The sequence below is a fragment of the Shewanella mangrovi genome, assembly GCF_000753795.1.
Classification (GTDB): domain Bacteria; phylum Pseudomonadota; class Gammaproteobacteria; order Enterobacterales; family Shewanellaceae; genus Shewanella; species Shewanella mangrovi.
Genome location: NZ_JPEO01000002.1, coordinates 115,343 through 173,013 on the forward strand (window position 1 = coordinate 115,343; position 57,671 = coordinate 173,013).

At 47.5% G+C, this 57,671-nt stretch carries 46 protein-coding genes and 1 tRNA gene (1 of these 47 cut by a window edge); 23 read left to right on the forward strand and 24 right to left on the reverse strand.

Annotated features, from left to right (window positions below):
* Positions 1-37: 37 nt before the first annotated feature.
* Positions 38-628 carry an NAD(P)H-binding protein gene (locus tag HR45_RS03045; protein WP_037440300.1) on the reverse strand — a complete coding sequence of 197 codons (591 nt, stop codon included), beginning with the start codon at positions 626-628 and terminating at the stop codon, positions 38-40.
* 132 nt (positions 629-760) lie between these two features.
* Here HR45_RS03045 and HR45_RS03050 point away from each other — a divergent pair, with 132 nt between their 5' ends.
* Positions 761-1,654, forward strand: coding sequence for a LysR family transcriptional regulator (locus HR45_RS03050; RefSeq protein ID WP_037439639.1), 894 nt, complete (start codon positions 761-763; stop codon positions 1,652-1,654).
* A 233-nt stretch (positions 1,655-1,887) separates the two neighbouring features.
* On the opposite strand, the gene HR45_RS03055 is transcribed toward HR45_RS03050, so the two are convergent.
* Positions 1,888-2,250 carry a hypothetical protein gene (locus tag HR45_RS03055; protein ID WP_037439640.1) on the reverse strand — a complete coding sequence of 121 codons (363 nt, stop codon included), beginning with the start codon at positions 2,248-2,250 and terminating at the stop codon, positions 1,888-1,890.
* Between the two features lie 631 nt (positions 2,251-2,881).
* Here HR45_RS03055 and HR45_RS03060 point away from each other — a divergent pair.
* Positions 2,882-3,358: a GNAT family N-acetyltransferase gene (locus HR45_RS03060; protein ID WP_037439642.1), complete on the forward strand. Its 477-nt coding sequence runs from the start codon at positions 2,882-2,884 to the stop codon at positions 3,356-3,358.
* A gap of 58 nt (positions 3,359-3,416) precedes the next feature.
* On the opposite strand, the gene HR45_RS03065 is transcribed toward HR45_RS03060, so the two are convergent.
* On the reverse strand, positions 3,417-4,667 hold the full coding sequence (locus HR45_RS03065; protein ID WP_037439645.1) for a DEAD/DEAH box helicase: 1,251 nt from the start codon (positions 4,665-4,667) through the stop codon (positions 3,417-3,419).
* 414 nt (positions 4,668-5,081) lie between these two features.
* On the opposite strand from HR45_RS03065, the gene HR45_RS03070 reads away from it, so the two are divergent.
* Positions 5,082-5,834, forward strand: a complete 753-nt coding sequence (locus tag HR45_RS03070) for a DUF6090 family protein (protein ID WP_037439647.1) — start codon at positions 5,082-5,084, stop codon at positions 5,832-5,834.
* A gap of 416 nt (positions 5,835-6,250) precedes the next feature.
* Positions 6,251-6,967, forward strand: coding sequence for a hypothetical protein (locus HR45_RS03075; RefSeq protein ID WP_156103996.1), 717 nt, complete (start codon positions 6,251-6,253; stop codon positions 6,965-6,967).
* A gap of 99 nt (positions 6,968-7,066) precedes the next feature.
* Here the strand turns inward: HR45_RS03075 and HR45_RS03080 are convergent.
* The 7 genes from HR45_RS03080 to astE form a co-directional block, all read right to left on the reverse strand.
* Positions 7,067-7,154: transfer RNA gene (locus HR45_RS03080), tRNA-Ser, on the reverse strand.
* Positions 7,155-7,277: 123 nt separating this feature from the next.
* Positions 7,278-9,278, reverse strand: coding sequence for a methyl-accepting chemotaxis protein (locus tag HR45_RS03085; protein WP_037439651.1), 2,001 nt, complete (start codon positions 9,276-9,278; stop codon positions 7,278-7,280).
* A 150-nt stretch (positions 9,279-9,428) separates the two neighbouring features.
* Entirely contained in the window at positions 9,429-10,496 is a 1,068-nt protein-coding gene (nadA, locus tag HR45_RS03090; RefSeq protein ID WP_052074450.1) for a quinolinate synthase NadA, read from the reverse strand.
* 126 nt (positions 10,497-10,622) lie between these two features.
* Complete coding sequence (locus tag HR45_RS03095; RefSeq protein WP_037439653.1) at positions 10,623-12,191, reverse strand: dihydrolipoyllysine-residue acetyltransferase; 1,569 nt, start codon at positions 12,189-12,191, stop codon at positions 10,623-10,625.
* Positions 12,192-12,200: 9 nt separating this feature from the next.
* The gene (locus HR45_RS03100) at positions 12,201-13,178 is read right to left on the reverse strand and encodes an alpha-ketoacid dehydrogenase subunit beta (RefSeq protein WP_037439655.1); all 978 of its coding nucleotides are present in this window, start codon (positions 13,176-13,178) and stop codon (positions 12,201-12,203) included.
* A gap of 2 nt (positions 13,179-13,180) precedes the next feature.
* A complete protein-coding gene (locus tag HR45_RS03105; protein ID WP_037439657.1) occupies positions 13,181-14,359 on the reverse strand; it encodes a thiamine pyrophosphate-dependent dehydrogenase E1 component subunit alpha in 1,179 nt (392 codons plus the stop codon).
* Between the two features lie 137 nt (positions 14,360-14,496).
* Positions 14,497-15,510 carry a succinylglutamate desuccinylase gene (astE, locus tag HR45_RS03110; protein ID WP_052074451.1) on the reverse strand — a complete coding sequence of 338 codons (1,014 nt, stop codon included), beginning with the start codon at positions 15,508-15,510 and terminating at the stop codon, positions 14,497-14,499.
* Positions 15,511-15,676: 166 nt separating this feature from the next.
* On the opposite strand from astE, the gene msrA reads away from it, so the two are divergent.
* The gene (gene msrA / locus HR45_RS03115; RefSeq protein WP_037439661.1) at positions 15,677-16,156 is read left to right on the forward strand and encodes a peptide-methionine (S)-S-oxide reductase MsrA; all 480 of its coding nucleotides are present in this window, start codon (positions 15,677-15,679) and stop codon (positions 16,154-16,156) included.
* Between the two features lie 53 nt (positions 16,157-16,209).
* Here msrA and HR45_RS03120 read toward each other — a convergent pair whose 3' ends face one another.
* Positions 16,210-17,292 carry an AI-2E family transporter gene (locus tag HR45_RS03120; RefSeq protein WP_037439663.1) on the reverse strand — a complete coding sequence of 361 codons (1,083 nt, stop codon included), beginning with the start codon at positions 17,290-17,292 and terminating at the stop codon, positions 16,210-16,212.
* A 218-nt stretch (positions 17,293-17,510) separates the two neighbouring features.
* Between HR45_RS03120 and bepA the strand changes: the two genes are divergently transcribed.
* The 4 genes from bepA (at position 17,511) to HR45_RS03140 (ending at position 24,125) form a co-directional block, all read left to right on the forward strand.
* Positions 17,511-19,064 carry a beta-barrel assembly-enhancing protease gene (gene bepA / locus HR45_RS03125; protein WP_081933369.1) on the forward strand — a complete coding sequence of 518 codons (1,554 nt, stop codon included), beginning with the start codon at positions 17,511-17,513 and terminating at the stop codon, positions 19,062-19,064.
* A gap of 58 nt (positions 19,065-19,122) precedes the next feature.
* On the forward strand, positions 19,123-19,473 hold the full coding sequence (arsC, locus tag HR45_RS03130) for an arsenate reductase (glutaredoxin) (RefSeq protein ID WP_037439665.1): 351 nt from the start codon (positions 19,123-19,125) through the stop codon (positions 19,471-19,473).
* 223 nt (positions 19,474-19,696) lie between these two features.
* Positions 19,697-21,325 (forward strand): methyl-accepting chemotaxis protein, encoded by a 1,629-nt coding sequence (locus tag HR45_RS03135; RefSeq protein ID WP_037439667.1) that lies wholly within the window; start codon positions 19,697-19,699, stop codon positions 21,323-21,325.
* 115 nt (positions 21,326-21,440) lie between these two features.
* Complete coding sequence (locus HR45_RS03140; RefSeq protein WP_037439669.1) at positions 21,441-24,125, forward strand: bifunctional acetate--CoA ligase family protein/GNAT family N-acetyltransferase; 2,685 nt, start codon at positions 21,441-21,443, stop codon at positions 24,123-24,125.
* Between the two features lie 56 nt (positions 24,126-24,181).
* On the opposite strand, the gene HR45_RS03145 is transcribed toward HR45_RS03140, so the two are convergent.
* From HR45_RS03145 to dmeF, 3 genes are all read right to left on the reverse strand, one after another.
* Positions 24,182-25,804, reverse strand: a complete 1,623-nt coding sequence (locus tag HR45_RS03145) for a phosphoethanolamine transferase (protein WP_430742014.1) — start codon at positions 25,802-25,804, stop codon at positions 24,182-24,184.
* A gap of 154 nt (positions 25,805-25,958) precedes the next feature.
* Positions 25,959-26,384 (reverse strand): MarR family winged helix-turn-helix transcriptional regulator, encoded by a 426-nt coding sequence (locus HR45_RS03150; RefSeq protein WP_037439673.1) that lies wholly within the window; start codon positions 26,382-26,384, stop codon positions 25,959-25,961.
* 16 nt (positions 26,385-26,400) lie between these two features.
* The gene (gene dmeF, locus HR45_RS03155) at positions 26,401-27,462 is read right to left on the reverse strand and encodes a CDF family Co(II)/Ni(II) efflux transporter DmeF (RefSeq protein ID WP_063355085.1); all 1,062 of its coding nucleotides are present in this window, start codon (positions 27,460-27,462) and stop codon (positions 26,401-26,403) included.
* 249 nt (positions 27,463-27,711) lie between these two features.
* Between dmeF and HR45_RS03160 the strand changes: the two genes are divergently transcribed.
* Positions 27,712-28,410: a tRNA/rRNA methyltransferase gene (locus HR45_RS03160; protein WP_037439675.1), complete on the forward strand. Its 699-nt coding sequence runs from the start codon at positions 27,712-27,714 to the stop codon at positions 28,408-28,410.
* A 3-nt stretch (positions 28,411-28,413) separates the two neighbouring features.
* On the opposite strand, the gene HR45_RS03165 is transcribed toward HR45_RS03160, so the two are convergent.
* Both HR45_RS03165 and pssA read right to left on the reverse strand, forming a co-directional pair.
* Entirely contained in the window at positions 28,414-29,166 is a 753-nt protein-coding gene (locus HR45_RS03165; protein WP_037440308.1) for a tRNA-uridine aminocarboxypropyltransferase, read from the reverse strand.
* Between the two features lie 62 nt (positions 29,167-29,228).
* Positions 29,229-30,566: a CDP-diacylglycerol--serine O-phosphatidyltransferase gene (gene pssA / locus HR45_RS03170; protein ID WP_081933386.1), complete on the reverse strand. Its 1,338-nt coding sequence runs from the start codon at positions 30,564-30,566 to the stop codon at positions 29,229-29,231.
* Between the two features lie 239 nt (positions 30,567-30,805).
* Here pssA and HR45_RS19525 point away from each other — a divergent pair, with 239 nt between their 5' ends.
* A complete protein-coding gene (locus HR45_RS19525; protein ID WP_187327365.1) occupies positions 30,806-30,967 on the forward strand; it encodes a hypothetical protein in 162 nt (53 codons plus the stop codon).
* A complete protein-coding gene (gene dacB / locus HR45_RS03175; RefSeq protein WP_052074452.1) occupies positions 30,960-32,498 on the forward strand; it encodes a D-alanyl-D-alanine carboxypeptidase/D-alanyl-D-alanine endopeptidase in 1,539 nt (512 codons plus the stop codon). The genes HR45_RS19525 and dacB overlap by 8 nt, the downstream gene beginning before the upstream one ends.
* 75 nt (positions 32,499-32,573) lie before the next feature.
* Here the strand turns inward: dacB and HR45_RS03180 are convergent, their stop codons facing one another.
* The 5 genes from HR45_RS03180 to HR45_RS03200 all read right to left on the reverse strand — a co-directional run bounded on the left by HR45_RS03180 (position 32,574) and on the right by HR45_RS03200 (position 42,526).
* Positions 32,574-34,334 (reverse strand): acyl-CoA dehydrogenase, encoded by a 1,761-nt coding sequence (locus HR45_RS03180; protein WP_037439680.1) that lies wholly within the window; start codon positions 34,332-34,334, stop codon positions 32,574-32,576.
* A gap of 166 nt (positions 34,335-34,500) precedes the next feature.
* Positions 34,501-36,711 (reverse strand): glucans biosynthesis glucosyltransferase MdoH, encoded by a 2,211-nt coding sequence (gene mdoH, locus HR45_RS03185; protein ID WP_052074453.1) that lies wholly within the window; start codon positions 36,709-36,711, stop codon positions 34,501-34,503.
* 11 nt (positions 36,712-36,722) lie between these two features.
* On the reverse strand, positions 36,723-38,375 hold the full coding sequence (locus tag HR45_RS03190) for a glucan biosynthesis protein G (protein ID WP_037439682.1): 1,653 nt from the start codon (positions 38,373-38,375) through the stop codon (positions 36,723-36,725).
* A gap of 502 nt (positions 38,376-38,877) precedes the next feature.
* The gene (locus HR45_RS03195) at positions 38,878-40,938 is read right to left on the reverse strand and encodes a dipeptidyl-peptidase 5 (RefSeq protein ID WP_037439684.1); all 2,061 of its coding nucleotides are present in this window, start codon (positions 40,936-40,938) and stop codon (positions 38,878-38,880) included.
* Between the two features lie 70 nt (positions 40,939-41,008).
* Positions 41,009-42,526, reverse strand: a complete 1,518-nt coding sequence (locus HR45_RS03200) for a fumarate hydratase (protein ID WP_037439686.1) — start codon at positions 42,524-42,526, stop codon at positions 41,009-41,011.
* A 233-nt stretch (positions 42,527-42,759) separates the two neighbouring features.
* Between HR45_RS03200 and pabB the strand changes: the two genes are divergently transcribed.
* Both pabB and HR45_RS03210 read left to right on the forward strand, forming a co-directional pair.
* Entirely contained in the window at positions 42,760-44,202 is a 1,443-nt protein-coding gene (pabB, locus tag HR45_RS03205) for an aminodeoxychorismate synthase component I (protein WP_052074454.1), read from the forward strand.
* A 41-nt stretch (positions 44,203-44,243) separates the two neighbouring features.
* Positions 44,244-44,822 (forward strand): CoA pyrophosphatase, encoded by a 579-nt coding sequence (locus HR45_RS03210; RefSeq protein WP_156103997.1) that lies wholly within the window; start codon positions 44,244-44,246, stop codon positions 44,820-44,822.
* Here the strand turns inward: HR45_RS03210 and HR45_RS03215 are convergent.
* Positions 44,819-45,154, reverse strand: coding sequence for a hypothetical protein (locus tag HR45_RS03215; protein ID WP_037440318.1), 336 nt, complete (start codon positions 45,152-45,154; stop codon positions 44,819-44,821). The genes HR45_RS03210 and HR45_RS03215 overlap by 4 nt on opposite strands.
* A 193-nt stretch (positions 45,155-45,347) precedes the next feature.
* Between HR45_RS03215 and asnS the strand changes: the two genes are divergently transcribed.
* Positions 45,348-46,748 (forward strand): asparagine--tRNA ligase, encoded by a 1,401-nt coding sequence (asnS, locus tag HR45_RS03220; RefSeq protein ID WP_037439688.1) that lies wholly within the window; start codon positions 45,348-45,350, stop codon positions 46,746-46,748.
* Positions 46,749-46,868: 120 nt separating this feature from the next.
* Positions 46,869-47,282: a nickel-responsive transcriptional regulator NikR gene (gene nikR / locus HR45_RS03225; RefSeq protein ID WP_037439690.1), complete on the forward strand. Its 414-nt coding sequence runs from the start codon at positions 46,869-46,871 to the stop codon at positions 47,280-47,282.
* 37 nt (positions 47,283-47,319) lie between these two features.
* Here nikR and HR45_RS03230 read toward each other — a convergent pair whose 3' ends face one another.
* Positions 47,320-48,699: an ATP-binding protein gene (locus HR45_RS03230; RefSeq protein WP_037439693.1), complete on the reverse strand. Its 1,380-nt coding sequence runs from the start codon at positions 48,697-48,699 to the stop codon at positions 47,320-47,322.
* Positions 48,700-48,701: 2 nt separating this feature from the next.
* A complete protein-coding gene (locus tag HR45_RS03235; RefSeq protein ID WP_037439695.1) occupies positions 48,702-49,361 on the reverse strand; it encodes a response regulator in 660 nt (219 codons plus the stop codon).
* A 309-nt stretch (positions 49,362-49,670) separates the two neighbouring features.
* Here HR45_RS03235 and hyaA (HR45_RS03240) point away from each other — a divergent pair, with 309 nt between their 5' ends.
* The 7 genes from hyaA (HR45_RS03240) to HR45_RS03270 all read left to right on the forward strand — a co-directional run.
* Positions 49,671-50,807 carry a nickel-dependent hydrogenase small subunit gene (hyaA, locus tag HR45_RS03240; RefSeq protein ID WP_037439697.1) on the forward strand — a complete coding sequence of 379 codons (1,137 nt, stop codon included), beginning with the start codon at positions 49,671-49,673 and terminating at the stop codon, positions 50,805-50,807.
* Positions 50,808-50,810: 3 nt separating this feature from the next.
* On the forward strand, positions 50,811-52,514 hold the full coding sequence (locus tag HR45_RS03245; RefSeq protein ID WP_037439699.1) for a nickel-dependent hydrogenase large subunit: 1,704 nt from the start codon (positions 50,811-50,813) through the stop codon (positions 52,512-52,514).
* 10 nt (positions 52,515-52,524) lie between these two features.
* A complete protein-coding gene (cybH, locus tag HR45_RS03250; RefSeq protein ID WP_037439701.1) occupies positions 52,525-53,193 on the forward strand; it encodes a Ni/Fe-hydrogenase, b-type cytochrome subunit in 669 nt (222 codons plus the stop codon).
* A gap of 474 nt (positions 53,194-53,667) precedes the next feature.
* On the forward strand, positions 53,668-54,804 hold the full coding sequence (gene hyaA, locus HR45_RS03255; protein WP_037439703.1) for a nickel-dependent hydrogenase small subunit: 1,137 nt from the start codon (positions 53,668-53,670) through the stop codon (positions 54,802-54,804).
* A 4-nt stretch (positions 54,805-54,808) separates the two neighbouring features.
* Positions 54,809-56,509, forward strand: coding sequence for a nickel-dependent hydrogenase large subunit (hyaB, locus tag HR45_RS03260; RefSeq protein ID WP_037439705.1), 1,701 nt, complete (start codon positions 54,809-54,811; stop codon positions 56,507-56,509).
* A gap of 14 nt (positions 56,510-56,523) precedes the next feature.
* Positions 56,524-57,195, forward strand: a complete 672-nt coding sequence (cybH, locus tag HR45_RS03265) for a Ni/Fe-hydrogenase, b-type cytochrome subunit (RefSeq protein WP_037439707.1) — start codon at positions 56,524-56,526, stop codon at positions 57,193-57,195.
* Between the two features lie 7 nt (positions 57,196-57,202).
* On the forward strand, positions 57,203-57,671 hold the 5' portion of the coding sequence (locus HR45_RS03270) for a HyaD/HybD family hydrogenase maturation endopeptidase (RefSeq protein WP_052074455.1). It continues 131 nt past the right edge of the window; only the first 469 of its 600 coding nucleotides appear in the window; the start codon lies at positions 57,203-57,205; the stop codon falls past the right edge of the window.

Genomic DNA, 57,671 nt, shown 5'->3' on the forward strand with positions numbered 1-57,671 from the left:
TAACAGCAGTGACGTTAATCTTAAATTTGGTGGTGAGTTAGCGCTGGTGTACGCCTAAACTTTCGCGGATATGGACATTGTTCAATGCGGATTTCACGATTAAATCAGCGACACTCTTTCTCGAAACTGTCGCATCAGCATTAACAAAATCTTCACCTTTTTGCGTTATGCCGTAGCTAATTTCATTGCGGTTGTTGAGCCACGCTGGACGTAAAATGGTGTAATCCAAATTCGATGCTTCGACAATACGAGTCGCATCGCGATATGGCTGCAAAATACTGCCAAAACTCTCGCCCAGTACTTCGTCATACACCCCCATGGAGGTGACAAAGATCAGCCGTTTGACTTCGGCTTCCGTCATCGCGCGCACGACTTTTTGGGCATGCGCTGCCATATCACCGGCAAGGTTGGCGTATACGGTATCTTGCTTGTCCATCAAAGCAGCCAGCAGTTGCTGGTCTCGAATATCAGCTTCAATGAGCTGTACTCGTGGATGCCCGCCTAAATGAGCTAAGCGCTGCGCGTTGCGCAAAACCAACGTTAATTTCACATCTAACGCTTCTAAAAAGAGATGCACAGCTTGTTGAGCAATCTGTCCTGCCGCACCCAAAATTAAAATATGTCGCATCCATTTACTCTCGCGGTAATCGTCTTGAATAAAAATCCGACGTGTTGAATCGATGAACAATAGTTTACTCATTTGGCATTTTTTGATTAGATGGATAAATCTTAATAGACCTATAAGTTGGACTTATTAATAATGAGCCAAGAAAACTTCAATGATTTGTACGCCTTTGTTTGTGTGGCGCAGGAAGGCAGCTTTACAAAAGCGGCGGCACGTTTGAACGTATCACAGTCGGCACTTAGCCAAACGGTACGTAACTTAGAACAGCGCATGGGCATTCGCTTACTATCACGCACCACCCGCAGTGTTGCGACAACCCATGCGGGTGAACGTTTGTTTGTAAAGCTGGCGCCACTCTTTGAAGACGTTACCCAAGAGTTACAAGACATCAGTGAACTGCGTGACTGCCCAACGGGCATCATTCGTATCACCACACCTGAACATGCAATCGATCATGTGTTATGGCCCGTGGTAAAACGCTTTATGGAGAAATACCCTGATGTCACTGTTGAACTCAATGCTGACAATCGATTGGTGGACATTGTGGGCGATCGCTTTGATGCGGGTGTACGACTTGGTGAAATGCTTGCCAAAGATATGGTCGCGATGCCTATCACCCCCGAATTGCGCGTCGCTGTCGCAGCTTCACCGGAGTACTTTGCCAAGCATGGGACGCCTACCCATCCAAAAGACCTGATGCAGCACCGCTGTATTAACTGGCGATTACCAACCGCTGGCGGACTATTGCCGTGGGAATTTGAACGTGACGGCGAAAAGATCAATATTCGCCCCAACAATAGTTTAATTCTCAATACATCTAATGCCGGCATTCAAGCTGTATTAGATGGCGTCGGAATTTTCTATACCATGGAAGAGAAAGTCGCACCCTATGTCAAAAATGGTCGCTTGGTGCGCGTGCTCGAAGAGTGGTGTCCGCCCTTTCCCGGCTTTTATCTCTATTACCCGAGTCGCCACCACAGATCGCAGGCGTTTTCACTATTTTTGGAAGAATTGCGTTATTCCAAGTAACCCGGTTTGCTCTCGCAACATTGCGCCCAGCTCCACGAGTGATTTAATTAAAACTCAAATTAAATCACTTATTGTCACTGACATGGAAATCCCGTTCAATTACCACCACTCACTTCCACCGAGCCCAATAACCGCTATCATCCGAGCCTTAACGTTACCCAAAGTCAGAACGAGACATGGTGGAGTGGACTTACCTGTAAATCAGTCGTTAAATACTCACCGTATTACATCATTTAACTTTGGGTATTGAGCGCAATGAATGTGGGAATCTCACTATCCTCAATCTCACTTGCTTTGCGGGTTCTTAATTCTCGAATCGCCCACGTTACATGCCCTATCCTTAAGCAGCCATCGGTACACTTAGATTCTATTCGCGATATCAACATAAGCAGTTCATTACCTCTACCGATGCTGAAAAATGCAGCAACAAAGTCATTACGCTCCTCTTTCGAGAGTTTTTCAAATTGCCGAAAAATGTCTTTTTCCGCGATTTTGAACTGAACATATCGTTCTCTGATAATGTAGAAGAAATACAGAAATATTAAGGCGACAGTGAGCAATAACCACCAAAGCATTTTATCTAAGACAATTTCCATAATTTAACCCTCATTAATCAGGTAATGACTAAATTCAGCTAATATTCAATTGCATACATTCAATTACTTCTAACAGCGCAACAACAACCATCTTGGCTTGGTTCGCAGCCCAAGCGGCAATGTGCAGGTCTCTCAAAAACTGAGTAAACCGGATCTTTATCACACACACCTAATTTAGATAATGGCCAACGAAAAACATTGAGGCATATCAAAACAAGGTTACATTTTTGTTAGATAGATGGTTTGCCACTACTAAGAGGAATCACTCTACGTAAATAACCAAATAACCACTGATACATCTCACTTCAGCCGAGGAAATTTGCTCAATTTAAAGTGGTAAAAGTCTTGACCTGAGAATTTAAGCGATTAATCATTCATCGGGTTTTCGTGTGATAAGCGTTAACGCTGGATTCCGGTAAAGTAAGAACTGGGCCCTAATGGGAAAGGCTACAGAAAGCCTTGCCGCAACAATTTAGTGCGTTTGAGATAGTATTAATGGCAGCTAGCCGCGCTGAAAATTGATGTGTGAGCATTAACCTGATTGGGCATATTTACTACTTTTAACCAACTAACACCTTCACATTGCTTATAAAATTCATGGTGTAGGCCAAGTTAAATTGACGTGAGAAACATGGAACTTCGAGCATTTGAAAAGGCAGATTACCAGCTACTTATTCGTTGGATTAAATCAGAGGAGCTAACCTATCTGTGGGGAGGCCCACGTTATACATTTCCGCTAGATGAAGCGCAAATAACCGAACACTGTTCGCAACCTGACGTATTTCCATTTGTTTTTGTTGCTGCGGGGCAAAACGCTGGCTATGTGGAATTGGTAAGAATATCAGAATCCCATTTCCGTATTTGTCGTGTGTTCATATCGGACAGCTTTCGCGGTCAGGGGCTTTCGAAAATCATGTTGGGTCAGTTAATAGCATTAGCAAAAGCGCGACATAATGCCAATATGCTTTCCCTCGGTGTGTTCGAACAAAACGAGGTCGCCAAAGCCTGTTACCAATCACTCGGCTTTGTGGTTACATCCCGAGAGACTGGCAACAAATCATTTGCAGGTGACGTGTGGACACTTCTGCGGATGGAAAAGCGCCTATAAAATCAGTCATGCGACGCTCAGCACTTTTTCTTCAAACACTTTGCCACGGAGTTAGCAGTTATCGCCTCCGTGGTCTGCCGCTCTTTGCTTTGTGATTGCCCACTTGCCCAAGCGCTTTAGCACGTAGCGTTTTCTTAGATGGTTTACGCTTGGTGTTGTTTGCCTCTTCTTGAGCCATCAGACTTGGCTCGAACCCTTCCATCCATTGCAGCAGAAACTGTTCGCCAGTGAGTTTTTGGATATCTTCAACGAGGTACTTCTCTTTATTCGACACTAACGACACCGCCAAACCCGCCTGCCCAGCGCGACCAGTACGTCCAACACGGTGAATATAGTCTTCGGCGTTGTAGGGTAGCTCGTAATTGATGACGTATTGCAGTTGCTCAATGTCCAAACCTCGTGCGGCAACATCAGTCGCTACCAGCACACGCACTTGCCCGGTTTTAAACTGTGCCAACCCACGATCTCGGGCGCCTTGCGATTTATCGCCGTGTACTGGCGCTGCACTAATGCCATCTTTTTCAAGTTCTTTTGCAAGTTCATCCACCGCTTGTTTGGTACGGGTGAAGATCAGCACCTGTTGCCAGTTTTTTGAACCAATCAAGTATGCCACTAGCGCTGCTTTGCGTTGATTGTCGACCTCATAAAAGCGTTGTTCGATTTTTGCCGCGGTGGCATTACGTTCTGCAACTTCGAGAAGTTTTGGCTGCTTTAACATGGTCTTACTCAGCGCAAAAACATCATCATTAAAGGTCGCTGAGAAGAACAAGGTTTGCCGCGTATTTGGCAAGCGTTTAAGAATGCGGTTGATATCGATAATAAAGCCCATATCCAGCATACGATCTGCTTCATCAAGCACCAATGTTTCCAGTGTGCTTAAGTCGATAAGTTCTTTGATAGCGAGTTCTAACAGACGCCCCGGCGTTGCCACCAATACATCACAGCCTTGGTTTAGCGCCTCAAGCTGAGGATTAATGCTCGCGCCACCGTATGCCACAACGGCTTTAATCGCCAAGCCTTCACTATATTTCACAAAGCTTTGGTGTACTTGTTGTGCCAGCTCCCGTGTTGGCGTCAGCACTAACACGCGAATCGCGTTTTCAGCTACAACGCGAACGAGCTGACGTTGGATCAATGGCAGCGCAAATGCAGCGGTTTTCCCTGTGCCTGTTTGCGCACCAGCCATCACATCGTGCCCCGCGAGCACTTCAGGGATGGCGGCTCGTTGAATAGGCGTTGGCGCTTGATACCCCACCTTATCGAGGATAGCCAATAAATCCGGATGAAGACCAAGGGAGGAGAAACTCATAAACAAGCACCGCTGACTGTAAATTTAGACGGCGCGATTGTAGCACCGAAACTATCAAAGGCGGAGCTAAGAACATGAGTTCACGAGTTTGATCGTTGCTTAATATCGTCATTGCCAAAATGATTTCTCTGGGCGCAGGTCGAAATCTATTTCAAGCAAATGATTAGCGAAACTTTGGACAACTGCACTGGCTTGTCGCATTTCAACGTTTTTGCTAGCTTTTACTATTGGTCGCACGGATGTCGATTATGGCAACCGCCCATGACTAACCATCGCATTATGAATCAGGTATCAAACGGTAATAGGTGCGCCGAGTATCAATGCTATTCATAGGTACGTGGTGAATTTATACGATTCCGACAAGATTACTAACTCATTTGATCTAACTGTGTTGCTAATAAAAGGGACTGACTCATGTGGTTACGCCGTATTGCTGAACATGTTAGAGAGCAGAATTGGACCGCCATCGTTATCGATTTTGCTATTGTGGTAATGGGGGTTTTTATAGGTATACAGGTGTCCAACTGGAATCAGCAACAGAACAATGTTGCACGACAAAATGTGTTGCTGTTTCAATTGGTTGAAGACTTACACGCTGATTTAGGAGAACTCGAGTTCGTCATTTGGATTTCAACATTGCGCTTCAACGCTGCTGAAACCATTGTAAACCGAGCTTCTGGTTGGGAGCTACCCGATACTTACCCTAATGATTATGGGAAACTGACCCAACTTGCACTGCCGCAAAGAACTAGGCCTGATAGCGCATCCGATGCACTCTATTTCTCACAACGCTTTACCGTTTTTGATATGGAGTTAAGGACATACTCCATCTTGATTGCCGGTGGCGATCTTTCTTTTGCAAAAAGGCCGGCATTAGCAAACCAACTTCGCGAACACTACAACTTCGCCGAGCAGTGGATTAGAACAGAAAAGACCAGACACCAATCAACCAATACTGAATTGTTGACAGCGTTTAATCGTCACGGCATAAATATTAACGACAAAATCGACTGGTTAACGTTAAATAAGCTCGTAAAGGAAGATCTAGAGCTTCAAGGGTTACTGAAAAGGACTGTGTGGCTAGCGTACAACCAAATCTACTTTCTAAAGCATATTTCGACTCAAACTGAGCAGTTAATTAAGCAAATTGAATCCACCAACCAGTGACTTAAGATATTTATCTCAAACCTACACTGTAGACAGTTTTGAACGCTCACAACTGCCGCTCCTAATTTATTCATTAACCGACGGAAGACCGCTTAAATGCTCCCCTTCCGCTGTAATTCGGTTGGAACACATGCAATAGCTAACGTTAAATAACGAGCTAAACACCGACTCAGAGACCATCCATCTAGTTTCATTCAGTCTAATATTTGTACAACATCGCAAATACAGTAGTCTTTTGAAAAGTACTAAACTGATTTTCATCCAAATTTAGTCCGTTAGGCTTAGTTACGAAAAATAGCGTTATTTAGTGCGACGCAATACCTTTTTAAATTTCAATTATTTAAGGGAGAGTTACGGTGTTACAGGGAAATCGCATTTTTCACATAAGAGTAAGTCGGACACTGGTTAATTGGTTTATGGACCTAATTGTCGTGGTCGTCGGTGTGTTGCTGGCACTATGGACGTCAGAGTGGGCGCAAGGTCGGCATACGGCAGAGAGGCTTGCTGACGTTAAAGCTGCCCTGCACCGCGAGATGATACATAATTACGAGATTGCGGTTGAGCAGGAAGCAATTATTCCTTGCTACGCTAATTTCTCTCACCAACTTCAGGCTCAACTACTTCAGAGCACGAACATGTGGGCTGGGTTTGATTCTCAATTTAGTCGGCCTGACTTGAATGCCACGGGTCTAACCTACGGTATTATAGGCGTTATGCCGCAGCGGCTGGAAACTGAAATGTGGCAATCGGTTAAGAACAACGATGTCCTTTCTTCTATGCCTATCAAAGAGTTACAGAAATATCAGCAATACTACATGGTAACGGCATTTCTCAATACGGGCATTGCCCGAGTCGAGGCGATGCGCGATAGCCTTTCTGGACTAGTGTTCCCCGGCCCTTTAGCCCCACAAACGAGAACAAATGCTCTACGGGACATTGCTAATTTTAACAATGGCATTCAGCGTTTGGATGCACGTGAATTACTCAATAGCATGTTTATCGATTTAGGCCTGAAACTACCAGCAAATACTAAAAGTATGCTGGCGGATTCTGAGCAGGAAGCGAAGGATTCCGGCCTGTCTTGTTATAAGATTCAATCCATTGATGTGCCATTTGCAAACTCAGTACCTTAGCCGAAACATTAGTGCCGTACTAATCTAATAGTGAACACGTAAACATCAAAAACCAAACAAAACGGGGTTCAGTTTACACTGAACCCCGTTTCTAAATTCTGGCGGTGAGGGAGGGAGTCGAACCCTCGATACGTTTCCGTATACACACTTTCCAGGCGTGCTCCTTCGGCCACTCGGACACCTCACCATATTGTTGTTAGCTGCTTGACGGCAGTTAACGGAGCGGTACTTTACGCAAAAGCCTGTAGAGGGTCAAGCAAAAACGTAGCAACTAAATTTGAGTGGCCGTTTGCTGAGCAAGTCTCTGATTTTAATTGTCTGTTGTCTTAAATTTAAGTACTTGCTGCTTTAAGCTTTCTGCCTCAGAGAGCAGCGAGTTATTAAGCACTCTAAACTCCTCCGCGATACTCTTGGTACTATTGTACGTCTCACTAATTTTGAGTGCGTTTTGGTTCACTTCTTCTGAGACTACCGATTGCTCATGTGTGGCAGCGGCGATCTGTTCATTCATACTTTCAATCAATTCCACTTGCGATACGATGCGATAAAGCTCTTCCCCAGCGCGGTTTGCTTCAGTCACGCTGGAATCTGCGCGTTGACGCCCTTTGGCAATTGCCGTCACCGCTTGTTGAGCTCCTTGCTTCAACCTGTCGGTCATTTTGCGGATGTCTTCTGTAGAGCTTTGCGAGCGCTGAGCTAGATTCCGTACTTCATCAGCAACAACAGCAAAGCCTCGGCCCATTTCCCCTGCCCGAGCGGCCTCAATGGCAGCGTTCAAGGCAAGTAAATTGGTTTGTTCGGCAATGCCGTTGATCTCTTCGAGCAAGCCCACAATGCTATGGATATCGCTATCGAGTTGCTGAATTGAGTCAGAAGCAGTTTCGATCTCGACTGCCAGTTCACTAATGGCATCAGCCGTTTTACACACTTCCAGATTCCCTTCTTTAGCCTCCTGACTGGCGACCTTCGTTGCATCAGTCACTTTGATGGCACTAGCGGCAATCTCTTGTACGGTCGAACTCATTTCCGTCATCGCTGAAGCCACTTGTTCCGCTTCGCTATAACCCACAGCAACGTTTTTCGTTAGCTGTTGAGAAAAGCTGTTCATCTGCCCAACCGCCAAATTCAGACTATGCGCGTTGTTTCTGACGGTCGAAATCACTTTATCAAAGTCACCCAACATACTATTGATTGCCGCCGCAATATGACCTAACTCGTCGTCACCTTGTAGCTTGAGCCGCGTGGTCATATCAAACTCGGTTTTGGTATGCATAATACCGTTATGCAACAATTTAAGACGGCTTAACATGTTGTAAATAATGAGATAACTAATGATCACGATAGCAAGAAGACTCAACACAATCGCACAACCTTCAATCCAAGCTCGACTGAGCAGTTGTTGGTAATAGTGCTGTGTGTTGTCGATAAGATTTTGCTGCAATACCATCTCAAATTTACGCAGCAGTTCAATCCTTGCTGTTGACGCTGCAAACCATTTTTCTGCGGACTGGGCTGCAATTTCGTCAGCGTTTTGCGTCTTGGCAATTTCACGGAAGTTTTCGACTGCCGCAATTTTCGGATCCTGCAGCAATTGTTGGTATTGCGATAATTCAGATGCTGGCGCTAGCGCTAGGAATCGGCTCTGGAAACTATTTTGCTCCGAAACCAAGGTAATGAAACGGGTAAACATTCCTGTCTTAAACCCAGCCTGTCCAAAGGTGGAACTTAAAACCGCGCGTTCAATACCGGCGCGTTCTTTCATTTGTAAAAAGGCAGAAAATGCTGCTGATTCAACTGCTATGCCTTTGTTTTCCCCCGTTTTCACCACTAAGTCCACAACCGACAACAGCTCACTGTTAAGATTGGTGTAATAAGCGACCTCTTCTGGCACAGAGATCTGCAACGCAGACACCTGCTGGCGTATGTTACTTAATTTACTGAGTTCATTTCTAATATCGCTAATGCGCGAATTAATTTCAGGCGGGAAATCATGCTCAGCAATGTAGCGGCTGAAATCATCAGCCTGCGTATCGGTCAGTTTTCGTTGGCCCGGAATCGCAGTTGCGAATGACGTTCCTTTTGAGCCTAGAAAGCCCGCGCTCATTCCACGTTCTTTCTGTAATTCGTGGACTAGATTACTGTTCACTTTTACCAAATTAGATAATGCTATTACCCGTTTAGTGGTCAGCGCATTAGTGACATTGCGGTTAATGTCTAAACCACCGAAAAGTGTGGCAAGGATTAATGGCGGCAGAATAACGAGGAGAAATTTTAATTTGATTGACAGATTACCAATCCATTGGACATTCATACCGTATCTCCGTGAAATCACTATGGTGAATTGCGCACTAACGTGAGGGAAATTTGAGTATAGTTGATTGATTCGCTTAAGCTAAAAAATAAAGCGCGATATCTTATTCGATAATCGCGCTTTATTTTTCAGTTAGATAGTGTCACCCAATCAGGCGTTGCCTTTGACCTGCATTTTTAATTCCGCTGCAAAGTTCAACATACGCATTAATGGCACCAAAGCGCCCTGACGTTCAGCTTCGTCAACGTGGATTTCATGCTGCTCTGGTTGTTCAGAGGCTAGAGCGGTGTATATGGCCTTAAGTCCGTTCATCGCCATCCACGGGCAATGGGCACAGCTGCGACAAGCAGCCCCATTGCCACCAGTCGGCGCCTCAATTAAGGTCTTACCGGGAGCAGCCTGCTGCATTTTATAAAAAATGCCTTTATCGGTTGCCACAATAAACGTGTCGTTTGGCAGAGTTTGCGCCGCTTTAATCAATTGGCTTGTTGAGCCTACGGCATCGGCCATTTCCACCACACTTGCCGGAGATTCAGGGTGAACCAACACTGCTGCATCGGGATATTGCAGTTTAAGTTCCCGCAATGCCTTCGCTTTAAACTCATCGTGAACGATACATTCACCCTGCCACAACAGCATCTCAGCTCCCGTCTGTTTGGCAATATAACTGCCTAAGTGACGGTCTGGCCCCCAGATAATCTGCTTACCTTCGGCATCGAGATGTTCGACAATTTCAAGTGCAATGCTAGACGTGACCACCCAATCAGCACGCGCTTTCACAGCGGCTGAGGTATTGGCATAAACCACTACTGTATGATCTGGGTGAGCATCGCAAAAGGCACTAAAGTCACTAATAGGACAACCAACGTCCAATGAGCATGTCGCATCTAATGTAGGCATCAACACGTTTTTCTCGGGCGAAAGAATTTTGGCAGTTTCGCCCATAAATTTAACGCCAGCTACAATGAGTGTTGAGGCGGGATGCTCTTTACCAAAACGCGCCATTTCAAGCGAATCGGATACACAGCCACCGGTTTCTTCCGCCAGCGCTTGGATCTCCGGGTCGGTATAGTAGTGAGCCACCAATACCGCATCTTTTTGCTTCAACAGCGCTTTAATTTGTTCTTTGTAAAACGCTTTGTCGTTATCAGAAAGCGGCACTGGCTTTGGCGGAAAAGGATAATGTGTAGTTGAGGAATACAGCACTTCTTGCGACATAACAAAAAACGACAATTAACAAGGGTTCGCAAATTATACGGAAACTGTCACCAAAGCGTAACTTGTTTATCAAAATGCAGTGTTTTGCCAATAAAAAAGCCCCGATTAAGGGGCTTTCATCATGTATTAAAGCGCCACTATCATCTCTTCTGGCGACTCAAGATACTGCTTCCACAAGTTACAGAAACGCGCCATCGTACCGCCATCAATTACGCGGTGGTCGCCTGACCAGCTGATCTGCATAATATCGCGTGCGACCACATTGCCGTCAGCATCAAACCGGGGCAGACGTTGAATTTTACCCAAGGCCACAATCGCGACTTCTGGTTTGTTGATGATTGGCGTGGCTACCGTACCACCAATCACCCCGATGTTAGAGATAGTGATAGTGCCATCTTTCATATCGTCAGGTGCGAGACGGCCAGCGCGTGCGGCACTAGTGAGGCGTGTAATATCGCTAGCCAGTGCCAGCACGGATTTCTGCTGTACGTCTTTGATGTTGGGTACCAACAGGCCCACTTTTGAATCCACGGCCATACCGATATTATGCCGTGCCTTTAACGTCAACTCAGTGCAACTGGCATTTACTTGGCTGTTCAGCAAGGGATATTCGTTCAGGGCCAGCGACAATGCCTTCACAATAAATGGCATCAGCGTAAGCTTTCGCTCGTCGTTGCTGTACTTAGTTTTCAAACGCTCACGTAACTGCACCAACGCCGTCATATCGATCTCTTCACAATAAGTGAAGTGAGGAATGGTGGCAGCTGATTCGCTCATCTGGCGCGCCATCGCGGCCTGAACGCCTTTAATTGGTTGCACCTTGTCATTCGACGAGGCAATCGCAACGGGCAGGCTCTTGGCTGACGTTTGAGGCTGAGCACTAACACTCGCGGCTGCAGTGACACCGGATTCGAGATAACGCGCAATATCTTCCTTATAAACGCGTCCGTGTTTACCCGTACCTTCAACCAAGGCTAGATCGATATCATGGCTACGCGCCATTCTTCTGACTGCAGGACTTGCAACCGCTTTACCAGAACGCTTGCTGTCGGCAACTACATTCGTCGCATCTGTTCTCACGTTGTTTGCTGGCGCTTGCTGAGTTTGAGCAGCCGAATGCTGCTCGTTAGTGCCTTCGATTTGGATTTGAAACAACGGCGCATGAACTTTGGCAATGTCACCTTTTTGCCAATAAAGCTTACTGACGACTCCCGCATTCACTGCTGGGATCTGCACTAAGGCTTTATCGGTCATGACGTCGCACACAGGTTGATCTTCAGCGATGCTATCGCCTTCTTTTACCAACCATTCGACCAGTTCACACTCAACAATTCCCTCGCCGATGTCAGGTAACAGAAAATCCTCAAAGTGAGCCGCATTCGTCGTAGCTGCAACATTATTTGATGCCGCTGCGACTGAAGATGATGTTTCTGCCGCTACTTCCGCAGTTTCACCCTCCGTTAACTCAACAGAAAACAGCGGTGCATGCACTTGCGCAATTTCGCCTTGGGCATAGCAAAGTTTTTTCACCACACCAGCAAATGGCGCCGGGATCTGCACCAACGCCTTATCGGTCATCACTTCACAAACAGGTTGGTCTTCAGCAATAGTATCGCCTTCGGCAATAAGCCATTCAATGATCTCGCATTCGACCACACCTTCGCCGATATCAGGAAGAATAAAATCCTTAATCATCAACAACTCCTAATAATTTACCGACGCTTTAATGGTTTCAAAGGTCTTGAATGCATCTGGCATATATTCTTTTTCGTGTACCAGCGGATACGGGGTATCGAGGCCGCACACGCGCATAATCGGTGATTCCAAATACAGGAAACACTCCTGCTGAATGGTGGCTGCAATTTCACCAGCAAATCCACCGGTTAATGGCGCTTCGTGGTTAATCACCAAACGGCCAGTTTTCAGGACTGATTTTGCCACCGTTTCGATATCCCACGGCGCTAAGGTTCTCAGGTCAATCAGTTCACAACTAATGCCTTCGTCCTTTGCCATTTGCGCTGCCTTTTCAATTACTTCAACTTGGGCGCCCCACGCCAACACAGTGACGTCAGTACCCTCTTGAATAATCTCAGCTTGCCCCAGCGGCAGTACATAATCTTCTTCCGGCACATCATTGACGGACGCGCGATAGAGTCTTTTCGGTTCAAAAAACACCACGGGGTTATCGTCGCGAATACTTGCCAGCAACAAGCCTTTTGCCTGATAAGCGTTACGCGGTACAACCACTTTAAGCCCTGCCACTTGCGTAAAATACGCTTCAGGTGATTGCGAATGGTAGTGTCCGCCAGCGATGCCACCGCCATATGGTGTACGAATCGTTAAACCGCCAACGTTAAATTGGTTACCAGAGCGGAAACGGAATTTCGCCGCTTCATTCACAATCTGGTCAAACGCGGGGAAGATATAGTCAGCAAACTGTATTTCAGCAACTGGTGTCATGCCATTAGAAGCTAAGCCATTTGCAAAGCCTGCAATGCCTTGTTCAGTCAATGGTGTATTGAAGCAACGCTCTTTGCCAAATTTATCCTGCAGGCCTGAAGTTGCACGAAACACGCCGCCAAAGTGGCCAACATCCTCACCAAATACCAGCATGCGCTCATTGCGTTCCATCTCCAGCGTCAGCGCTTGGTTAATCGCCTGTAACATGTTCATCTTCGTCATGGTTACAGTCTCCCTGCGGTTTTTGGATAGGCTTTCGGATATTTGGCAATATGTTGTTTGAGTTCCTCCAACTGACGTTTTAGTCTTGGTGTTGGTTGGTCATAAACATCTTCAATTAACAGGTCAATTGCTGGCGCAGCCACTTTTTCAGCTACTTTTACCGCAGCTAACACTTCATCACGATATTGGCTGTAAAGCGCTTGCTCCTGCTCTTCTGTCAGCCAACCCTGATTGACTAACCAAAGTTTGAAACGTTTCACCGGATCATGTTGCTGCCATTTGGCTTCTTCATCTTTAGAGCGATAGCCTGAAGGATCATCTGACGACGAATGAGCACCTAAGCGATAGGTCATGGCTTCAATTAATACCGGCGCCGAGTTTTTCACTGCATACGCTCGCGCTTGTTGCGTCGCAGCCAACACCGCCAACATGTCGTTACCATCCACGCGAATGGTGTGCATGCCATAGCCTAAACCGCGGCTGGCGATACCATTGCCGGCATACTGCTCTTCGGTAGGTGTTGAAATGGCATAACCATTATTCCGACAAAAGAAAATAACTGGCACTTTGTGGACCGACGCCATATTCAAACCAGCATGAAAATCACCTTCAGAAGCCGCACCCTCGCCAAAATAACAGATGGCTACGTTAGGCTTGCCCTGCATTTTTAGTGAGTAACCGACGCCAGATGCTTGGGGAATTTGCGTTGCGAGTGGTGAGGAAATGGTTTGAAAATTAAGTTCGTGAATACCGTAATGGATCGGCATTTGGCGACCCTTGCCGAGATCTTGCTCATTACTGAACAATTGATCCATAAACTGTTGTGTGGTGAAGCCACGATAACGCAACGAAGCGTGCTCACGATACTGCGCTAGAATCACATCGCCGTCATCCAATGCCGCGGCACTGCCTATCACAGCAGCTTCTTCGCCGGTACAGGTCATGTAGAAACTGATCCGCCCCTGACGTTGCGCAGCTAACATGCGCTCATCGAGCACTCGCGTAAACGCGCAGGCATCAAAAATACGTTGCGATAAGGCTTCATCGACCTGCGGCAGAACCGCTTTATCGTAGGTGGTACCATCAGCCTGTAAAATTTTCAGAATCGGGATATTGAGGGAATCACGGTCGAGAAATGCGGCCCGATGTACCACTGACTGAGAAAAGTTGGTTTGACTCATAGAGTGCTCTTATTCATTCCACTGGGCGCTAGCCCTTGGTTTTTAATTCCACTGCACACTAAGGGAAGTTTACGCAAACGGCAACTTTCCTTAATCGCATGTTTTAATATTAGCGCAATCCCTGCGTATAAAATCCTTTACATACAAACCTGTTCAATGGAAACAGGAACAACGCAGAGAGCCGCCCGTTGGCCAACAGGTACCTTAGCATTTGGAAACACAATGGCTTCTGTCACTGCATCACAAAAAACCGAATTCGTTGAACTTTTGGCAATTAATTCACCTTGGCTAAAGCGGGTGAAATTCGCCGTAGCTTCAGCAAAACTGAAATCAAAACTGTCGTGATCTTTAGTAATCACTCGGCTTACCTGATAAAACGTCACATCCTTTAGGACGTCAGCGTCAGGCGTGAGTTCCTCTCCCGCGATGAGTCGACTTAACACAACATCGAGTTTTTCCAGTCTACTCAGGTCATTAGCACCAAAAGCTGCCACTTTACCTAACTCTATGGTAAATGCATCCGCATTAAACAATTTTGAGCTGTGATAGCTGAATGTATAAGCGGGCGCATGATTGAAGAGAAACGCTTCAATACCCGCGTCTGCTAATAGCGCAAGCACACTGCGGCGATAACCGCGCTCCGGTTGATAAGGACAAACCGCAAATTTCTCATGGGCAGAGGCGCGAATGGCGGTGTGCAGATCCCAATGCAGGCGAGCTCTAGAAGCGTCAACGTAGAAGGCTGCAACCGCGGCCTCAATTTCTGCGGCACGTTTTCGTTCTAAATTCTGCTCACCTTGTGAGTGGCTACCACAAAACAAGCGATTTAAGTTTTCATCCACAAAGCGGGTTTGCTGCAACATTGCAGCGGGATTGCCAAAAATAACCAAGAGCCGCTGCTTTACTGCGAGTTCACCGCGGGCAATTCGCTGCAGCAAACGATTACAGATTTCGATGGGGGCCGTTTCGTTGCCATGAATGCCACAGGAGATGACGATATCGCGTGACGTACGCTGATTGGGATCTATTTGCACGATACCGCGGGCAACAAACCGTGCCGTAAAATCTGCCTGCTCAATTGTGTTTGGCAGAGTTTCATCAGCGAGCGTCGCAGCAAGAAAATCGAGTAAAGGGCTTGATTTGACAGTCATAAACATCCTTTTTCAAGCGGGATTAATTACGCTGAGCGCTATGTTAGCAGCAAAAGGTTTAAGGATCATGGCAGCAACTGCACATCATTTTAGCGCTAGCCACTTGCTTAGCTGCGATGGCTTTGTCAAAATTATAGCCATCTAGACTTCTAAAGTGAGTTTTACTATGGCATTGGCCACATTTGGTGCAGGTTGTTTTTGGGGTGTTGAGTACTTTTTCCGTCAGGTTCCCGGCGTGCTAAACGCCACAAGTGGTTATATGGGCGGCGATAACAAGGCAACGACCTACAAAGAGGTAAAGACAGGGGCTACGGGCCATGCTGAGGTTGTGCAAGTTGAATATGATGAGACAAAGGTAAGCTACGACGACTTACTTGAGGTATTTTGGAAGAATCACAACCCTACCAGCCTTAATAAGCAAGGGGCAGATATGGGCACGCAATATCGCAGCGTCGTGTTTTTTCACGACAAGACACAAAAAGCACAAGCCGAAGCGTCTAAATTAGCCTTGATGCGCAGTGGTAAGTGGGGCCAACGTCAGATTGTTACCGAAATCGTGCCAGCTCAAGCGTTTCACCGTGCTGAGGAATATCATCAGGACTACATCCAAAAGAACAACTTACCGAGTTGTCATATCGAATACTAATTCATCCAACAGATGAAACAGAAAAGGCTCCTTGAAGGAGCCTTTTGTTTAGCCTATTCGTTTTTTGATAACGCCTGATGATGTTGGTACTCATTGGGCCATACATTGACCACAGCTTTGACCAATGACGCCAACGGGATGGCAAAAAATACCCCCCAAACGCCCCACAAACCACCAAAAATAAGCACAGCGGCAATGATAAACACTGGGTGTAAATCAACCGCGTCAGAGAACAACAGCGGCACCAACAGGTTGCCATCCAACGCTTGAATAATGCCATAACCTATCATCAGGTAGCCAAATTCAGCACTTGCGCCCCATTGGAAGAATGCTACGGCCGCAATAGGTAAGGTCACCAATGTTGCTCCAACATAAGGGATCAATACCGATACCCCGACGGACACCCCCAGCAACACCGCATAATTCAGCCCCATTAAGGCGAAAAAGATGTAACTGGCAATACCGACGATCACTAACTCGATAATTTTGCCGCGAATGTAGTTGAATATTTGCTGGTCCATCTCCAACCAAACTTTTTTTACCAACTCACGATCACGCGGTAAAAAACGTCTTGAACCACTAATCAATTCATCTTTGTCTTTTAGGAAAAAGAACACCAATAACGGAACTAAAATGGCGTACACCATCAGTACCAACAAGGACGCTGAGTAGCCAAGTAACTGCTTGATGATATTGAGCACGTGCTCAGAGTCCATCAGCTTTTTCACCTCGGCCAGCATAGTGTCAATCTGATCGCTACTAACAAACTGTGGATATTCGTTGGCCAGGTGTTGCAACATCACCACCCCACGGTCGATCATTTTGGGCAGTTCGCCAAGAAAGGCGGTAGCTTGACGCCAAACACTAGGAATGACCCCAAACGTAATAAGCAACATAACGGTGACAAACACTAACAACACCAAGGACGCGGCCATGGTGCGATTAATTCCAATCTTCGCCATTTTGGCGACAGGCCATTCCAACAGATATGCCAACACCAATGCCAATAACAGCGGCATTAACAGATTGCCCGCATAGAGGATAACAACCCCAAGCAGCACCAAAATAAACATCAGCGTCAGTGCTTGCGGATCACTAAAGCGAGCCTGATACCAACGACGTATATATTCAAACATGCAGGATATCCTGTAAATTACAGCCTAGATTGGTTAATAAAACCTGAGTTTCTAGCACCGATGTAAAGCAGCATCAAAATATGCCATTTTTTTGCAAAGGCGGGAACATCAGTGGTGATTTTTAGTCTGATTCTGACAGAGAATGCAACATTTTACCGAGTTACATATAAAATTATGTAATGTTAGAAACAATTGATTGTAAAAAAGAATGTGAATAGATGACAGACTTGCATTTTTACCACGTCGGTCATTATGCTTATCGCCATCAATTGCTTCCCCACGCACGCCATAGGTTAAGTTTGAAAACGCATCTACGCAGTTTAATTAAAAGATCGCTCCTATCGGTTGCCGTAGCATTATCCCTTAGCGCTACGTCACAAAGTTTTGCCGCACGCAATGATTTGCCTGATTTAGGTACTGCCGCAGTCAACACTCTCAGCATGGACCGAGAGATGCAGTACGGTGACATCTACATGCGGGTTATTCGCGGCCAGGCACCGGTGCTGTATGACCCATTATTGGCGCAATACATTTCCGAACTTGGTAATAATTTGGTGGCGCATGCCAGTGACGTACACACACCATTTTATTTTTTCATGCTGCAAAATGACGAAATTAACGCGTTCGCGTTTTTCGGTGGTCACGTAGCCGTGCACACAGGGCTATTTTTGTATGCCGACAGTGAGAGTGAAATGGCCTCGGTGCTGGCGCACGAGATCAGTCACGTTACACAACGCCACTTAGCGCGCTCAATGGAGGCCCAGAGTCGTTCTGCACCGCTTACACTAGCGGGGGTACTGGGCGCCATTTTGTTAACAGTGGCAGCGCCGCAAGCAGGTATGGCGGCACTGATGGGGACACAAGCATTAAGTACCCAATCACGGATTAACTTTACCCGCCAGAACGAACAAGAAGCAGACCGGATTGGCATGCGGGTAATGGTAGCGTCAGGCTATGATCCTGAAGCCGCAGCATCCTTTTTTGGTAAACTGGCCGCGAAATATCGCTACGCCACCAAGATGCCACCTATGCTGCTGACCCACCCTATTCCTGAATCGCGGGTGTCAGAAGCGCGCGATCGTGCTAACCAATACCCACACATGCACATTGCGCCGAACCTGAATTTCCAGCTCGCAAAAGCGCGTATTCAAGTTCGTTTTTCGAGCTATTCAGCACAAACTGCGCTGGCAATGTTTGAAGACCAGTTAAAAAACAACAGCTATGCCATCAAAGAGGCTGCTTTGTATGGCCAAGCGTTAGCCCTGTTCCAACTGAACAAGCATGACAAAGCTGAAAAAATCATTGATGAGTTACGGAAAAAAGATCCCGACAATCTGTTCTATCTCGATACCAAAACAGACTTATTGACGGCCAAGAAAGACTACCAACAAGCAATAGACTTATTATCTTCGCAACGAAAATATCGACCGACCTCGTTAGTCATCAATACCAACCTTGCCAACGTCTATTTGGAAAACAAACAAGCGGACAAAGCGATTCCGATACTTGAGCAAATGATGTACGACGATAAGAATAATCTGTTACCAATCCAGATGTTAAATGATGCTTACAAGCAATTAGGTGACAAAGCCCAGCAGTTTTACACCAATGCTCAGCTACACGCACTGCGTGCTGACTACCGTGGCGCTATCGATCAACTCAACTTCTCCTATCGAGAAGCGACTGGCAGACCACTATTGATTGCCCGTATCGAAGCGCAACTGCGACAATTCCGCGATGCTGAAGAGCAGATGAAACGCTTCCAAAACTAAGTTAGTATGCGCCGCGAATTTTGTAATGATAACAATGAAGTGACAAAGGAGATTCTACATGGCGAATGTAACGCTATTTCATAATCCACGCTGTTCAAAAAGCCGCCAAGCATTAGCCTTATTGGAAGAAAACGGCGTAACTGTCACTGTTGTTGAATACCTGAAGCAGCCACCTAGCGAAGCACAAGTGCAGTGGTTGCTAGAGCGCCTACAATGTTCGGCTCGTGAGTTGATGCGCACCAAAGAAGCTGAGTATAAGGAGCAAGGATTAGATGATGTCCAATTAACAGAAGCGCAGTTGATAGCAGCCATGGTGGCAACGCCTAAGTTGATTGAACGTCCGATCGCGATCAATGGAGACAAAGTCGTCGTCGGTCGCCCGCCTGAAAATGTGCTCGATATTCTCTAAGCCAATTCAATCCAACATTAATCCATCGTACAACGTTGGCGTTTTCAAACAGCATGAATATATTGATGATATTCATGCTGAGCAACTCATTTAATCGCTTATCTCGAACGACATCGATAACCAAATAGTAATAATTATCAAAACGTTATCGACCAACATCTAAATGTAATTAGCCAATATTCAACTACACTTGAATAAGTCGTATGAATAAGAGGTTATTACCATGTTTAAATCCCTTCGTTCACGTTTTACTGTGTTGTTTTCAGCACTAGCAATAGCGCTTCTAACACTCGCAGTACTTGATGAGATACGAAGTGGCCAAGCAGCGGACGCAGCAGAAAAACTAGGGCAAGAATTCAATGTGGCCATCTCCGCAATCCTAAATGCCGACCGAGATCTGTATCAGGCAAAAGTTGCCGAACTGCAACTTATCGCAACCGCAACAAACCAGCAGCAACAGCAAAAAGAGATAGAGGCAATCAACGAAAATCTGCAGCAAGCCAATGACCGAATGCAAAAGTTTCGTGAAATGATGCAGTCCTTTCCTGAGGTTGTTCAATCGACCAATGGCTTTGAAGCCGCATTTTCTCGTTGGCAACAGCAGGTCAGACAAACCATCAATGCTGCCAGTAATGGTAATCGCGAGGACGCGTTTGCTAACTACAACGGTGATTCAAAAGCAGGCTTTAATCAGCTGCGCAGTATCTACAACGCTGCCGGCGAAGCGGCAGATAAACAAGCTCACGCCATTAGTGATGGCGCAATTAAGGAGTCACAACGCTTAGGATTTATTATTGGCATTGTGACCCTAGTCATGATTGTTTTTGCGTTGTTATCAGCCTATCTCGGTCCTAAAGCCGTCGCGCGGGTACTCGAAGATATCACGCTAAAAATTAGAGAATTAAGTAAAGGCGACGGCGATCTTACTCGGCGTCTCAACACATCTAATCTCGCCGAGATCAATCACTTAATTGTGGCAGTAAATGAGTTTATTGCGCAGCTACAACAGATGTTTGCCAGTGTGGTCAACAACGCTAATTCGCTAGGCAGCCAAGTAGAACAGTTAGAAACCCAGTCTGAACTTACCGTGTCACTCAGTCACCAGCAGGGCCAATCTATCGAAATGATTGTCACCGCGGTGAACGAGATGGCGGCATCGGTAAAAGAAGTGGCTAATCTTGCTACCGATACCTCGCAAGAGATTGGCGATGTTAATGGCATGACAGTACAAGGCTCACATGTACTCGAAAATGCAGTGACCAAAATCAATCAACTGTCGGAATCGATTACCCATGCTGTACATATTATTCAGCAGTTGGAATCTACTTCAACGGATATTGGACAAGTGCTGCATGTGATCAGTGATATTGCCGAGCAAACTAACTTATTAGCCCTTAATGCAGCGATTGAAGCGGCCCGCGCGGGCGAGCAAGGCCGCGGTTTTGCAGTTGTTGCTGATGAGGTTCGAACGCTGGCTGGGCGTACTGAAAAGTCGACCCAAGATATTCAAAAGATGATTGAAGCCTTGCAAAGTGGCGTAAACGACGCCGTGTCATCGATTCAAAATGGTGCCAACTTAGTTGCAGAAAGTGTCGCGCTTGGCGAAGAGACCCAATCTGCGCTGCAGCAGATTTTGCATTCTACCGAACGGGTTAATGATATGGCGGTACAAACGGCATCGGCGACTGATCAACAAGCGAATGTCACCGAAGATATCAGCCGTAATCTGGTCGATTTGGCCGATAAGAGTCAGCAAACCATTGCAACCGTTGATACCAGTCGACAATCCATTAGCGCGGCCGCTAACCTAGGCCATGAACTAAAACTGGTGGTGTCTAAATTCAAAGTCTAAACTGCTATTGCATCAACATCGACGTTAAATAACGTTTTGACTTTTTGAGTATTGTTCATTCATTCGGCCTGTGAAATGATGTTTCACAGGTCATTTTTCTTTCGGAAAATCGCCCATGAGCCAGCGAAGCATTCGAAACCTATTTACGCCTAAATCTATCACTGTTATCGGCGCCTCCAATTCACCTACCCGCGCCGGTTCGGTCATGATGAAAAATTTAATGGCCAGTGGCTTTGACGGTCCAATCATGCCCGTCAATCCTCATGCCACGGCGGTGATGGGCGTACTTGCCTATCCCAATATTGAATCACTGCCGATCAAACCTGATCTCGCCATTGTCTGTACTCGTGGCGAACGCGTCCCCGCGATTATCGAAACCCTCGCCCAATTTGGGTGTAAGACTGCAATCGTCATCGCATCAGGGATGAATCAGCTCAGTGAAGAACCCTCAACGCTGATGGAACAGATGTTGGAACATGCCAAACGCTATGGCATGCGCATTCTCGGACCCAATAGTTTGGGATTGATGCTGCCCAACCTCAATCTCAACGCCACGGTCGCGCACACGGGGGCGCTAACCGGGAAAATCGCCTTTGTTTCTCAGTCCGCTGCAGTGTGTACCACGGTATTGGATTGGGCCAATAACAAAGGCATTGGCTTTTCGGCGTTTATCTCTCTTGGTGATGCCAGCGATATCGACTTTGACGAGTTACTGGACTATCTCGGGCGCGACTCACGCACGTCAGCGATTATGCTTTATGTTGACTCCGTCAGCGATAAACTGCGTTTTCTCTCTTCTGCGCGCGCCGCGTCGAGACACAAACCGATTCTGGTGATTAAATCTGGACGCAGTCCCGAAGGCGGTATGGCGGCCAAACACCATACCGGGGCACATAACGGCAACGATGCGGTTTATGAAGCTGCATTTCGTCGCGCTGGGATGTTGCGGGTAACCGATCTTGTCGAACTGTTTGCCGCGCTGGAAAGTCTTGCCCATCTAAACCCGCTGCATGGCGAGCGTTTGTGCATATTAAGTAATGGTGGCGGCCCGGCCGTACTTGCGGTCGACGAGCTGATGATCAAAGGCGGCAAGATTGCCGAACTCAGCCTGGATACACGAGAAAAGCTCGATGCAGTGTTGCCATCAACGTGGTCTAAACAAAACCCGGTCGATATCATTGGCGATGCAGACCCTCAGCGTTACTCTGCTGCGCTAAAAATATTGATGGATAGCGAAGAACTCGATGCAGTATTGATTTTGCACTCACCATCCGCGTTAGGCGATGGTAACGCCATTGCTGATGCCATCATCAACACGGTGAAACAACATCCACGTAAGCACAGAATCAATATACTCACGAACTGGAGCGGCGAAGATTCTGCATATCAGGCGCGTAAACGCTTTTCGTCGGCAGGGATCCCCACCTATCGCACACCTGAAGGCGCCGTTCGGGCCTTTATGCATATGGTCGAATTCCGCCGTAACCAAAAACTGCTGCAAGAAGTGCCACAAACCTTTACTGCATCGTCTGATAACGCAACCGCCCATCGTTTATTGCAACAAGCATTGGCGGATGGCAAACGAGTATTAGAAACCCATGATGCGCGCGAAATTCTCAAAGCCTATGGCCTAAAAACCATTGATACTTGGTTTGCAAAAGATGCTGATGAAGCCATCAATATTGCGGAGCAACATGGTTATCCGGTGGCATTAAAAATTCAATCGCCCGATATTCTGCATAAATCCGATGTGCACGGCGTCACCCTCAATCTCACTAATGCGGAAGAGGTGCGCCAAGCTGCAGATGCTATTACCAGCCGAGTAAAAGCAGCTAATCCGTCAGCACGAATTGAAGGCATGATAGTACAACGCATGGCACTGACGGCGGGCGCACAAGAACTTAGAGTGGCCATGCTCAATGACCCAGTATTTGGTCCCGCAATTATGCTGGGTGAAGGTGGTTCTGAATGGGAACCGACCCGAGATGCTGCAGTAGCCCTGCCGCCACTCAACTTGGCACTGGCACGCTACATGGTGATCCAAGCCTTGAAAACGGGCAAAGTACACGACCGCCATCTGCCCAATGGCCTCGATATGTGGGCTATCTGCCGCATGTTGACACAGATTTCCAATCTGATTATTGATTGCCCAGAGATTGACCGCCTCGATCTCAATCCGGTATTAGCCGCCGGCGAAAACATCACACTGCTGGACGTTAATATTCGCCTCACAGATTGTGTCAAAGATAATGCGGCGCGGTTGGCCATTCTGCCCTACCCCAAACAACTTGAGGAATACGCCACGCTGCGCAATGGTCTCAAAGTGATGTTGCGGCCAATTCTGCCGGAAGATGAACCGAAACATCTCGCCTTTGATAATTCACTATCGGATGAAGACCGCTATAAGCGCTATTTTGGTGTGCGTTCGCAGATGACCCACGAAGAGATGGCGGTACTGACTCAAATCGACTATGCCCGAGAAATGGCCTTTATTGCCTCTGCTAAAGATGAGCATGGTGAGGAAATTACCTTAGGCGCGGTGCGGGCTTCAATAGATCCGGACAACACCGAAGCAGAGTTTGCCATGGCGGTTCGAGGCTCCCATCAAGGCATAGGTATCGGCAAACTGCTGCTCGAAAAAATGATCCGCTATTTCAAAGCCAGTGGTACACCGGTATTAACCGGCTTTACCATGTTTGAAAACCGGAATATGGCCAACTTGGCCAAAAGCCTCGGCTTTACCGTGACATTTGATATGGAAGAGCGGCTGATCCACATGCATTTAGATCTCAACGAATAAACTCGCCGTCATAAGAAAGCCGCCATAAGGCGGCTTTCTTTATTGAGATAAAGTGCCTAACTGCGACGACAGCTTGCAAAGACATCTTTGTCAGCCTCGTAGACTGTCGTGTGTACATTAAACAGCCCAAGTAGCGTATCAAACAAGTTATCTTGGCTAATATCCGCCTTATTCTCTAAACCGCTAACACAGTCAGATACCATGCCATTAGCGCTGGCAAATGCCTCCGGCATCCATACTAACCAAGGTACAGTTGTTTGCTCCTTAGGCGCAAAACTGTATGGCGTACCGTGCAGGTATAAGCCCTTTTCACCCAATGATTCGCCGTGATCCGACAGATACATCATCGCTGGCTCATAAGTGGTTTGCTGCTGCAAGGTCGCCACGATTTGCGCCAGAATGTAATCCGTGTACAAAATCGTATTGTCATAGGTATTTACCAGCTCTTCACGAGAGCAGTTTTGAATGTCACTGCGCGGACAGTCAGGGGTAAATTTCCGCTGTTCATCTGGATAGCGCAGATAATAGGTCGGGCCATGACTGCCGATAATGTGCAATACAATTAGGCGATTGTTAGTGCCGTCTGTTGGCTCTGCCAACACCTTTTTCAACTTATCGACGAGGACTTGGTCTTTACAAAACTGACCATCGCAATAAGGTGAATCCATGTGAATATCGATAATGGAATTGGTGACACGATCGCACACACCTTTACATCCGCTATCGTTGTCATACCAAGCGACATTAATGCCGGCATGATCAAGCACGTCCATCACCGAATCCTGCGCCTTAGCGCGACGTCCATCATAATCTTTGCGATCCATGCGCGAAAACATACATGGCAATGACACCGCCGTTGCCGTGCCACAAGACTGCACATCATTGAGGGCAACCATTGAATATTTAGCGGTATATGGATTGGTCTCACGCTTGTAACCGTAATATTGATAGTTCATCGCGCGTGCGGTCTCACCTACGACCATCACTACCAGTTGCGGTTTAGCTTGTGGTGCTGGCAGTTCAACTTTCGCATCCAGCCCCTGTTGGCGATATTTCAGCGGTGCCTGCAAATAATGTTGGTTAATGTATTTAGCAGCAGAGCCAATGAAATATGTAGGAATGATATAACGCTTTGCTTCAACATTGTTACGCAGGAACGAGGCGTAATTTTGCATAAACATGAAGGCAATCGCGGCAACCACTAATAAGTTGCCACCAATAAACATCAACTTACGCAACAACTCTTTGCCAATCGGGCGATAATCGATTTTCACCTTGTATAACAATAGCGACGGCAAAATACCCGTGAGTACAAAGTTCAGTACTGATGCCCAGTTAAGATAAGTCAGCGCTTCGGCAGAGTTTGTTTCAAAGGTGTTTTCAATCATGCCTGTGTCAAATACCACGCCGTACTTAAACGCAGCAAAGAACACACTGGATGACATCAGTATTAACAAGATGAAAAATGGTTTGAGTAAATACCGAAAACTAAAAAGCGAAAACAACACCGAAAACAGCGCCACCAAAAACACGGGTATGGTTGCGACAAATACCGGGTCAATATGGGATTGATGCTCTAAACCACGCTTAACTACCGAGAAAAACGGTAGATTAAATACCATGACGAAGAACAGTGCTAAAAGGAAGGTAACACGATTTACTGACAGAGATTTAAACACCACAGATCCCAACTCTAGAATGCTACAGATAAACTATAGATAAACGCCCAAGTTAACAAGTTGTTATTAGTACCGTTTTGGGCTTAAGGTTTGCTTAAGCCCGATGCTACACCGCTATATTTTGTTAACGAATCTACCAACACCGCACATTCTGTCAAAATGCGGCGTTGATTTTTTTAAGGAACTGCAAAAACTGCTGACATTCGTCGTCATCAAGCGTCACCAGCATCTCTTTGGTCAGTTGCAGATGCAGTTGGTCATGCTCTTCGAACATCTTCCGCCCCGCGTCGGTCAACATCACTTCAATTGCGCGCCTATCTCCCTCAGCGGCTTGACGGCTTACCAATCCATTATTGACTAATCGATCAATCAACACTGTGAGCGTGCCCGTGGTCACACCTAGCTTTTCAGCAAGGCTTTTCATTCTAAGTGCACCATGAGCCCCTAAAATTTCGACAGCATGGATCTGCGCTAACGACACACCTTGATCTCGTACGACACTTTGCTCCCACGACGACAAGCGTTCATAGAATTCAATAATGGCGTGATTAATCTCTTGCTGAATCGTGTTGTCGGCCATGCTGTCTCCTTACAACTTAATGGTGATGATGGTGCCCATGGTCATGGTCATGGTCATGGTCATGGTCATGGTCATGGTCATGGTCATGCGAGTGTTGATGATGTGCGACGCCAGCGCAACTGTGGCGAGGCTCTTTGGCTTCATCGCAATCATGACAGCAGTTAACTTCAACGGTGAGATGATCAATCTGGCTGAACTCGGCCAATAACCCATGATAATAATCGGCTGATTTAGGGGTATGGCTCACCAACGACACCATGGCTGCATGATTATCGGCGCTGACTGGCCAAATGTGAATATCAATCACCTTATGATCGGGCTCAGCCTCAATTTTCGCTGTAACCTGCTGACTCAATCGCGGCGCTACAGAGGCATCCAACAGAATCGGACTGGTCTGTTTTACCAAGCCCCATGCCCAGCGACTGATGATGATCGAACCGACAACCCCCATTAACGGATCTAACCAGGTAAACCCAAAATATTTACCCGCTAACAAGGCCGCAATCGCCAGCAGCGAGGTTAATGCATCCGCCAACACATGAAAATATGCAGCTTTCAAATTGTGATCATCATGATGATGGTGGTGACCGTGACTATGGCCGTGATCATGATGGTGATGATCGTCTTTTAACAGAAATACGCTCGCGACGTTCACCAATAAGCCAATCACCGCGACCAAAATTGCATGGTTAAATTGAATATTTTCGGGATGAATCAACCGCATTACCGATTCAAGTAGCATCAATAACGCGACTAAACCAAGCGCGATAGCGCTAGTGAATCCGCCCAATACACTGACCTTACCGGTACCAAAAGCAAAACGGGGATTATTGGCATGTTTACGGGTGTAAGCATAGGCAAACAAGGTCAACATAAATGCAGCGGCGTGCGTTCCCATATGCCAACCATCGGCAAGCAACGCCATGGAGCCAAAAATGGTGCCGGCAGAGATCTCTGCCACCATCGTCACCAAGGTCAATCCCAGTACAATTTTGGTACTGCGCTCACCACCTTCATTAACATGACTAAAATTATGCGGCTGCTGCCAACGATCAGTCGCATGAAATTGACTCGCCATAAATCCACCCAAATTAGTTTGAAAACCATTTAATTTGAATATCAAACTATCTAATTGTCAAAACAAATGCAAACTTAGCTAAGCCAGTGGTGAAAAATATGTGAGCGTTGGCGACAATTCCTACAGCCTAAATCAGCTTGAGTCGGCCAACTGCGGGTTATTCCTTCAGCGTTAGTGTCCGTTGCCATGTCATCCAGTCGCTATCATTCGTATAATGCTCGACTAGACGATTTCAAGGACCCATTTCTCATGCCTATCAGCTTTATTTTGGTTCAACCTTCACGCGCAGCGAATGTTGGCGCCGCCGCACGAGCGCTAAAGACTCAAGGTTTTGCCGAATTGATTGTGGTGGATTCAGAAGCTCATCAGCAGGAAGAAGCCAGTTGGGTTGCCTGTGGCGCTGAAGACGTATTGCAAGGTATTCGTTCTGTGCCATCACTAAGCTCACTCCGCGCAGAATTTGATTTACTCGTAGGCACAACCGCGCGCGAGCGCAGTAATCCGCGCAGCTATCATTCACCCGAACAGCTTTATCAGATCCTACAAGCGCAACCTAACACGGCCAAAGTAGCGGTAGTATTTGGCTGTGAATCGAGTGGACTAAGCAACACGGATTTGGCCATGTGCGATCTGCTGAGTTATATACCGCTTGCCGTTGAATACCCTTCTCTCAATTTGGCACAAGCGGTAATGGTTTATGCCTATGAATTGGGTGCAAAGCGTGATGAGCAGCTATCACAACCTATAGGGCTGGTTGCTATGGACGCTGACGCGCAACAAACCCAAGCGCTGAAGCAAAAAGCATTGTTGATGATGAAGCAACTTGGCAATGCTGGTGATGAAAAGCTGCAGCAGTGGCTTATGGATGGCATTGCATCGCTTAGTGAACGAGATATGAAACTCGCGCATCAATTGATTGGTGACGTACTTAAGAAGTTTGATGCTTAACGACTAACGTTGGGCAACACGCTGGCGCAGTTCGTCAATTCGCTCAAGTGACGCCCACTTATTCTGACTGCGACTCCACAGAGTACATTCAACAAACAGGTCAAACCATGCGGCTAAGGCTTCGGCGTTGGCCGTTTCTCCGAACGCCTGTAGCACGAGACTGGCGACCTCAGCAGTCCCTAACTGGAAATCACGTTTGCCTTTACGCAGCCGATAATTTGCCAACATATCACTTTGGAAAGACAGCATTGGCAAATGTTGCAGATAAGGGCTTTTACGGAACATCTTTACCGCTTCACGCCAACAGCCATCGAGCAACACAAACAGGGGCGTTTTGTGATTGCGATGCAGTAATGGCACTTCATCGGTGAAATCGTTGATCACCCGTTGTTGTTGCGCGTACTCTCCTGGAAACACTAAATAGGGCTGATAGCGATCATCAGACAACAGTGCAATAAGTTGCTGATCAGGCTGTGTTCTTGACCATAAAAAGGCATGTGTGTCTGGAATAAGATCAGCAATTAAGCGGCCGCTATTACTTGGTTTGAGCACTTCTGCATCATACATCACCAATGCGAATGCCGCCTGCGACTGACACGGCTTGCGCCAAGCACAGGTACACACTTTTTCGGGGAGCAAACAACGACGACAGCGAGACACTTTCATGCCGCGGGATGCGTAAGGCTTAGTCGCCAGAGACTGACGATAATCAAATAAGCGATGTACCGCATGCAGTTCAGTCTGCGCATGCGGCATCACTTTAAATGCCACTTCTACCGACAATTTGTTTACTCACCTGACAGAGGGAAATACGCCGATTACAAAATTCGGCGCAGCAGTATATCAGCTTTTAGTCGACGAATACGATTAAGGATCTTGCGCACTGGCGCAGGATATTGCTGCAATGTTTCCAACTGACGATAGTGGGTCATTCGCTCACTGTGTTCTAGCAGTTGCTGCTGCTCTTGAGTGAATTTGTCTTTGAGTTGTAGCTGTTCATCGTGCACCAGCAAACCATTTTCCAGATCCAGTGCCCATGCACGCGGATTGAGGTTGCTGCCCGTAAGCAGATGGTGCTGGTTATCAACACTGATGCCCTTTAAGTGAAAGCTGTTATTGTCGTGCTGCCATAGATGCACATTTAACAACCCCTGCTCTACAGCCCACTGTTGACGTTTAACAAACTTCCGCAGTGACTGTTCGTACAGGTAAGGCAAGGCACCGATGGTCGAAAAAGGCTTTTCAGGCGGAATATAGAAATCGTTGGCGGTTTTATCGCCCACAATAATGTCAATTTTAACGCCTTTACGCAGTTGACGGCTAATTGCCCGAGTCAACGAATAAGGCGGGTTAAAATACGGTGTGCAGATAAACATCTCTCGTTCAGCCGACTTCACCAAGGCTAAGATAGTACGATTTAACTGATTAGACTTGCGCCCAAGACCAACAAGCGGTGTCACTCGTAAACCATGATTGACTGAGCGGAAACGATAACTGGCACGCGCTAAACGTTGCTTAAAGGCACGTAACTGGTTTTTGTCGGGACGAATATCGGCCATGTCGGTGAGTTTAACCACCGCGTCGTCTTCCAAAATATCCTGATCGATCATGTCGATCATAGACGTTGCGAGTTCAGCCGACTCAATCAAATGATAACGGTCAAGACGATACCGCGCTAACTTTTGCAGGTAGACATTATTCAGACTGGCACCACTGAAAATGACGGCATCATCAATGATAAAACCCTTCAAATGCAGCACGCCTAACAACTCACGAGACTTGACTGGCACACCATAAATATCAAACGGTGCTGACGCTTGTTGCATTAACTGACGATAAAGCTGGTAGTTTCCGCTGTCGTCTTTTTGCCCGATGAGGCCACGACGCGCGCGGTGGTAGTCAACAAGAACTTTGATATCAAGTTTAGGATTCGCGGCTTTTGCAGACAGCAAGGCTTGTAGAATCTCGCGCCCCGCTTCGTCATCTTCCAGATAAAGCGCGGCAATGTAGATAACTTTCTGCGCTTGATTGATCCGCTCAAGCAAGGTTTCCCTAAAATTAGTTGGCGTATGCAACCACTTAATTGCCTCTGGGGCAATGGCAATGCCGTCCAAATGGTCCAGCAAGATATCCTCCTGTTTAGTTTCCCTGCGCAGGGAAACCTGCAAACCTTAATTTGCAAAACTGCCCGTCAAAATAAGGAAATAGAACTTACCGACTTGTGACCACATCGGCAACAATTTTCTCCCTACGCAGCTCGTTAAATGCGTCATTTTGCGGCAGAAATCGTCAAAAACGGCGATTCGAAGGAATTAATCGTGCAAGGTCACTGGCATCAACGCCACAACTACAGGCAAAATAACGAGGATAAATCTGACACTATGTAGGCTAATTGATGAAAAAACAGATGTGGTTCACCTTAATCGCAACGCTAGCAGCCGCTTGGGGACTGTTTCATTTTAAAGACTGGCTTGGTCCTTTGGTGTTTCCGCTATATATCGCCCTCGTTGTTTTTGTGACGCTAAAAATCTATCGATTAATGGAGTCAGATGATTAAATTAATGCGGAGGTCTGCCCTGCTATTGTTTAGCCTTTGGTGTAGCAACAACGCGATAGCAGCAAGCGATATTCAGCTGCAGCATTGGCAACGACTGTTACCTAGTGACGCACAGGTATCTCTGATTTTGGCAGCGCCTGACGGCCAGCGCATCGTTGAACGCAACAGTCATAGGTTGCTCCTGCCGGCCAGCACTCAAAAACTGTTAACCGCGGTAGTCGCCAGCAAGGTGCTCGGCGACGAGTTTCAGTTTCGTACTTCATTGCTATATCGCGGTGAAATTAAGCAGCACGAATTATTTGGCGATGTGATTTTACGGTTAGACGGCGATCCACGTTTGACGACCGAAGAACTCGCTAATCTTGTTGCAGAGCTTGCTAAAGCGGGAATCCAGCGCGTCAGGGGTGACGTTATTATTGCAGCCGACACACCAGCGCCTAAATGGGCACCCGGTTGGTTGTGGGATGATTTAGGCGTATGTTTCGCCGCGCCAGTGGGCAAGCTAATCCTAGATCAAAACTGCGTTAAAGGTGCGCTGAGCGCAAATCCCGGCCAAAGTAGCCGTGTGCATCTTCGCTACCCGTTAACCATCGAAAACTCCGCCAGCTATGAACCTAGCACACCTGACGCTTTGTGCCGCCTGCACTTAGGCCACAGTCAGGGCAATCACTACCAATTGTCGGGTTGTTATCAGGTAAAAAATCCATTGCCGCTTGAAATTGCCATTGTCGATCCGGCCGCCTATATCAGTGAGCAACTCAAGCGTCTGTGGCCACGTTCAGTAGTGCTCACAGGCAAAATTAAAGTGGCCAGCATCGATCTCACATCGTCAAAACCATTAGTGAGTCATCCGTCAATGCCGTTGCGCCCAATGATTATCGAGATGCTCAAAAAGTCGGATAATCTCATTGCCGATTCACTGTTAAAGCGCGTTGGCGAAGTCACTTACGGGAAATATGGATTTGAATACGGCGCCGAAGCCGTTAAGCAAACTCTAGCGTCACTCGGGATTGGCATAAAGACTGCAAATATTGTCGATGGTTCTGGATTATCCCGCTATAACCAACTTACCGCAGAGCAACTGTTCCAACTGTTACTGTTGATTCAACGTGACTCATCACTCCAGTGGCTTATCAAGGCGCTGCCCGTTGCGGGGTTAAGTGGCACGCTGAGGTACAAGCGTGGTTATGTTAACCCGCAACTTCAAGGCATCATTTGGGCAAAAACTGGCAGTATGACGGGGGTTGATAATCTTGCAGGCTTTATTCGCATCGGAGAGGACGACAGTCAGTTATATCCTTTCGTGATCATGGAAAATGGTATATCGGCAAGCAGCTACCATCCGAAGAAATTTGCACCGCCATTCTTAAAATTAGCGCGCAAACAATTGGAAGCGGCCCACACGGCGCAAATCGCGAAGCTAAAACAAAAGGCAGCCGATGACGCTAAAAAAAATTTAAATGCGGTAACAGCGGAGAGCAACAAAGCGGGGACTGCCATCGATACTGCCACTGGTAACCGACCCAAATAGTCCTAAATAGCCAAAAAATAAGGGATAGTTTTTACTGTATACTCATTAATTATCCCTTATGTCATATCCAAGAGCTTAAAACAGCGATTCGTCCATCTGCATGGTGGATGTAGCGCCACAAGTCACCGCCGCCAGATGGGCATCAAAGCGTCCGACTAAACGGCTGAAGTAGTAATCACATAACTGCTGTTTGCTCTGCACCAATGCAGCAGCCAATTCGCTTTGATGATGTTGAGCACTATCACTCATGCTTAACCAAAAGAAACCGCACATCATATAACCGAACGCATTCAAAGCATCTACGGCAACCGCATTGATAAGATCAGGGCTTTGCGACTTCTGCTCAATAATTGCTGCGATAGCGTCACTAAACTGAGCTTGAATACTGCGTTGCCGCTCAATATAAACTTGGGGCACGCGGCTAAATTGAGTCAGTTGTTGCGTCAACTCAGCGAGCAAAGCCTGCAAAGTTTCGCCGCAGTCCGCGACCAACTTACGCCCAAGGAAATCTATCGCCTGAATCCCGTTTGTGCCTTCGTAGATTTGCGCTATACGTGTATCACGCAGCCACTGCTCTACCCCTGTTTCGCGAATGTATCCATGGCCACCGAACACCTGTTGCGCGTCGATGGTGCAGTCTAGCCCTCTGTCGGTCAGAAAGGCTTTAGTGACGGGCGTTAATAATGCGGCCAGCTTAGTCGACTTAGCGCGTTGCTGTTCATCTTCAGCATACTTAGCCAAATCAAGCTGCAAGCCAGTCATCATCGCCAACGCTCTACCTGCTTCGGTCAGGCAGCGAATATTGAGCAGCATACGCCGAACATCCCCGTGCACTATGATTGGTGCAACCTCTGCCCCAGCGCCTGGCGTAGAACCTTGTTTGCGCTCTTTGGCGTAATCAGCCGCCATACGATAACAAGCGTGTGCGCTGCCAAGGCCTTGAATACCAATGGATAACCGTTCGTAGTTCATCATGGTGAACATGCACACTAATCCGCGGTTAGCACGTCCCACCAAATATCCTTGTGCATTATCGTAATGCATGACACAAGTGGCAGACGCTTTAAGCCCCATTTTGTGCTCGATCGCCCCAGCAGTAACTCCATTGGCAGAACCGCTATTTCCCTGTTCATCCACCTTTAACTTAGGTACCACAAACAGCGATATACCGTCGCTGCCTTCAATTTTGGCAAGCACTAAGTGAATAATGTTTTCCGTGAGATCATGATCGCCGCCAGTAATAAAAATCTTACTGCCATTGATGCGATAACTGCCATCGGCCTGGGGTGTCGCCTTGGTCAGAATGTGGCGGAGATCAGACCCAGCCTGCGGCTCAGTCATGTCCATGGCGCCTGCCCATTCGCCAGAATATAGCTTAGGCAAAAAGCGTTGTTTTAACGCATCGGTTCCATGCGCATGAATACAAAGCGCTGCCCCTGCCGTCAGTGATGCATAGAGATTAAAAGCGTTGCTGGCGCTATAACCCAATTCATCAACTAACACACCCAGCATTTTGGGCATGCCCATGCCGCCAAAATCGGGTTCACCACAGAGTCCAACCCAACCCGCAGCCGCATATTGTTGGTATGCTTTAGCATAACCGTCAGGCGTGCTGACCCGCCCGCCGGCAAACTGCACCCCTTGTTCATCACCAGCACGATTTAACGGCGCAACTTCTTCAGCATTGAACTTTGCCGCTTCCGCCAAAATAGCCGCTGCCGTATCACTATCAATGGTGTCGGCAAGCGCTGGCATGGATTGCCACACGGCGTCAGCATTAAACAACTGCTGCAGTAAAAATTGCATATCTTGCAACGGCGCTTGATATGAACTCATGCTAGGCCTCTTTAGAATTCAAACGAGTGTTTAATTTATCGGTTAGCTAACAGTTTGGCAAACACTCAATGAAAAACAGCCGCATCGATCACTAATTAACGCATTGGCCTCATAACAAAAAAGCCGGTGCTTAATTTGCGACCGGCTTTTCATCGACAGGCAGTAATCAACAAATGCTGATCACGTCATCATCACTGTGTTCTTTTGGTAATCGCTGCATCACTTCAAGCAGCAATGGATTGCCCAACACATAACTGCGCTCTTTATTATCCAACACGCTTAGCAATGAGTTTTGACTTTGGGCTTCCTGCACTTTCACTCGCGCGATGGCATCTAAGGCTTCAATCTGACCACCGGGGATATGGGTAGGTAATTTGTCCATAATCGCCATATGCAGTTGCATTAACGCCGGTTGTTTAAGTAAGTCAGGTAACGCCCAAATTTGTTGCAATGAATGCTCATAGGCTTTTCGTGCTTCTGCTGCCGCGAGAATCAATTCTGGTGGTTCAATCTCTTCAGGCGTAGCTAACAGTTTTTTCGATTTCACCCATTTGCCAAACGTCTGCGAAGCGGTGAGCATCGATAACGGCACCGCAATCCAGAGACCAAGCAATGCGGGTGATAGCCAAGCAAGCAAGGTCCAAGAATCGAGATAGGCAAAATAGGTCATTAACACGCCAAGCACCATATGCCAACGATGTCGGTAGAGCACATCTTTCCACGGCAAACTGCCATCATCACGGCGTTGTGGTGCCCAACCACTGTCCTTACCCGACAGAATAGAAAACACTGCGCCACAATGGATGAACATCATGATCGGCGCTATCAGCGCGGAAACAATGATTTCCAGCACAATACTGCCCATGACCCGAATACGTCCACCGAGAATACGGCAATAATTTTTATCCGTTAGCAGTAACAGCGAACCGAAGATTTTTGGCGCAAACAAAATCCCCATAGTGATGTAGAACAGCCTTAACGCGCGCTCGGAGTCCATCACCGGCCATTTAGGAAACAGCGAAAACTGATCGGTAAAATATTCGGGGCGAATATAGTGCGCCTGCAATGCCAGTAACAAACCAGACAGAATAAGCATCAACCAAAACGGTGATGAGAGGTAAGACATAATCCCAGTGACCAGATGCAAACGGCTGATCCAGTGCAGTCCTTTGGTCGGTAAAATACGGGTATGTTGCAGATTCCCTTGACACCAGCGCCGGTCACGAATCGCCATATCGATAATCGACGGTGGGCATTCTTCAAATGACCCTGGCAAATCAGCGGCGATTTTAACGCTCCAACCAGCACGGCGGATTAGCGCAGCTTCAACAAAGTCGTGACTCAGAATATGACCACCGAACGGCGGTTTCCCTTTAAGTGTGGGCAAGCCAGCACATTCAACAAACGCCTTAACGCGAATAATGGCATTGTGCCCCCAGAAGTTACCCTCTTTTTGCACCCACCACGCCAAACCTGTGCCAATTACCGGACCATAAAATCGTGCCGCAAACTGTTGTAAACGCGCCAGAACCGTGGTGCCACTCACCAAGTAAGGAATGGTCTGAATGAGTCCAGCATCCGGATCAGCTTGCATACGCCGCGCAAGTTCCAAAATACAATGACTCTGCATCAGGCTATCGGCATCGAGCACCAACATACTTTCGTAATGGGCGGCCCAGCGGGTGCAGAAATCTGCGACGTTACCCGATTTCCTTGCGGTATTTTTACGACGGCGACGGTAATACACCTGCGCCTTACCAGCCACCCGCTTGCGCAATAGCCAAAATGCCTGTTCTTCCGCGAGCGCGATATCGGGATCAGTGGTATCCGACAGAATGAACCAGGAAAACTGCTTGTGCTCTTCGGTGTCACGGGTGTACTGCACTAAACGCATCGCCATGGTTTCAACCGCAGAGAACACTCGGTCAGGCGATTCATTATAGGTTGGCATCAACACTGCGACCTTATCGGTCAAGGTGATTGCCGTCGAGTTATCATGTTTGCCAAAACGCCGCGCGAACAGGGTAATAACACCGGCAACACCGCCGCTAAATGCCAAGGCAATCCAACAGAAGTTAATGGCAAACAGCAGCAATACCAGATATTCCAACGGTGTGACGGCGGCAACGCTGAATACCTGCAACATTTCATAGATTGCAAACAACGATAACGCCGACGCAGAACCCACCACTAATACTCGGCGGCTGGCTTTGGATTTTACGCCGCGAATACGAATGCTCTCGCGCGGAAATCCTTTGCTAAGCTTTTTTAAATCTTGTGGCGGCATCGCTTGATGGCGCTCCGGCGGCATTGCCGGGCCACCGATTAACTCTGGTTGCGGCTCGTTGATCAAACTGCCGTTAACATGAGCTTCCATACTGTCCCCTGTTATTTCGACCAACGGTACAACCAAGTTTCCACTTTACCCGGTGCGGCAGCATTAGGGTTCTGCCCGTCAAACTGCAACTCCGCACGTAATTCCGCCACATTGGCTTCAGCGGGGTCAAATTCGAATGACAAGCGATAACCGCCGTTGTGAGTATTTTCACGCACAACGATATTGCTAATAACACCCACGTTACTTTCCACTTTGGCAGCGGGTAACACTGGCGGACGTTTGCCACCATTTAGCTGGTAATCAATCACAAATAAACGTCGTGATGTAGGTTTAGAAATATCGGCGCGGCCGCTGGCGGTACGCTGCACAGTTACCGTCCCCGGCTTAATTTGCGGCTCATTTCCCCAAGAAAGACGATATGCAAAGCGATATTCACCCCCAGCTTTCAGCGCATCCTTAGGGCGCCAGAACATCACGATATTGTCATGGATCTCGGCCTGAGACGGGATTTCCGTCAACACTACCGCGCCCTGCCCCCAATTTCCCAGCGGCTCTACCCATAAACTCGGACGTTTTTCAAAATTCGCATCTAAGTCTTGATAAGCGTCAAAATCACGTTGACGTTGAACTAAACCGAATCCTTGCGGCGCGTTGTCCATAAAGGCTGAAACCTGCAAATTAGTCGGATTCGCTAATGGCCGCCATAGGCGTTCACTGCGCCCATTAAGCATTAGCAAACCATCTGAGTTATGGACTTCTGGGCGAAAATCATCAATGCCCTGACGGCCATTGAGTGAATGCTTAAACATACTGGTTTCAGGTGCCAAGCCGACTTTTTGCAGATCGACCCGCGGATACAACACAGCTTCAACATCCATCTGGGTACTGTCACCCGGACGTACTGAAAAACGGTAAGCACCACTAACACTTGGGCTATCGAGCAAGGCGTAAATCACCATCAGATTGGAGTCCGCTTGCGGCTCTTCAATCCAAAACGCCTTAAATACTGGGATCTCTTCACCTTCAGGATCCGCTGTACGCAACGCTAAACCGCGCGCAGATAAGCCATAACTATCGTTTTTACCCAGCGCACGAAAATAGGTCGCGCCTTGAAACACTAACAACTCATCATAGTAGTCAGCGCGATTTAATGGGTAATGCAGCCGAAAACCACTGTAACCAATATCGCCCTTAGGTAATGGCTTAGTAAAAACACTACCAGTGCGGAAATATTCAGGATTGTAAGCAAGATGAGTCGCGAGGTTGCCATTAACTAATGCCAACTCCACTTTGTTTTTGTAATAAAAGCCGCGATGAAACATCTGCATCTGATAAGGCAACTTTGCCTCTTGCCAAATCGCTTCATCGGGACGAAAACGGATATCATTGTATTGGTTGTAATCCAGATTTTTTAAGGCATCTGGCAAAGATTCATCAGGAGCTTGATAAGGCTTTAACGCGAGTTGCTTTGCTAAGTCCATCACAGTCGTTGGGCTAAAGATGCCACTTTTTGCAAATTGTGCCTTCACCGCATTGTCAGGTTTAGCTGCTTCGGTAGTCGCAGGTTTAGGAGCCAATACCGATTCAATCTTGTTTTCCTGAATCAACGGCGTTGTCGGGCTGGCGCTGGCAAATACAGTGCCAGACAGACCTAAACACACCAGTAGGCTCAGAGTCTTGATTTTTCTGGTTCGACTTAACATCTATTTACTAACCTTCACAGTGAAAAAAGAGAGTTTTGAATCTTGTGCAGCCGCGCCGGGCCTAATAATTATGAATGGTGTCAATCGACTACAATAAGCTACTACTAAACTTAGGTTAAAGAAAGCTTTGTTAACTTAGGACTTTGTTTTCCATCATCTTTCGCTCATTTTTTAAAAAATAGATTAACAACGTGAAAACTATCTGAAAAATTTCTGCGCTGACTATGTATATTTTTTAAAAACTTATCGCATTAGGTGTTGTGAATGTTAACTGCCAAATTAACATTTTTGTAAAATAAATCCTTACTTAACAAAGAGTTCAAATGCATACCGACAAAGCCATTCAACCATTGTCACTGTAGATGTTCGCAGCTTAACGACAGGTTAATGAGAGCATAGTTAGTGAATGCACTATTGCGCAATTATCGCGCCGATATATTGCGCTTAATCATAAAAAAAGCCAGTCGTTTGACTGGCTTTTTTACGCGAAAAAATAGCCCCGTTACTGGCTATTTTTACCCGTCCAACGATCCATCCAACCAAGTACTTTGGCGTACCATTGTTCGAGGTTATTTGGGTTTAATATCCAGTGATTTTCATCAGGGAACACTAATAACTCGGAAGGAATGTCATTACGCTGCATATAAGAAAATGCCGCTAGGCCCTGATCATATGGCACGCGGAAATCTTTCTCACCGTGGATGACGAGCATTGGTGTTTTCCAATTTTGCACGTAATTCGCTGGATTAAATTTCTCGTACAGATCTTTGGCTTGCTCGTAGGTGCCACCAAACTCATGCTCAGGGAACCATAGCTCTTCAGTAACATGGTACATAGAACGCATGTCGAACAGACCTGCGTGGTCAACCAAACACTTAAAGCCATCATTCCAGTTACCCTGAATCCAGTTCATCATGTAACCACCATATGAACCACCCAAGGCACACGCATTGCTGGCATCAATCCAGTCTTGTTGTTTTGCTACCGCAGCCAGACCTTTTTGTAAGTCTTCCAAAGGCTTGCCACCCCAATCTAAACTGATTGAGTCAGTAAACGCCTGGCCGTAACCAGTAGAGCCGTGGAAGTCGACCATCACCACTGCATAACCAGCACCCGCCCATAATTCAGGGTTCCAGCGTGAGCTAAAGCTGTTACCGAATGACCCCTGTGGGCCACCGTGTACCAAAAATGCAGTTGGGTATTTTTTACCCGGCTCAAAGTTAGCCGGCTTCAACCAATAGCCATAAACTTCTTCGTTGTTCCAGCCTTTAAAGCTGAACTGACCAAAATCACCGAACTTGATTTTATCAAGCTTAGTACGGTTTACGTCGGTTAAACGCTGTAGATCTTGGCCGTCCATGTTCATCGACCATAAATCGCCAGGTTCGACCAAAGATGCGTGACGGATAACTAAGCGGTCACCTGCAATCCCGATAAGGCTATTCGAGCCGTCGTTATACAGTGGACGCACATCACCAAACTGGGTGTTAATGGCAAATACCGATACCTGACCAATATCTTGCGCTGTAACATACAGAGTGTTGTTGTCTTTGCCGAAGCTGATAGAGGATGGGCTGCGATCCCACAAAGGCGCGACTTCTTTCGTCTGCCCGGTCACCATATCACGCAACATGATGCCATAGCGGTCAGCTTCAAAACCCGGCTTTTTCATCGCCAGATATGCCATGTAACGGCCATCTGCAGAAAATACCGGTTGGGCATCCCACGCTTTGTTTTCTTCGGTTAGATTAACGGTATCGCCACCCGTGACAGGCACTTGCCATAAGTCGTAATTGGTAGTCCACGCTTGATCTTTGGCTGGCGCCTTAGCGCTGTAAACCACATACTTGCCATCTGGTGTAAACGTCACCTCTTCCATTCCTGAAAACGGCTTAGGCGGTGTTTCAGTATCGCGCCCCTGAGTGACATCCACCGTCGCCCCCAGTTTGCCGTCAACAATTGGCGCGACCACTAGGTGATTACGGGCATGATCAAACCAAGTATCCCAATGACGCACCATCAATTGGCTATATTCGCGACCGGTAGACTTACGCTCAGATTCGGCTTTGAATTTATCGGCAGAACATTGCAGCGTGTCACATTCCGGGAATACTCGAATGCTCATTACCACTTGCTTGCCATCGTCAGATAATTTGTAGCCATCAATGTCTAACGGCAGTTCTGACACCTGACGTGCTTCACCGCCATTGAGCGGCAATTGATACAACTGACTACTACCATTGCGAGCAGCAACAAAGTAGATACTGTTGTCATCGCTGCTAAACGCAACATCATGCTCAGTGCCTTTAGCACTGGTCAAACGATAAGGTTTAGCGTCTTTATTGGCTAAATCGAGTAGATACAGATCTGAATCGGCTTTGCCCGCTTCACTCACAGTCTTAAGGCCGTAAACCAATTTGGTACCATCATGTGACACGGCGGCAGAGTGAAGTTTATTTAGCTTAACCAGATCTTGAACGGTAAATGGGGTTTTATCAGCAGCTACGGCCGCAACGGAAACACCCGCAGCCAACAATGCCAACCCAAGTTTGTTGATTTTCATCTAAAGCTCTTCTTATGGAGTTTGATTTATAAAAGCAAAAAGGGGCCTATATGGCCCCTTCGAGGAAACATCACGCTTTGGCTTCTTGGATTTTTACTTTCCAGAGAGCAGGTCCAGTATCGTGAGCGTTAACCCCGTTGGAGTCAACCGCTACAGTAACAGGCATATCTTGAACTTCAAACTCATAAATCGCTTCCATTCCAAGATCTTCGAATGCGATCACTCGTGCTTTCTTAATTGCCTTTGATACCAGATAAGCCGCGCCACCGACTGCCATCAAATAAACTGCTTTATGATTTTTAATCGATTCAACCGTCGCAGGGCCACGTTCAGCTTTACCAATCATGCCCATCAAACCGGTTTTAGCGAGCATCATCTCGGTAAACTTATCCATGCGAGTACTGGTGGTTGGGCCTGCTGGACCAACGACTTCATTACCGACTGGATCGACTGGGCCCACGTAGTAAATAAATTTACCGGTGAAATCGACGCCTTCTGGCAAACCTTCACCACTTTCCAGCAAACTCTGAATACGTTTATGCGCGGCATCGCGGCCAGTAAGCATTTTGCCTGACAGCAAAATGGTATCGCCGCTATTCCAGCTTTCAATCTCTTCCTGAGTAACAGTGTCCAGATTGACGCGGCGAGTATTTTCACCAGCATCACGGGTAATTTCAGGCCAGTCGGCTAAAGAAGGAATGGGTAACTCGGCTGGACCACTACCATCCAAGTGGAAATGCACGTGACGGGTTGCGGCGCAGTTAGGGATCATTACCACAGGCTTAGACGCTGCATGGGTTGGTGCGGTTTTGATTTTTACATCAAGCACGGTTGTTAAACCACCCAAGCCTTGGGCACCAATACCGAGGTTGTTAGCACGTTCGAAAATATCTAACCGCAGTTTCTCTTCGGTGGTTTCGGCACCGCGCGCTTTGAGTTCGTGAATATCAACACTTTCCATCAAGGCTTCTTTGGCCATGACCGCCGCTTTTTCCGCCGTACCGCCGATACCGATCCCAAGCATCCCCGGTGGGCACCAACCTGCGCCCATGGTTGGCAGTGTTTTCTCAACCCATGCAGCGATATCATCAGACGGGTTAAGCATTACCATCTTGGATTTGTTTTCTGAGCCGCCGCCTTTGGCAGCGATGGCCACATCAACTTGATCGCCGGGAACTGACACAATATGTACCACAGCCGGGCTGTTATCACGGGTGTTCTTACGGCTGCCGGCGGGATCGGCCACAATCGACGCACGCAAGGTATTGTCACTATTGGTATAAGCGCGACGAGTGCCTTCATCAACCATCTGTTGAATGGTCATGTCGGTTTTATCCCACTGCACGCCCATTCCGACATATACGAAACAGGTCACAATGCCGGTGTCTTGACACAGCGGACGGTGGCCTTCTGCTGACATCCGAGAGTTAATCAGGATCTGCGCAATGGCATCTTTTGCAGCTGGACTTTGCTCACGCTCATAGGCTTCTGCCATGGCGTCGATAAAATCTTTAGGGTGGTAATAAGAGATATACTGCAGGGCATCGGCAATACTGTCGATGAAATCGGCTTGCTTTATAACAGACATGTTGGCGCTCCGTTGGCTATCTGTCGCTTCCTTCACTTTACAGGTTGTTTGGCCATACTCCCCATCAGTGACACAAACAGCTAATTAAGCGTAATACTCACACTAAGTATTAAGTAAACTCGTTTTAGGTGACCAGTTTACGGAAGGCAGATTGGTTCTCTTGGTATAGGTTGCCAAGTATAATACCCTCTCACCACAATTTGGGCTACATCACATTTTAGGTTAGATAAAGGATGTCCAACATCTCAAATTCCCAAGCTATTCACCACATTACCTTTGATTGGCACTACACAACGCCACAGGTTTTTGCCGCGGTTAACACCTTAGCTTATGCCGTACTATTAGATTCAGCCGATGCAGCACATGCCGATGCTCGCTACGATATTATTGCAGCAGAACCTTTGTGTCGTTTAAAAAGCGAGCCTAGACACACCCAGCTCATAAATGCCAATAATCAAATAGAAGCCGAATTTGCTAGCGCCGAGAACGACCCGCTCGCAGTATTACAATCACAACTTAAACGCTATTTCCCTCAAGCTGCGCCATCCCCCCTGCCTTTCAGCGGCGGTGCGTTAATGGCGCTTAGCTATGACTTAGGTCGCGAGTTTGAACGACTACCACAAAACGCCACGGATGATTTGCAGTTTCCGCAGTTATTGGCTGGCATTTATGCATGGGCATTAGTAAGAGATAGCAAACAAGTCGCTGGAGAGCAGTGGCAGTTGGTGTGTTCAGTCAAGGATATCGACATTGAAGCACTGGCAAACCGACTGCAAGGGTTAGTGAAAGCCTATATCAGTGAAGATACGGATCTAGATGCCACGAATTCGTTTCGCCTCATGTCGCCGTGGCAAACTCAGCTCAGCAAAGTCGACTATTTGCAAAAGTTTGATCGTATTCAGCACTATCTACACAGCGGTGATTGTTACCAAATTAACCTTACCCAGCGCTTCAGCGCTCAATATCAAGGTGATGAATGGCAGGCTTATTTAAAGCTCAGAACTCAAAATAGTGCCCCATTTTCAGCATTCTGGCGCTGGGATGATTTGACCATTCTGTCGATTTCTCCAGAGCGCTTTTTAAAGCTAAACGAATGCGCCGTCATCGAGACTAAGCCAATAAAAGGGACTGCAGCGCGGGGCCCCGAGCCAGAACTCGACCAACAAGCCGCAATTGAGCTGCAACAGTCGGAAAAAAATCGTGCTGAAAACCTAATGATCGTCGATCTGCTGCGTAATGATATCGGTAAAGTCGCACAAGCAGGCAGCGTTGAGGTTCCTGCTTTATTTGCCATCGAAAGTTTCCCAGCAGTGCATCATTTAGTCAGCACTGTGCGGGCTACACTGAGCCCGCAATATCAGGCAACAGATTTGCTGCGCGCAGCCTTTCCCGGTGGTTCTATTACCGGCGCGCCTAAAGTGCGAGCCATGCAGATCATTGACGAGCTAGAGCCTTCCCGTCGGAGTATCTATTGCGGTTCAATTGGTTATATTAGTCAGGACGGCAAGATGGACAGCAGCATTACAATTCGCACCTTGCTGGCGCAGCAACAGCAGCTGTATTGTTGGGCTGGCGGTGGCATTGTTGCCGATTCCGATGGTGAGGCTGAATATCAAGAAAGCTTTGATAAGGTAATTAAAATCCTTCCGGTGTTGCGCGATGAAGCGGCCAAATAACTATGTTTAAACATCACCACAGTGATTAACAAGGACAGAGTGTGGACACCCTAGCCGAACTCAGAACCCAGTTTATGTTGGCCAATGCGCCACTGCAGCGCGTCGTCAATACCGACGGGATTCGCTTACGTTCGGCAGCGGTGTTAATGGCATTTCAGCAAACGGATGTAGGCGTCGAATTATTGCTCACCCAGCGGCCACAGCATCTCAAAGCTCATCCCGGACAGATCGCGTTTCCTGGTGGCAAACCTGAACCACAAGATGACTCTATTGTGGATACGGCACTGCGCGAGGCATGGGAAGAAGTGGCATTAGCGCCGTCGCAGGTAGATGTGTTAGGCGTACTGCCGCAGCACAATACCCTGACGGGATTTAGCATCACCCCTATAGTCGGGATTATCGATTCACCCTTTACGCCCATCCTTGATGCGCAAGAGGTGTCAGACAGTTTTACTGTGCCGTTATCTTTTTTGATGGCTGATCAGCACCGACATACGCTGTGGTTAACTCGGCGCAATACGCCAGTGCCAGTGACATTTATCCCCTATCAGCAGCGATTAATTTGGGGCGCAACAGCCGCCATTATCGATACATTTTGTCGGCAGCTAACAAAAATTTAGATAAGAAACTTCAGGTACAATCCTGAGGTAACGGAAATCAGCAGCAGTAACGGAATATTAAACCAATAGCCCATGCGACTATGGCTGGCACAGTACCAATTGACCAATAAGCTCATAAAGCTGATAGCGGCACAGGTCCAGATAATCTGCTCTAGGTGGGCGGTAGCCACAGGATCCCAGCGTAAGCGCACCGATACTCCACGACTGAGAAAGTAACCCACTTGGCGGTCAGGACGGGCGTCATCAAAAATCAGTAAGGCGTAAACCGCGAGGCTCCAGCCCACTATTGATAAGATAGCGAGTAACAATTGCAATATGCGCAATTTGCTCATATCAAACTCCTGCCGCTTAAAATCCTTGATGAATATGAAGAATACCTTTTTCAGCTTGAGAAAAGCCACCAGCAAGGTAATATAAACGTCCAAATTTTTTCCTGTGTGATCAATATCGTTGCTTATCGCGGCAAATGCCAAGAAAACAACGACAAAGCAGGCAGTTATTATTTTAGTGGAGTTCAAAGCAATAATGAGCGTTGCATCTGTCGCATCTGTATTTAAAGGTGAGCATCCGGTGGGAAGCGAAGTCACGGTTCGTGGCTGGGTTCGCACTCGCCGTGATTCAAAAGCTGGGATTTCATTTCTGGCGGTTTATGATGGTTCTTGTTTCGATCCGATCCAAGGCGTAGTACCCAATAGCTTGCCCAATTACAATGACGACGTGCTGCATTTAACTGCTGGCTGCTCTGTTGTAATGACCGGTGAAGTAGTGGAAAGTCCAGGCGCAGGCCAAGACTTTGAACTGCAAGTCACCAAGGTTGAAGTGACTGGTTGGGTGGAAGATCCTGATACCTACCCAATGGCAGCGAAACGTCACAGTGTGGAACACTTGCGCGAATTAGCGCATCTGCGTCCACGTACCAACCTGATTGGTGCCGTGATGCGCGTGCGTAACTGTCTGTCACAGGCGATTCACCGTTTTTACCACGAAAACGGCTATATCTGGGTCGCAACCCCACTAATCACCGCTTCAGACTGTGAAGGCGCGGGTGAAATGTTCCGTGTCTCAACGCTGGATATGGAAAACCTGCCACGCACCGACGCGGGTAAAGTGGATTACGACCAAGACTTCTTCGGTAAGGAAGCCTTCTTGACCGTATCAGGTCAGTTGAACGGCGAAACCTACGCCTGTGCACTGTCAAAAATTTATACCTTCGGCCCAACCTTCCGCGCTGAAAATTCAAACACCAGCCGTCACTTGGCGGAGTTCTGGATGGTTGAACCAGAAGTCGCATTTGCTGAACTAGACGACGTTGCCGCACTCGCTGAAGATATGCTGAAGTATTGCTTTAACGCGGTTCTGCAAGAACGTATGGATGATCTGCAGTTCTTCGCTCAACGCGTTGATAAAACGGTTATCGACCGTCTGCAAAACTTTGTAGAGAGTGACTTTGCTCAAGTGGATTACACCGATGCGGTAGAAATCCTGCAAAACTGCGACAAGCAATTCGAATACCCTGTTGAATGGGGTATCGATCTGCAATCAGAGCACGAACGCTATCTGGCGGAAGAACACTTCAAGGCCCCTGTGGTAGTGAAGAACTATCCAAAGGATATCAAAGCTTTCTACATGCGCCTCAATGAAGATGGCAAAACAGTGGCGGCAATGGACGTATTAGCGCCGGGCATCGGTGAAATCATCGGTGGTTCACAACGTGAAGAACGTTTGGACGTGCTGGATGCCCGTATGGCTGAAATGGATCTGAACCCAGAAGATTACTGGTGGTATCGCGATCTACGTCGTTACGGCACAGTGCCACACTCAGGTTTCGGTCTGGGCTTTGAGCGTCTGGTGTCTTACGTGACGGGAGTGAACAACATCCGTGATGTGATTCCTTTCCCTCGCGCACCGCGCACCGCGAACTTCTAAAGTTGACAAAACGCGCCGCAAGGCGCGTTTTTCATATTGCGCGGACACGAGCTGTCTCACAGTTGCATGGTGCGCAAATCAGTAAGGTATTAGCCTCAGTTATTGGTGGAGACATACACAGTGGCAAACGACGAAATTCAACGGTTTACCGTTTCCCTGCCGCAATCACTGTTTGAAGAAATAGAAACCGATATCGCGTCTCGCGGTTATCAATCTCGTTCGGAATATATTCGTGATCTCTTTCGGGACCGGATTGTCGACAAACAATGGAACGACAGCGTCGAAGATGTGGTTGGCGTGCTAACGCTCATTTTTGACCATCACCAGCGCGGTTTATCCGAAAAGCTGATTGAGATCCAACACAACCACTTAGTGCACATCCTTTGTAGTACGCATGTGCACATCGATCATCACCGCTGCTTAGAAACCATCATTTTGAAAGGTCAGGCAAAAGAGGTGAATCATCTTGTGAATCAAATCGCTGCACTTAAAGGCGTCAATGTTGCACGTCTGAGCCGAGCGGGCGTGGTATAACGCACGGCATTTTCAGGGCTCAGGTTTGAGTTGGTGTTCAGGCCAACGGCAAACGAATCCGCACATCCAAGCCTTTAGGCTGGCCAGGGGTAATATCCAATTGCCCCTTGTGTAACTCCACAATTTGCGCACAAATCGACAATCCCAATCCCGACCCGGAAATTTGCTCTCCGGCGGCACGGAAGAAACGCTCTTTGATTTGTTCACAGGCTGCTTCATCTAGCCCTGGGCCTGAATCCAGCACTTGTACGACTGCCATGCCATTGTCTGGCTCGGCCCAAGTTTTAATGGTAATCGGCCCTTCCTGATTGGAATACTTGCAGGCATTCTCAATGATATTTTTAAACACCAACTTGAGATAAAAACCGTCACCTTGTAGCTTTAAACCCTGTTCAAACTGCAATTGCCAGTCATAAGATTCAATTAACGGCAGCATATCGTTAAGCACTTCGTTGATTAATAGCTCTGGTGCCAGAGGCTCAGCGTTTAACGCAGCTAACGAATCCACGCGAGACAACAACAATAGCTGCTCAATGGTATGACTGATTTGCACAATCCCTTTATCGATTGCGGCGTGATGCAGTTGCCGCTCCTCTGCAGAAGTTGACTGCTCAATACCTTGATGGTGGAGTTTGATAATTGCCAGTGGCGTTTTCAATTCATGCGCAGCGTCACCACTGAATTTCCGCTCTCGTACCATAGCGTCGCCAATACGTTCAATGTAGCCATTCATCGCATCGCAGACTGGGACTAACTCACTGGGCAGTTTCATTTGAATAGGCGTCAAATCAGCCGTTGAGCGCTGTTTTAACTTTCGCGCTAACGCTTGCACAGGCTCAAACAACCAGTAAGAAAGGAAAATCATCAGTAACGCCACCAGCGGAAAGATAATCGCAGGTCCGACAATGCTGTTCCCCATGATCTGTTCTACCAGCTCATCGCGCACGTCGTTACGTTGGCCGGTGATAATCCATACGTCACTGGCTTTAGAATAGTAGGTATACACATGCCACAACCGATGATTCATCGTCAGCTCACGATACCCGACGTCAAATTCAGTCATGGGTGTGGTGAGGCTGTTGACCGAGCGCATTAACAGATCGCCCTGAGGATTCCAAATCTGAAATGCCAGCTTCTGCTCATAAGCGAGCTCTTCGGCGTTAGCATCTTCCTGAAAGGTTTCTACCTTAGCTGGTTTGATATCTAACAACAACGGATGGCCAATCAGGTTGCGACGATGTTCGGGTGGTTGAGCGCTGTAAAACAACTCCAGCATTTTGGCGCTTTGCAGCATTTGTGCATCAAACAACTCTTCAATTTGCCGTTCAGAGTCGTGCGTACTCAACCACGTTGAGATACCGATAGAGAGTGAGATCCCCAACAGCATCACACCGATCATGGTCAACCTAAGTGACATAGTTACTCCACTTCCGCGAGCGTATAACCTATGCCACGGATTGTTTTGATTAATTCAGTACAGGTTTTTTTGCGTAGGTGATGAATATGCACCTCAATCGAGTTGCTCCCCACTTCATCCCAGCCATAGGTCAGTTGCTCCAACTGCCCTCGAGTAAGCACGCGACCGCTCGACTGCGCAAGTTCGAGCAGTAACTGATATTCACGTCGCGACAGTTGTATCGCTTCACCACGAAATGAGACCTCGTGGGTATTGAGGTCCATCGACAGCGCGCCCACTTCCAATTTGTTTTCAAACATACCGTGACGGCGACGCACGATAGCTTTCACCCGAGCAACGAGTTCTCGCACATCAAAAGGTTTCGCGAGGTAATCATCGGCACCAATATCTAAGCAAGCGAGCTTAGTGTCAAAGTCAGTATTGGCCGTTAGCACAATGGTCGGAATGTCGATACCTCGGCGGCGCCATTGCTGTAACAGGGTTCGACCATTACCGTCAGGTAGACCGAGATCCAATACAATGGCACTCAGTGCTTCATTATGGACGGCGACTTCGGCTTGTTTGACCGTGGTGACGTGGTCGACTTGAATATCGAGTTTCTCAAGGCTCAGTGTCAGCCCTTGAGCCAGCAAATCATTATCTTCGATTAACAGTATGCGCATATCGTCTGCTTATAAAATTGGCTAGAACGTCGCGGTATGCATATTACCACAGATCCGCTAGCACTATGATATCTCTGCTTATTGAGTGCAGATCTGCCGACAAGTTCCCTACTGGATATTTTTTACACCGACAAGCCTTTTTATTGATCCACATCAATATTGATTTACTTACGTTACTTACATTGTCTTAAAAAGGCGCGAAATATGATCAGCGTCAAGATTCAGTTCTTAGCAGCGAACTCTCGCGAAGAAATGATAAAAGTCAGCAACGACTTTTGTGTGAAGCAAAATAAAAATTAAGGTTAATCCATGGAAACACATGCAGCGCTCTTTGAGCAAGGCAGAAAACGGCTGGAAGCACTCAGGCAGATGCCACCTCGTCAGCAAGAATCTCTAAAAGATAAACTGTTAGAACACGGCATTAGTCGTCGTGACTTTATGAAATGGAGTGCATCTGTTACTGCGCTGCTCGCCCTACCATTACCTTTCAGTAACCTAGTTGCTGAAGCTGCCGAGCTGGCAGATCGCGTACCTCTAGTCTGGCTGCATATGGCCGAATGTACGGGTTGCTCTGAATCCTTGACCCGCGCTGACACGCCTGATCTCGACACCTTGATTTTTGACCATATTTCGCTCGAATATCATGAAACGCTGATGGCCGCTGCTGGCTGGCAAGCTGAAGAAAACCTCGAACACGCCATGGAAAATTACCGTGGTAACTACCTGCTGGCAGTCGAAGGTGCGGTACCGACCAAGAATGGCGGTACCTTCCTGAAAGTCGGCGCCAAAGGTAAAACCGGGCTTGAGTTGGTCAAAGAAGCGGCCGAAGGTGCCGCGGCGATTATCTCGGTCGGTACCTGTTCATCATTTGGCGGTGTTCAAGCGGCGGCGCCTAACCCAACCGGCGCCAAAGGCGTACATGAAGTCATCGACCGCACTGTGATCAACTTAGGTGGCTGCCCACCAAGTGAGAAAAACATTGTGGGTACACTGATGTACTTCGTGATGTTTGGCCGTCTGCCAGCGCTGGATATGTTCAACCGTCCCAAATGGGCTTATGGCGCACGTGTCCACGACAACTGTGAACGTCGCGGTCACTTTGACTCAGGTGAATTCGTTGAACAATTCAGCGATGACAACGCCAAAGACGGTTACTGCTTATATAAAGTCGGTTGTAAGGGACCTTACACTTACAATAACTGCCCGACTGAACGCTTTAACGCTCATGTGAGCTGGCCAGTATTGGCAGGTCACGGTTGTATCGGGTGCTCAGAGCCTAACTTCTGGGACGATATGGCGGATTTTGAAAAACCTCTTGGACGGCAATTACTGCACGGTATTGATGCCAGTGCCGACACGGTCGGCGCAGTAATTATCGGCGCAGCCGTGGTGGGTATTGGTGCTCATGCTGTCGCTAGTTTGTTTGCGAATTCCAAAGAGGATTAATAGATGAATCAACGTGTTGTTATTGACCCTATCACCCGAATTGAGGGCCACCTGCGCATTGAAGTTGAAGTCGATGAGCAAAATGTGATTCAAAAAGCCTGGGCCTCATCGACGTTGTGGCGCGGTATAGAAGTAATTTTGAAAGGCCGTACCCCAATGGATGTTGGTCTATTGGTACAACGTATCTGTGGCGTGTGTACTTTCTCGCACTACCGCTGCGGTACTGAAGCGGTTGAAAACGCGCTTGGCTTGGAAATTCCGGTCAATGCTAAATATCTGCGTTCATTGATGATGAGTGCCCTGCACTACCATGATCATCTCGTGCACTTCTATCACCTGCATGCTCTGGATTGGGTTGATGTGGTGTCGGCCCTGAGTGCAGATCCGGCGAAAGCTGCACAAGTTGCCCTAAAATACACAGATGAACCTATTGCAGCCGGTGAAGGCGATCTGCGTGCAGTTCAAAAACGCGTACAAGGCTTCGTCGATAAAGGTCGTTTAGGCCCATTTGCGAATGCTTACTGGGGAAACAAAACCTATCGTTTTAGCCCAGAGCAAAATCTGATTGCGTTATCACATTATCTCAAAGGCTTGGAAATCCAGCGTGTTGCCGCCGAAATGATGGCGATCTTTGGTGGTAAGCAACCGCACCCACAATCTGTGGTCGTCGGCGGTATGACCTCAATTCGGGATCTGCTGAGCCCTGCACGTTTACAAGAATGGAAAGCCAAGCACGACATCGTGCGCGACTTTATCAAACGCGCCTACCACGCCGATATCGTCATGGCGGCCGACGCCTTTGGCGCTGAAGCCTCAGTGCTAGGTGGCGTAAACGTCCATAATTTTATCTGTACTAACGAATTCTATGGCGCTGACGGTAAACACTTGTATCACCAAGGTGTTATCCATGATGGCGACCTCAGTAAGGTGGAAGACGTCAACCCAGATTTGGTGGCGGAAGATGTCACTCACTCTTGGTACAGCGCCGATAAACCACAACACCCATATGAAGGTACCACCATTCCGGAATACACCGACTACGTTGAGCGCGATACTGTGTACGGCAAACTACCGACCCTCGACAACGAAGGTAAATACAGCTGGGTAAAATCACCGCGTTATAACGGCAAGCCAATGGAAGTCGGCCCACTGGCATGTTTGCTAGTGAACTTCGCTCGTGGCAACCAAAAAGTGGTTGATGCGATTAACGCCTTTTTGCAAGAAACCGGACTACCGCTGGAAGCGCTATATACTACCTTGGGTCGTACTGCTGCGCGGATGATCGAAACTGAAATTTTGGCCGACGAATGTGACAAGATCTTCGACGCATTGGTGACTAACCTTGGCAGCGACGACACCCTGTACATCAAACCTAATATCGATCCAAACAAAGAATATATCGGCCACTCATTCATTGAAGCGCCGCGCGGCATGCTAAGTCACTGGGTTCGGATTAAAAACGGCGTAGTGGAAAACTACCAAGCTGTAGTACCCACGACGTGGAACGCCGGTCCGAAAGATGCCAACGGCAACATTGGCCCGTACGAAGCGTCACTCCTGGGTTTGAAATTGGAAGATCCGAAAAAACCACTGGAAGTGCTGCGTATTATCCACTCATTTGACCCATGCATGGCATGTTCGGTCCACATGATGGATTACAAAGGCCAGTCACTCGGCGAATTCCGTGTCGGTCCCAATGCCGCCTAAGGAGGAAATTATGGCAACGACTACGCCTGATTATGAACGGGTAAAAGTGTTCAGTGCCGCCATCAGGATATTTCACTGGTTGCGGGCACTTTCTATTGTCATTTTAGTGGCGACAGGATTTTACATCTCCTGGCCGTATCTGGTCGGCGCCGATACAACCGACGTTTTAGTACAAGGTTGGATCCGCTACGCCCATTTGATCTGTGGCTTTATTTTGTGTGCCGTTACGCTTGTGCGTGCCTATCTGTTCTTTTTCAGTAAAAGCGATATTGAACGTCGTTCATTTGAAGACGTAAAAAACTATCGCAGCTGGATTATTCAACTTAAATCCTATTTTTGGATTGGCGGACTCGACCATAAAGGCGTCTATGGCCCACTGCAGTTTGTGACCTACTTAGGCGTTAGCATAATGGCGGCCTTTATGTGCCTAACCGGCTTAGTGCTGTACGCTAACGTCTATCACCAAGGTTTGGGTGGCGCACTGTGGAGCAGCGCCGCTTGGTTAACCCAAGTATTTGGTGGCTTAGCGTGGGTAAGGATTCTGCACCACTATGTCACCTGGGTATTCATCATCTTTTTGGTCATTCACATCTATATGGCTGTGTGGATGGGAATTCGCTTTAAACACAATGCGGTCGATGCGATCGTGTCCGGGTATGACTATCATCCAAAGCATTGAGATTAAGCTGAATTTTTAAGCCAATTTTGCGTGTGATCTGCATCAACATTAACCTTGCTGCAGTCACACGCAGCGCACACTTTGATAAACAACTTCACCACAGAACGCTTACCGTAATAACCCCATAGAATCCGATTAAGGGAGTTGTTATCAACTTATTTCACAGAGTGATTTTCAAACAGCAGATACAAAACTTTAGACTTTTGTCTAATTTGTCAGCAAAAATGACGTAAAATGCGTCATATTCCAGACAATTAAACTTTCAAAAGATAATTAGACAAAATGTCCCAATTTGGCCATTTATAATTGATCTTTCTCATATTCTAAAAATCTAATCTTTTTTCAAATCCCAATTTAGAGCAAATATTGATATATCTCAAACATCTGCCTTGGTGCGACCTCTAAGATCGCTGCTATTAGCCGTGTGAGCTATAACGCAAAAAAGCCCGTTCAAAAACATAAAAAGGTCAAACCATGGACACACATTCAGCCCTTTTTGAACAAGGTCGGAAGCGACTCCAAGCGTTACGCCAACTTCCACCTCGTCAAGAAACGTCTTTGCAGGAACGCATGCTCAAGCATGGGATCACTCGCCGTGATTTCATGAAATGGAGCGCCTCGGTTACCGCGCTGTTAGCACTGCCGCTACCCTTCAGTAATTTGGTTGCCGAAGCCGCAGAACTGGCTGACCGCGTACCGCTTATCTGGTTACATTTAGCCGAATGTACCGGTTGCTCTGAATCGCTGGTACGCGCAGATACTCCGAATCTCGACACCCTGATTTTCGACCATATCTCGCTCGAATATCACGAAACACTGATGGCCGCCGCTGGCTGGCAAGCTGAAGAAAACCTTGAACATGCCTTAGAAGCCTACAAAGGCAATTACCTATTAGCGGTTGAAGGTGCTGTGCCTACGGCGAACAACGGCACCTTCCTGACCGTTGGCTGTAAAGGCCACACTGGTATGGAAATCATCAAGGAAGCTGCTGAAGGTGCGGCTGCGATTGTTTCAGTCGGAACCTGTGCCTCATTCGGTGGTGTACAGGCCGCTGCGCCAAACCCAACTGGCGCTAAAGGCGTTTATGAAGTGGTCAACAAATCAGTCGTTAACTTAGGTGGTTGCCCTCCAAGTGAGAAAAACATCGTCGGTACGCTGATGTACTTCGTGATGTTTGGCCGTCTGCCAGCACTGGATATGTTTAACCGTCCAAAATGGGCTTATGGCGCACGCGTGCACGATAACTGCGAACGTCGCGGTCGTTTTGATGCCGGTGAATTCGTTGAAAAATTCGGTGATGAAGGCGCAAAACAAGGCTACTGCCTCTACAAAGTCGGTTGTAAAGGTCCTTACACCTACAACAACTGTCCGACAGAACGCTTTAACCACCATGTTAGCTGGCCAGTATTGGCTGGTCACGGATGTATGGGTTGCTCTGAACCTAACTTCTGGGATGACATGGCAGACTTTGAAAAACCTCTTGGCCGTCAATTGTTACATGGTCTTGATGCAACCGCTGATACCATTGGTGGTGTCATTCTTGCCGCGACCGTTGTTGGTATCGGCGCTCACGCTGTTGCTAGTGTATTTGCCGGTTCCAAGGAGGACTAATTAAATGAATCAACGTGTCGTTATTGATCCTATCACTCGTATCGAGGGCCACCTGCGTATTGAGGTGGAAGTGGATGAGAACAATGTCGTCCAGAAAGCCTGGTCTTCTTCAACCTTATGGCGTGGTCTGGAAGTTATTCTGAAAGGCCGTACACCAATGGACGTGGGTCTGTTAGTACAACGTATATGCGGTGTATGTACCTATTCGCATTATCGTGCAGGTACCGAAGCGGTTGAAAACGCGCTGGGGCTGAAAATCCCATTGAATGCGCGTTATCTGCGTTCACTGATGCTGACATCACTGTTTATGCATGACCATATCGTGCATTTCTATCACCTGCACGGTCTGGACTGGGTAGACGTCGTATCAGCACTGAGTGCCGATCCTGTCAAAGCGTCGCAATTGGCGCATGAATATGTGCACAATCCAATTGCCACCAGCGACGGTGAACTGCGTGCAGTGCAAGAACGTGTCAAAGGTTTTGTGGAAACCGGTAAGTTAGGCCCATTCGCTAACGCCTACTGGGGTAACAAAACTTATAAGTTCTCACCAGAGCAAAACCTGATTGCGCTGTCGCACTATCTGAAAGCATTGGAAGTGCAACGTGTCGCAGCAGAGATGCTGGCGATCTTCGGTGGTAAACAACCTCACCCTCAATCTCTGGTCGTTGGTGGTGTAACCTCTGTGCGCGATATGCTGAGCCCTGCTCGTCTGCAAGAGTGGAAACAAAAACACGCCATCGTACAAGACTTTATCGAACGTGCTTACCGCGCAGATATCGTCATGGCAGCATCGGCATTTGGTGGTGAATCATCAGTGTTGGGCGGCGTAAACGTTAAGAACTTCCTCTGTACTAATGACTTTGCTACCGCTGATGGTGAGTACATCTTCCAACAAGGTGTGATCATGAATGGCGATCTGGGCAATGTCACTGACATCGACCCAACCAAGATTGCAGAAGACGTGACGCACGCTTGGTACAGTGCTGATAAAGCTCAGCATCCATACGATGGCACGACTGTGCCTAACTACACGGGTTTGGTTGAGCGTGACACTGTATACGGCAAACTGCCAACACTGGATGGCGACAACAAGTACAGCTGGGTTAAATCACCACGTTACAACGGCGAACCTGTTGAAGTGGGTCCGTTAGCCTGTTTGCTGGTTAACTATGCCAAAGGCAATAAAGTAGTTGTTGACGCAGTAACTGGCTTATTGAATGCCACCGGTCTGCCGGTAGAAGCACTGTTTACGACCTTAGGCCGTACTGCTGCCCGTATGCTGCAAACCAGTATCGTTGCTGCTGAAGGCTTGAAAACCTTTGATGCGCTGCTGAAAAACATTCTGGCTGACGAATCGACTTACGTTGAACCACAAATCGACCCAAGCAAAGAGTATGTTGGTCACGCAATGATTGAAGCGCCACGCGGCATGCTGAGCCACTGGATCCGCATTAAAGGCGGCTTGGTAGAAAATTATCAAGCGGTAGTACCGACCACATGGAACGCCGGTCCTAAAGACGCCAACGGTAACATCGGTCCATACGAAGCCTCATTAGTCGGTTTGAAATTGGAAGATCCAACTAAGCCGTTAGAAGTGATCCGTATCATTCACTCTTTCGACCCATGTATGGCATGTGCAGTGCACGTGATGGATTACAAAGGTCAATCGCTGGGCGAGTTCCGTATTGACCCAAGCGCCTGATAAGGAGGTGTAACATGGCAACAGCAGAAGTTTCCTATAAACAGGAAAAAATCTTCAGTGCCGCGATACGTATTTTCCACTGGCTCAGGGCGTTGGCAATTACTGCACTGGTAGCAACTGGCTTTTATATCTCTTGGCCGTTTGTTGTTGGAGCAGAATCTACTGACATTTTGGTTCAGGGCTGGATCCGTTTCGCCCACCTGATTTTCGGATTTATTTTGTGTGCGATCACCCTTGCGCGCGCTTATCTGTACTTTTTCAGCAAGAGCGACATTGAACGTCGCTCGATGAAAGATGTCATGAGCGTCAACAGCTGGATCACGCAACTTAAATCCTATTTATGGATGGGTAAGCTCAACAAAGCTGGTGTATATGGCCCACTGCAATATGTGACCTATCTCATGGTTTCAGTGATGGCGTTCCTGATCTGTATTTCAGGTCTGATACTTTACGCCAACGTTTATCACGAAGCCTTTGGTGGTGCACTTTGGAGCATCGCGAGCTGGTGTACCGCACAATTAGGTGGTTTAGCGTGGGTGCGTATCTGGCACCACTACATTACCTGGGTGTTCGTGATCTTTGTGGTGATCCACGTATACATGGCAGTCTGGACTGGCATCCGCTTCAAACATAACTCTGTTGATGCGATTGTCTCGGGTTACGACTACCATCCAGACAAGCACTAGGAGCCCAATGAATACATTGCTGTTGGGAATTGGCAATGTGCTGTACGCCGATGAAGGTATCGGCGTACATTTTGTCAATTATATTCACGAAAACTACCAAATCACTCACCCGGAACATGAACTGGTGATGCTTGACGGTGGTACGCTGGCGCAAGGGTTAACCCCTATCATCGCGCAGTACCAAGCCCTTATTGTGGTGGACACCGTTAATGCTGCTGGTTGTGAACCGGGTGAAGTCTATTTTTTCGATTTTGATAACGCGCCACCTGAAATTGACTGGCAAGGCAGCGCACACGAAGTAGAAATGCTGCAAACGCTAACCATGATGGAAATGATGGGCGACCGTCCACATACCATGGTGCTCGGCGTTACTCCTACTGTAATTGAGCCGATGACTCTGGGACTGACTGAACGTATTTCAGCGGCTGTGCCGGTCATGGAAAAAGCGCTCATCAACTACCTTACTAAGCTGGGCT

Bases quoted from the DNA above. Each gene is read 5' to 3' on its own strand.
- hyaB (WP_037439705.1), top strand. From the start codon at position 54,809: ATGAATCAACGTGTCGTTATTGATCCTATCACTCGTATCGAGGGCCAC.
- HR45_RS03055 (WP_037439640.1), bottom strand. From the start codon at position 2,250: ATGGAAATTGTCTTAGATAAAATGCTTTGGTGGTTATTGCTCACTGTC.
- mdoH (WP_052074453.1), bottom strand. From the start codon at position 36,711: ATGGAAGCTCATGTTAACGGCAGTTTGATCAACGAGCCGCAACCAGAG.
- HR45_RS03140 (WP_037439669.1), top strand. From the start codon at position 21,441: ATGAGCCAGCGAAGCATTCGAAACCTATTTACGCCTAAATCTATCACT.
- HR45_RS03180 (WP_037439680.1), bottom strand. From the start codon at position 34,334: ATGAGTTCATATCAAGCGCCGTTGCAAGATATGCAATTTTTACTGCAG.
- dacB (WP_052074452.1), top strand. From the start codon at position 30,960: ATGATTAAATTAATGCGGAGGTCTGCCCTGCTATTGTTTAGCCTTTGG.
- HR45_RS03105 (WP_037439657.1), bottom strand. From the start codon at position 14,359: ATGAGTCAAACCAACTTTTCTCAGTCAGTGGTACATCGGGCCGCATTT.
- cybH (WP_037439707.1), top strand. From the start codon at position 56,524: ATGGCAACAGCAGAAGTTTCCTATAAACAGGAAAAAATCTTCAGTGCC.
- HR45_RS03120 (WP_037439663.1), bottom strand. From the start codon at position 17,292: ATGTTTGAATATATACGTCGTTGGTATCAGGCTCGCTTTAGTGATCCG.
- cybH (WP_037439701.1), top strand. From the start codon at position 52,525: ATGGCAACGACTACGCCTGATTATGAACGGGTAAAAGTGTTCAGTGCC.
- HR45_RS03215 (WP_037440318.1), bottom strand. From the start codon at position 45,154: ATGAGCAAATTGCGCATATTGCAATTGTTACTCGCTATCTTATCAATA.
- asnS (WP_037439688.1), top strand. From the start codon at position 45,348: ATGAGCGTTGCATCTGTCGCATCTGTATTTAAAGGTGAGCATCCGGTG.
- astE (WP_052074451.1), bottom strand. From the start codon at position 15,510: ATGACTGTCAAATCAAGCCCTTTACTCGATTTTCTTGCTGCGACGCTC.
- nadA (WP_052074450.1), bottom strand. From the start codon at position 10,496: ATGTCGCAAGAAGTGCTGTATTCCTCAACTACACATTATCCTTTTCCG.
- pabB (WP_052074454.1), top strand. From the start codon at position 42,760: ATGTCCAACATCTCAAATTCCCAAGCTATTCACCACATTACCTTTGAT.
- HR45_RS19525 (WP_187327365.1), top strand. From the start codon at position 30,806: ATGAAAAAACAGATGTGGTTCACCTTAATCGCAACGCTAGCAGCCGCT.
- HR45_RS03065 (WP_037439645.1), bottom strand. From the start codon at position 4,667: ATGAGTTTCTCCTCCCTTGGTCTTCATCCGGATTTATTGGCTATCCTC.
- hyaA (WP_037439703.1), top strand. From the start codon at position 53,668: ATGGACACACATTCAGCCCTTTTTGAACAAGGTCGGAAGCGACTCCAA.
- HR45_RS03085 (WP_037439651.1), bottom strand. From the start codon at position 9,278: ATGAATGTCCAATGGATTGGTAATCTGTCAATCAAATTAAAATTTCTC.
- HR45_RS03100 (WP_037439655.1), bottom strand. From the start codon at position 13,178: ATGACGAAGATGAACATGTTACAGGCGATTAACCAAGCGCTGACGCTG.
- HR45_RS03070 (WP_037439647.1), top strand. From the start codon at position 5,082: ATGTGGTTACGCCGTATTGCTGAACATGTTAGAGAGCAGAATTGGACC.
- HR45_RS03060 (WP_037439642.1), top strand. From the start codon at position 2,882: ATGGAACTTCGAGCATTTGAAAAGGCAGATTACCAGCTACTTATTCGT.
- HR45_RS03190 (WP_037439682.1), bottom strand. From the start codon at position 38,375: ATGTTAAGTCGAACCAGAAAAATCAAGACTCTGAGCCTACTGGTGTGT.
- bepA (WP_081933369.1), top strand. From the start codon at position 17,511: ATGACAGACTTGCATTTTTACCACGTCGGTCATTATGCTTATCGCCAT.
- HR45_RS03195 (WP_037439684.1), bottom strand. From the start codon at position 40,938: ATGAAAATCAACAAACTTGGGTTGGCATTGTTGGCTGCGGGTGTTTCC.
- HR45_RS03230 (WP_037439693.1), bottom strand. From the start codon at position 48,699: ATGTCACTTAGGTTGACCATGATCGGTGTGATGCTGTTGGGGATCTCA.
- arsC (WP_037439665.1), top strand. From the start codon at position 19,123: ATGGCGAATGTAACGCTATTTCATAATCCACGCTGTTCAAAAAGCCGC.
- HR45_RS03135 (WP_037439667.1), top strand. From the start codon at position 19,697: ATGTTTAAATCCCTTCGTTCACGTTTTACTGTGTTGTTTTCAGCACTA.
- HR45_RS03075 (WP_156103996.1), top strand. From the start codon at position 6,251: ATGGACCTAATTGTCGTGGTCGTCGGTGTGTTGCTGGCACTATGGACG.
- HR45_RS03095 (WP_037439653.1), bottom strand. From the start codon at position 12,191: ATGATTAAGGATTTTATTCTTCCTGATATCGGCGAAGGTGTGGTCGAA.
- msrA (WP_037439661.1), top strand. From the start codon at position 15,677: ATGGCATTGGCCACATTTGGTGCAGGTTGTTTTTGGGGTGTTGAGTAC.
- HR45_RS03200 (WP_037439686.1), bottom strand. From the start codon at position 42,526: ATGTCTGTTATAAAGCAAGCCGATTTCATCGACAGTATTGCCGATGCC.
- HR45_RS03235 (WP_037439695.1), bottom strand. From the start codon at position 49,361: ATGCGCATACTGTTAATCGAAGATAATGATTTGCTGGCTCAAGGGCTG.
- HR45_RS03165 (WP_037440308.1), bottom strand. From the start codon at position 29,166: ATGCCGCATGCGCAGACTGAACTGCATGCGGTACATCGCTTATTTGAT.
- hyaA (WP_037439697.1), top strand. From the start codon at position 49,671: ATGGAAACACATGCAGCGCTCTTTGAGCAAGGCAGAAAACGGCTGGAA.
- HR45_RS03160 (WP_037439675.1), top strand. From the start codon at position 27,712: ATGCCTATCAGCTTTATTTTGGTTCAACCTTCACGCGCAGCGAATGTT.
- HR45_RS03045 (WP_037440300.1), bottom strand. From the start codon at position 628: ATGCGACATATTTTAATTTTGGGTGCGGCAGGACAGATTGCTCAACAA.
- dmeF (WP_063355085.1), bottom strand. From the start codon at position 27,462: ATGGCGAGTCAATTTCATGCGACTGATCGTTGGCAGCAGCCGCATAAT.
- HR45_RS03150 (WP_037439673.1), bottom strand. From the start codon at position 26,384: ATGGCCGACAACACGATTCAGCAAGAGATTAATCACGCCATTATTGAA.
- HR45_RS03050 (WP_037439639.1), top strand. From the start codon at position 761: ATGAGCCAAGAAAACTTCAATGATTTGTACGCCTTTGTTTGTGTGGCG.
- HR45_RS03245 (WP_037439699.1), top strand. From the start codon at position 50,811: ATGAATCAACGTGTTGTTATTGACCCTATCACCCGAATTGAGGGCCAC.